The sequence below is a fragment of the Lentzea alba genome, assembly GCF_047445655.1.
Classification (GTDB): Bacteria; Actinomycetota; Actinomycetes; order Mycobacteriales; family Pseudonocardiaceae; genus Lentzea; species Lentzea alba_A.
This window is the reverse complement of the sequence record NZ_JAJAEG010000031.1, coordinates 1-57,671: the sequence shown is the minus strand read 5'-3', so window position 1 is coordinate 57,671 and position 57,671 is coordinate 1. Positions and strand designations below refer to the sequence as shown.

Sequence of the window (57,671 nt, the reverse complement as noted above, 5' to 3'; positions counted from 1 at the left end):
TCATGAGCCGGAGGCTGGGATACGACCTCTCGCGCCATCATCTCGCTCTGCTGGTGTGGAGCGACGAGCTGACCGAGTACACCGCGCGGGACCTTGAACGCGCGGCCCTGCGGGTGTTGGCGGGGTGCACCGCGCAGCTCCTGGTGGTGGCGGGGCCGACGAAGTTGTGGGCCTGGGGATCGCGGGCAGGGAGCGGGCCGCGGGCGGAAGTGCCGGACGATCTCGACGTGCACGTCGCCGCCGGGTTGCCCGAGGCGGGCACAGTCGGGTTTCGCGCGAGTCACGAGCAGGCCGTGGCGGTGGAGCGGTTGACCCGGCTCGCGGGTCGCAAGCCGGGTCTGTCCACCTACGAGGAACTGGGTTTGGTGGCGCTGGCCGCCGAGAACATCAACACTGCCAAGGATTTCGTACGGCGGGAGTTGGGGCCGCTCAGCGCTGACGACGCGGCGAGCGCCGAGTTGCGGTTGACGCTCAAGGCTTATCTGGACCACGACAAGGGCGTCGCGGCTGCGGCCGGCGAGTTGCACGTCGCCAAGAACACCGTGCCGTACCGGGTTCGCAAGGCGGAGCGGTTGCTCGACCGGTCGGTGCGGGACGACCGGTTGCGGCTGCAGGTCGCCCTGCACCTGGCCGACGCTCGGAACCTCAGTGCTGGGTTGAGGTCAGCCTCGCGTCGTGGTGTGCCGCCATCCGCACCGGCGCGTTGACCACGCCGAACCCGCGGTAGTCCCCGATGCGCTGCACCACCTCGAAGAACACCCGTGCGCCCGCCAGCTCGGTGTAGAAGTGCAGGAACTCGCCGCGCGCATCGCGGTCGTAGAGCACGGAGCACTCCTGCAACGCACCGATCGTTTCTGCGGCAAGACCAGTCCGCGCTGCGAGGTCGTCGTAGTAGTTGGCGGGGATCTCCAGCACCCGTGCGCCCAGCGTTCGCAACGCCCGAGCGCTGGCCAACGCGTCGTCGCACGAGAACGCGATGTGCTGCGGTTCCCGGACGGCAGGCGCCCAGTCGCCGCGCCGGACCAGTGCGGCGTCCAGCGACAGCCGGATGCCCGAGCCGCTGACCCCGCGGCCGCGCACGAGTCCGTAGGGCGCGGCGAACTCCGTGACGGGGCCGGGTTCGAGGCCGAGCACCGAGCGGTAGAACAGCGTGGCCTCGTCGAAGTGGTCGAACGGCTGGGTCAGCGAGACGTGGTCGATGCCCGTGATGCCGGCCGCCGGCGCTGACTCGCCGGTCGGGACGAAGTCCTCGATCCAGTCGTCAGAGGAGCAGAAGAAGATCTGCGTGCCGTCGGGTGCGGCGATCGCGGTCAGCGCCGCTTCACCGGGACCGGCCGTGCGGGACAAGGCAGGAGCGAGCATTCCCTCAGAGCGCTGGCCTGCCGCAGTGGGGTCGGGCACCGTGATGCCCAGAGCGGCGATCGTGCCGGGTTCGCCCGACGCGTTGACGAGTACCCGTGCCTCGCCCTGGGTCCACAGCTCCACCGGCTTCGTGCGGTGCACGCCCGCCCTGGTGAAGCCCAGCGCGGCCAGGCCGGAGTCGCCGACGATCTCGGCGAACGCGTAGCCCTGCGAGGCGGGCGCGGAAGGAATGTCCAGCAGCCCCAAGGAGTCCTTCAACGCCAGCAACGAGCGCATCGCGTCGACAGAAGCGCGGTACGGGTCGGCCTGGCGGAAGACGTCGTTGAAGACTTCGAGCGACAGCGGGCCGGTGTAGCCGGTGGCGAGGACGTGACCGGTGAACGTGGTCAGGTCGAAGTCGCCCTGGCCGGGGAAGAGCCGGTGGTGGCGGCTCCACTGCAGGACGTCCATCGGCAACGTTGGCGCGTCGGCCAGCTGCAGGAAGAAGATCTTCTCGCCGGGGATCGCGCGGATCACCCGTGGATCGTCCCCTTTGGACAGGATGTGGAAGCTGTCCAGGCACACGCCGAGTGCCGGGTGCGCGGCGCGGCGGACGATTCGCCACGCGTGTTCGTAGCCGTTGACGTACCTGCCCCACGCGAGCGCTTCGTAGGCGATGCGCAGGCCGCGTTCACTCGCGCGCGAAGCGAGAAGGTGGAGTTGCTCGGCCGCGAGATCGTCGTCGTCGATGGCGTCCGGCGACACCGAGGAGCAGACGAGCACCGTGTCGACGCCCAGCTCCGCCATGACGTCGAACTTGTGCTCGGCGCGGCGCAGGTTGGCGGCGAGGACGTCCGGCGGCACGGCCTCGAAGTCGCGGAAGGGTTGGTAGAGGTCGATGCTCAGCCCGAGGTCGGCGCAGCGCTTGCGGATCTCGGCGGGTCCGGGACGCGCGGCGAGCAGGTCGTTCTCGAACAGTTCGATGCCGTCGAAACCCGCCTTCGCCGCAGCGGCGAGCTTGTCCTCCAGCGTGCCGGACAGGCAGACGGTGGCGATGCCGGTGCGCGGGTCAGGCCGCATGAGCGGGTTCCCCTTCCATCTCCTCGAAGTGGGCCAGCATCCGCGCCGCGTCCGGCTCGATGCCGGTGAACAGCCGCATGGACTCTGCGGCCTGCAGGACGACCATGCCGCCGCCGTGCAACACACGGCAGCCCCGTGCGCGTGCCGCCGCGAGCAGAGCCGTCTCCAGGGGCCGGTAAACGATGTCGGCGACCCAGAGTTCGTCGTGCAGCAACGACTCGTCGATCGGCAGCCCCGGATGCGCGGCCATGCCCGTGGGTGTCGCGTGGACCAGCCCGTCGGCGGTCTGGACGGCGTTCGGGGTGCACATGACGGCGCGCTCAGCTCCGAACCTGCGCTGCAACGCGTCCACGAGCTCCGCGCTGCGAGTCAGGTCGACGTCGTGGACGCCGAGCCGCGCGGTGCCGAGCGACAGCAACGCGTGCCCCACGGCCGCGCCCGCGCCGCCCGCGCCCAGCAGCACGACCTTGTCCATCGCGACGTCGGGCAGGCCGCGACTCAGGCTGTGGGCGAACCCCGCCGCATCGGTGTTGTGGCCGATCGTCTTGCCGTCCTCGAAGAGCACGGTGTTGACGGCACCCAGCGCGGCCGCCTCGGGCTCCAGCTCGTCCAGGTACGGGATGATCGCCTGCTTGGCGGGATGGGTGATGTTGAGGCCGTCGAACCCCGCGATCCTGGCCGCCGCCAGCACCTCGCCCAGCGGAAGGCGGAGAACGTCCAGGTCGAGCAGGCGGTAGACGTAACGCAGCCCGAGCCGGTCGGCCTCGCGTTCGTGCAGCGCCGGGCTCAGGGACGGACCGATACCGGAGCCGATGAGGCCGATCAGGAAGCTGGACACCCGTCCTCCGTAATGTACGAACTAGTGAGTTCACGTTAGCGCAGGTCTCGGCGTGCCGGAAGTACTCCACTAGAGTTGCCTGGTCATCCGTTGATCGAAGGGGTACCCGGTGGCCGCACCGTCGTCGTCCGAGGCCGAGCGCCAGCGCGACAAGGAGCGCACCCGCGCCGACATCCTCGACGTGGCCACACACGAGTTCGCGGACAAGGGCTACACCGGCGCGCGGGTCGACGAGATCGCCGAGCGCACCAGCACCACGAAGCGGATGATCTACTACTACTTCGGCGGCAAGGAGCAGCTCTACATCGCCGTCCTGGAACGGGCCTACTCGGCCATTCGCGCACTTGAGGCCGGTGTCGACGTCGAGCACCTCGACCCGGAGATCGCGATCCGCCGGCTCGCCGAGCTCACGTTCGACCACCACGAGGCGAACCCGGACTTCATCCGCCTCGTCAGCATCGAGAACATCCACCACGCCAAGCACATCGCGCGCTCGGAGATCCTGGCGAACCTCGCGAACCCGGCGCTCGACGGCCTCGCCCGAGCCCTCGAACGCGGCCGCGAGTCAGGCCGGTTCCGCGGCGACGTCGACGCGCTCGACATCCACCAGGTCATCAGCTCGTTCTGCGTGTTCAGGCTCGCGAATCGGCACACGTTCGCCGCGATCTTCGGGCGGGACATGCTCGACCCGGCACGGCGCGAGCACCACCGGCGCATGCTCAGCGACCTGGTGATCGACTACCTGACCAGCTGAAAACCAGCTCTTGACACCTGGGGGTCACGTGTTCGACCTTTAATTAACTAACTAGAACGTACATCGGAGTACGCCGTGACCACATCGATGGCCCGCAAGACCGCGCTGGCGGCCTGGATCGGCAGCGCGCTGGAGTACTACGACTTCTTCATCTACGGCACGGCCGCGGCACTGGTGTTCAACAAGGTCTTCTTCCCCGCGACCTCGCCCGCGACCGGCACCCTGCTCGCGCTCGCCACGTTCGGCGTCGGCTACCTCGCCCGTCCGGTGGGCGCCTTCGTGCTCGGGCACGTCGGCGACCGCTTCGGGCGCAAGAAGGTCCTGGTGTTCACACTGCTGTTGATGGGCGTGGCGACGTTCGCCGTCGGCTGTCTGCCGACCTACGCCTCGGTCGGTGTCCTCGCACCGGTGCTCCTGGTCGTTCTCCGCCTGCTGCAAGGACTTTCGGCGTCGGGCGAACAGGCGGGCGCCAACTCGATGTCACTGGAACACGCGCCAGAACACCGGCGCGGCTTCTTCACCAGCTTCACCCTGAGCGGCACCCAGGCCGGGCAGATCCTGGCCACCGCGATCTTCCTGCCCGTCGCCGCACTCCCCCAGGACGACCTGCTGTCGTGGGGCTGGAGGGTTCCGTTCTGGTGCAGCGCCCTGGTCGTGGTCGTCGGGCTCGTCATCCGGCGCAAGATCGACGAGACATCCGCCTTCAAGAAGGCCGAGGTGGCCAAGCTGCCGGTCGCCGTGCTGTTCCGCTCCCACTGGGCTGCCGTGCTGCGGGTCGTCATCGCGGCCACCATCGCGTCGGTCAGCACGATCTTCACCGTCTACGCCTTGAGCTACGCGGTGAACACGGTCGGCTTGGCCCGCACGCCGATGTTGTGGGTCGGCGTGCTCGCGAACGTCGTCGCGCTCGCCGCCATCCCTTTGCTGGCCGGGCTTTCCGACCGGATCGGCCGCAAGCCCGTGTTCATCGCGGGCTGTCTCGGGTGCGCGATCCTGATCTTCCCGTACCTGTGGTCGATCTCGATCGGCTCGTACGCGCTGGTGTTCACCTTCGGCATCCTGATGTTCGGCGTCGTCTACTCCGGCATCAACGGGATCTGGCCGTCGCTGTACGGCGAGATGTTCAGCACCCAGGTCAGGCTGTCCGGCATGGCGATCGGCACCCAGTTCGGTTTCGCGATCGCCGGCCTCGCTCCCAGTGTGGTGTCCGCGATCGGTTCCGGCCGCGACGGCTGGGTGGGCGTCGCGATCTTCACCGCCGGGGTGTGCGTGCTGAGCGCGGCGGCGATCGCGACCGGGCGTGAGACCTTCCGGCTTCCGACCGCGGAACTCGGGCGCTCACCGAAACAATCGCGGGTTCCTGCCGCTGCTCAGGTCTGACGCGGCTGGATCACCAGGATCACCGACAGCACCACGAGCAGGCCCAGCAGCACCGCGTTGAGCCACTGGTCGCGCGGCTCGTACATGTGCAGCATCGTCAGGTGGTAGACGAAGTGCAGGGTGTTGAACACCAGGAGCGCGGCGCCTGTCATCTGGACGATCACCGGCTTCCTGGCGTTCGCGAACGCCAGGAAGCTCAGCACGGTGAGCGCCAGGTACATGGCGCCGACGTCCTTGATGAGATGTTCGTTGTACGGGCCCAGTTGCGGCAGCCAGCGCAGGCCGAAGCCGGGGAAGTTCGCGTACCAGGACGCCGCAGCGAAGTAGGCGTAGATGCCGACGTAGGCCGACGTGACGCCGATGAAGGCCAGGCTGATCCGGTCGAGTAGCAGTTTCATGTCATGTGGACGAGACGGCGCGTCGATGTGTGACAGAGCGGGCCGGCGTCACGGCGAGCAGCAACGCACCGCCCACTTGCGTGCCGGGCCCGAGATGAGCCAGACGAACAACGCGATCTCCGCGGCGGTCGCACCGACGGCGGCGAGTGGTACCAGCCACTCCGGCGCCCACGGCATGGGCTGTCCGGTGTAGACGGTGAACGAGCGCCAGTCGCCCCAGGCGACTCCCTCGGAGCCGGGTGCGCCCAGCAGGCCGAACCGGTCGGCCACCGCACCACCGAACGCGAGCCCGAGCAGGACGGCGCAGACCCAGCCGGTGATCACTCCCACGACGACAAGCCCTGCAGTTCGCACAAGACGAAGTCAATCGGCTTCCGATGGTTCGCCGCTTGCGCTGCGAGCACAAAATCCGCGGCACGAATAGTCACCACGCCGCCCCTGCTGATCGACATCAGGCGCCCTGCCTGCAAGGGTGGCGGGGTGGCGCCTTTGGAGATGAAGTCCGAACAGCGGCAGAACGCGGTGGTCCTGGAGGTCGCCGGAGAGGTCGACGCCTACACGGCGCCGCTCCTGCAGGAGCGGCTGACGGAGGTGTTCGCCGAGGCGGCGAAGGGCCGGCTCGCGGTCGTGCTGGACATGACGGGCGTCTCGTTCCTCGCGTCGACGGGCCTTTCCGTGCTGGTCGAGTTCCACCTGCGCGGGGTCGAGGAGGGCACGACGCTGCGGGTGGTGGCGCCGGCGGGCAGCGTGCTGCGGGCGCTGCGGGCGACGACGTTGAACGAGATGATCGAGCTGCACGCGACCGTGGACGAGGCCCTGGCGGCTGGCTGAGTCACGCCGAGTCGAGGCGGACCGACTGCGCCCTCGGGTACTTGCGGCCCGCCGTGGGCACTGGCGAGCCGGTGAACGACACCGGTGTGCCCGCCAGCAGCAGCGTGAGGCCTTCCGGCAGTTCGTCGCGGGACACGAACCACGAACCGCCGCGGGTGTCGGTGATGAAGCCGTGCGCCTGCCCGGACTTCCACTCCGTCACGGTGCCACGCCTGCGGCCTCGTGGCGTGCCCACCGGCGAGGCCACGGCCTGGCTGGAGCGCACGAAGGCCGGCCGCAGCGGGGTGCCGGGCTGGTCGGCGGGGGCGAACAGGTCGTCGAAACCAGGTGTGAACGGGGTCGCGGCGCGCAGCGGGGCCGCGGTGCGCGGGGTCCAGGCGGGGGCGGTCGAGCGGATGTCCACCACCGGCACGATCACGTGCACGCCGCGGGCGGTCAGCCTGGTCACGAGCGGGGCGAAGTCGGCGTCGCCGGTGAGCAGGACGACCCATTCGAGTGGCACGGTGGTCGCCTGGTCCCAGGCCTCCAGTGCGAGCTGGACGTCCACGCCCTTCTCCTTGCCGCCGTGCAGCGGCAGGTCGTGGCGGGTGATGCCGGCGGCGCTCAGGACGGCGTCGAACGACGTGGCGGGAGTCTCGATGCGACCGCGGACGTAGTGGGCTTCGGCGACCACGCAGTCGTCCAGCGGGCGGCCCGTTTCGGTGTGGACGTACCAGCGCAGGGCGTCGTGCAGGCCGTCGAGCGCGATCCTGGCCGCGCGCTGGTGCGCGGTGGCGTAGAAGTCGCTGAGGTACGCGAACCACGTGCCGTCGTAGAACACTCCGATGCGGACGGTCTCCCCCATCCGGAGAACATTACCCGGCCAGTGCCAGGCGGTCCGTACGCAGGCGGCGGCCTGAGAGGTAGCGGCGGCGGTCGGTGACCAGGACGGTGGCCAGGCCGCCGACCAGCAGCCACGTGCAGAGTTCGGCCACGCCGGTGGCCAGGCCGGGCCCGCCGGTCACCGCGGCTCGTAGCGCCTCCACGGCTCCGTGGGTGGGCAGGTAACCGGACAGGGTGAGCAGCGGGCCGGGCAACGTCGAGACGATGCCGGTGGCGGCGGCGACGCGCAAGCCGTCGTAGGGATGACAGGTAGCGAGCGGTGGCGGCCGCCGGCGATGATGCTTCGTAGCTGTTCGATCAGGTGACACGAGACCAGGTGGAACGCGAACGAGCCGGCGGCGTCGACGTCAGTTCAGCCTCGGGCCTCGGCGATGCGGCGCACGGTGTCCGCGACCCGTTCCGACCCCAGCCGGTAACCGGACCGCGCGTGCAACGTCCCGGCCTCGTCCGCCAGGCGCTGCGCATCGTCGAACCGGCGCTCGGCCAGGTCCACCTCCGCGAGCATCCGCAGCGCTTCCCCTTCCGGCAACCGATGACCGGTGCCGCGGCTGACCGTCAGCGCCTCCGACGCCAGCGCGCGTGCGGCGGAGTGCTCGCAGTGCCGCAAGTGCAGTGCTGCCAACGAGATCAGGGCGTCACATCGGCCGCGCTGGTGTGACACGGCGACGGCGAGGTCCAGGGCGGTTCGGAGCTCGGTGCGGGCGGCGTCGTCGTAGCCGAGCAGCAGGTGGGTGCTGCCGAGGACGTGCCACGCGCTGATCTGCGTGCGTCGCATGCCCAGCCGGGTCGCGATGTCGAGCGCCTCGCGGGCCGTGTCCAGGGCGAGGTCGTACTTCTCCAGGTCGCGGTAGGCGCCGGAGAGGTTCGCGAGGTTGCCGGCTTCCTCGGCGGGTTCGGCGAACTCACGGCACAGCGCCAGGCCCGCGGTGTAGTGCTCGATCGCGCGTTCCAGCCGGCCGAGTGCCTGGCTGGTGCGGCCCGCGTGCGTTTCGCCGAGCAGGACGCCGTAGCGGACGCCGTCGCGGCGTGCGGCTTCGATGGATTCGGTGTGCAACGCATAAGCGCGCTCCAGGTCGCCCAGCTCCCAGTAGGCGTCGCCGAGGACCAGGGAGCCGTCGGTCGGGCGGCCGTCCTGCCGCCACAGTTCGCGTGCCCGTTCGTAGTAGGAGGCGCAGTCGCGGGGGCGGCCCATCGAGATCGACGTCCTGCCGAGCGCGCACAGCACCACGCGGTAGAACTCGGTGTGGCCGAGCCGGTCGGCGACATCGAGTGCCTTTCCCAGGAACGTCAGGGACTTCTCGTAGTCGCAGCCGCACCAGTGGGCGTCGCCGATGATCCGCAGCGCGTGTGCCTCGGCGAGCAGGTCACCGCTGCGCACCGCCGCCTCCAGCACAACGGTCCCGGTCTCGAGCCACACCGCCTCCATGCGGTGACGTTCGAACTGCGGGTGCAGCGCGATCAACAGCTGGACAGCCAGCCGGGTGTGCCCAACGGCGGCAGCGGCGTGCGTGGTGGCGACCAGGTTCTCGGTCTCGACGTCGATCCACGTGTTCGCGATCGTGTCGTCGATGAACGTCGTGTGGCGGTAGTCCTCGGCCAGCACGTGCCGGTACGTGCGGGGGTCGACCCGCTCACCGGCGTTGAGCAGCGTCAGCGCGAAGTGGCCCCACAGCCGTTCGGTCGCGGCCGCGGACTCGTCGTCGGTGGCCAGTTGCGCGGCGTGGAGCCTGAGCAGGTCGTGGAACGTGTACCGGCCAGGTTGGTGTTCATCGACGAGATGGGCCGCCGTGAGCGCGTGCAGGCAGCGCTCGGTCTCAAAAGCGTCGAGCTCGGTCAGCGCGGCGACGGCGTCCGCGGTCAGGTCTCGGCCCGGCATGAGCCCCATCAGCCGGAACACCCGTTGCGGCAGCGGGTCCAGCGCCGCGTAGGACAGGTCGAACGCCGCGCCCACCGCGGTGTCGGGGTCGCCGGGCGCCGCGAGTGAACCCAGCCGGTCGCCGGACCGCAGCGCGGCCACGTAGCTCTTGATCGACCGGCCGCCCAGCAGGTGGGCGGCGGCGATGCGCAACGCCAGCGGCAACCCCGCGCACAGCTCGATGAGGTCGTCGACCGGTTCGCCTTCGAGTCGTTCCTCCCCCAGCACGTGGACGAGCAACGCCCGTGCCTGCGCCGCGTCGAGCAGGTCGACCTGGATCCGCGTGGCACCGTCCCGCGCGACCAGCCCGTCGAGCCGATACCTGCTGGTCACGAGCACGAGACAGCCCGGCGAACCCGGCAGCAGCGGCCGCACCTGCCGCGCGTCGACGGCGTCGTCGAGCACCACCAGCACGCGCCGGTCGGCGAGCAACGTCCGATAGGTCGCCGCGGCGGCGTCGACGTCGGTGGGCACGTTGCCGCGCTCCAGGCCGAGGCCGGTCAGCAGGTGAGTCAGTGCCTCGAGCGGCGTGACCGGTGCGCCGCCGCCGTGACCACGCAGGTTGAGGAAGAGCTGCCCGTCGGGGAACCGCGACCGGGCGCGATGAGCCCAGTGGACGGCCAACGTCGTCTTGCCGATCCCCGCCATGCCGGCGAGCGTGGACACCACGACCGCGTGCGACGGCTCATTGGCGAGCAACGAGTCCATGGCGCGCAGGACGTCCTCACGGCCGGTGAACCCCTGCACGCCCGCAGGAAGCTGAGCGGCGACGGTCCGGTCGGGAGGCGGCAAAGGCTCGGCGCGAGGCACCGACGGCCTGGCCGCGGCCGTGACCAGCTCGGCGTGTTCGTCCTGGCCGAGCCGTAAGGCCCTGGCCAGCCGCAACACGGTCTCGCGGTGGGGGTACCGGCGGGTGCCGCGTTCGAGCGCGCCGATCGCCTGAGCACTGATCCCGGCCTGCTCCGCGAGCGCTTCCTGCGTCAACGCCGAGGTCAGGCGGTGGTGGCGCAGCAATGCGCCGAATGACCCGTCCACACACACCCCTCCACTACTCCGAATGTATCGGTGAGGTGTGTGGGTTGTCGCTGTTGGTCCCCTGCGTGGCGCCCCAGAATTGCGGGCAGTTCAGTGGTCGGATCGGCTNGCGCCGAATGACCCGTCCACACACACCCCTCCACTACTCCGAATGTATCGGTGAGGTGTGTGGGTTGTCGCTGTTGGTCCCCTGCGTGGCGCCCCAGAATTGCGGGCAGTTCAGTGGTCGGATCGGCTCCACGGGGAGAGGGGGACCCGGCCACTTCCCGGAGGCCGGTTGCCGCGACGGGGGCGGCAACCGGCCTTCACGCCCCCAGAGCCTCACTAACGACGTCGTCCGCGGGGGCCGATGCGCCGCCCGTTCTCCAGGTCGAAGAAGTGCAGCTCCTCCAGGCACAACCGCACGCCGACGTACTCACCGTGCGCGGGCCGGACATCAGGCCGTACCCGCAGCACGAGCTCGCCGGTCCGCAGTTCGTGCAGGCCACACGGCTCCACACCCCACGCACCGACGTCGACCGACACCAGCGTCTCGTGCCCGTGGTGCTCCAGGTGCCGCACCTGCCCGGTCAGGACCGGGCCGGACGAGCCGGCGGGTGCGGGGCGCAGCGCCTCGGTCCGGGCGCCCACCGCGATGTCCTCTCCGTCGTAGTGCGCCACGGCACGAGCTCGCATGTCGGGCCACGGCAGCTCAACGGTCTGACCACCGATGTGCAGCGCGACGTGGCTGTCGACGACGACCTGCACGTACGCCTTGAACAGGCTCATGCGCGGACTGCCGACGAACGCCGCCACGTGCATCGTCGCGGGGTTGCGGTAGACCTCGTCCGGCCGGCCCTCGTCCTCCAGGACGCCGTTGCGCAGCACCGCGATCCGGTCGGCCATCGTCTGCGCCTCGATCTGGTCGTGCGTCACGTACAGCACGGTCAAACCGAGTGAACGCGCCAGGCCCGCGATCTCGCCGCGCAGACCGGACCGCAGCACCGCGTCCAAATTGGACAGAGGCTCGTCCATCAGCAGCACACGGGGTTCCCGCACGATCGCCCGCGCCATCGCCGCCCGTTGCCGCTGCCCGCCGGACAACTCGGCCGGACGACGCCCGAGCAGGTCGTCGATGCCGAACGCCTTGGCCACCTCCGTGATCCGCTCGGTGCGTTCGGCACTGAGACAACCGCCGACGTCCAACGGAAAACCGATGTTGTCGCCCACCGTCAGATGCGGGTAGAGCGCGAAGTCCTGGAACACCATCGAAACGCCGCGGGAGCGCGCCGGCACGTCGTCCGCGGGAGCACCGCCGAGCACGACCTGGCCGCGGGTAGGGCGTTGCAGTCCCGCGACCATGCGCAGAATGCTCGACTTGCCGCAGCCGGACGGGCCCAGCAGCACCATGAACTCGCCGTCGGCCACGGAGAGGTTGACGTCCTGAACCGCGACCGTGCCGCCGGGGTAGATCAGGCTCACGTCCCGCAGCGCGACGGTGGTCATTTCGTCGACCCTGCCAGCACGCCCTGCACGAAGTACTTCTGGAACACCAGGAACACCGCCAGCGGCACGATCATCGACAGGAACGCGCCGGTCGCCAGCAGGTCGATGTTGGTGCCGAACTGGCGCAGCTGGGCCCGCAGCGCCACCGTGATCGGGGCCGAGTCCTGGTCCGCGAACACCAGCGCCACCAGCATGTCGTTCCACACCCAGAGGAACTGGAAGATCGTCAGCGACGCGATGGCCGGCTTGGCGACCGGCAGCACGACCCGTTTGAAGATCACCCACTCCGTCGCACCGTCCATCCGCGCGGCCTCGATCAGGTCGCGCGGGATGCCGGTGAAGAAGTTGCGCAGCAGGAAGATGGCGAACGGCAGGCCGAACGCGACGTGGAACAGCACGACGCCGGTGATCGTGCCGAAGAGCCCGAACGTGCCGAACAGCTTGGCCACCGGGATCAACGCCACCTGGATCGGCATCACCAGCAGTCCGACCACGACCACGGTCAGCGTCTCCCGGCCCGGGAACTCGATCCACGACAACGCGTACGACGCCAGCGACGCCATCACGACGACCAGAACCGTTGCGGGGACCGCGATGTAGAAGGTGTTGAGGAACGACTGCCACACCGCCTGGTTCGCGACGAGCGCGGCGTAGTTGTCCAGCGTCAGCTCGGCGGGTTTGGTGAAGATCGTCCACCAGCCGCTCGAGGTGTTGGCCGACTCGTCGCGCAACGACGCGATCAGCAGGCCGAACACCGGAACCAGCCAGAACACCGCCACCAGGGCCAGCAGCACCTGCACGAAACCGTTGCCCAGCCGCGCGCCGATGCGGGACAGCACACCCCGGCGAGGAGAGCCGGAGACGGGTACCTCGATGCGGACCTCTTCTGCTAGCAGCGTCACGACCGCTCCCGTCGGAATCTGCGGATGTTGAACAACATCGCCGGGGCCACCAGCAGGAACAGGATCACCGCGAGCGCACTGCCGGCGCCCTGGTCACCACCGGAGCCGAACGACACCTGCCACATCTGCAGGGCCAGCACGTTGGCCTCCTCCTGCACCGAGCCGGGGGCGATGACGAAGACCAGCTCGAAGATCTTCAGCACGTTGATCACCAGCGTCACGAAGACGACCAGCAGCACCGGTGAGAGCAACGGAATCGTGACCCGCTTGAAGACCTGCCACTCCGTCGCGCCGTCGACCCGCGCGGCCTCCAGCGCGTCCCGGGGAATCGCGGAGAGGCCGGCGGCGATGAACGTGATCGCGAACCCGGTCATGATCCAGATCCAGGACGAGATGATCACCGGCGTGATCAGCGACGGCCCGAGCCACGTGAGCCCGCGGAACGGCAGCGCGAAGTTCGACTCGGGCAGGCGGATCGTCGCCTCGCCGCTGAGGTCCGGGAACGTGAACCTGCCGTCGTCGCCGGTGGTCGTGCGGGCCACGACCTGCCCGTCCCGCACGGCTTCCACCGCGACGCCCGGCATGCCGCGCTCGATCGGGTCGACCTGCCCGGCCTTGCCGCCGACCGACACGTCCAGCCACACCACACCGCGCAGCTCCGAGACGCCGGCCTGCGGTGCGGACGCCGGAAGTGCCTGCGCGGGCATCTCCTGCGGGTTGAACCCGATGAGCGGCAACATGACCGTGTCACCGGGCCGGGCCTGAGCGTTGGCGGTGAAGCCCGCATCCGTTGGGGTGAAACCGTCACGCGGCCGCGCGCCGGCGTACTGCGAGGACGGGCTGAAGATGTCGTGCACGCCCACGATGGCCGCGTTGACCACGCCCTGCTCCGGTTCTTCCGCGTACACGAGCCGGAAGATGATGCCCGAGGCGAAGAGCGAGATCGCCATCGGCATGAACAGCACCAGCCGGAACGCGGTGGCCCACCGGATGCGTTCGGTGAGCACCGCGAAGATCAGGCCGAGGCCGGTGACGGCCGCCGGAGCGACCACCACCCAGATCACGTTGTTGCGGAACGCGATCAGCGTCCGCGGGTCCGTGAACGTGTCGACGTAGTTGCGCAGGCCGACGAACTCGTCACCGCCTGCGTCGAAGAAGCTGCGGATCAGCGAGAACACCAACGGGTACAGCACCAGCGCCGAGAGCACGACCAGTGCGGGGAGCAGGAACGGGATCGCCTGCCGGGGCGAGCGCCCCGGCGCGACGTCCACGTTCGCGCTGTGCCCGAATGTTCTGGGCCTCATTTGCCGTAGGCCTTCGCGGCATTGGCTTCCAGGCGCTGCATGATCCCGTCGACGTTCTTCGGGTCGGCCAGGAAGTCCTGCAGGTCCTTCCACTCCCCCGCGCCCTTCGTGCCACCGAACGCGGCCGGCGCCAGGTCGGACATGTCGAACCGCACGTTGTCGCCCGCGTCGACGATCCGCTTGGCGAGGTCCTGGGTCACGTCGTCGGGGTAGGCAGAGGACGCGATGTCCTTGTTGGGCGAGAGGAACCCGCCCAGGCCGGCCCAGATCTCCCCGGACTCCGGCGAGGCGAGGAACTTCATCAGCTCGGTGGTCGCCTTGTCGTCCTTGAACTGCACGGCCATGTCACCACCGGCGACGACGGCGTCCTTGCTGCCCGCGACCGACGGGAACGGGAAGAACTTCGCGTCCTCGCCGACCTTCGCCTTCGTGTTGGTCGTGATGATGCTCGCCACGAAGTCGCCCTCGAACACCATCGCGGCGCCGGCGGGCTCACCGAACACGGAGATCACGGACTTCGGGAACTCGGTCTGCAGCGCGCCGCCCGCGACCAGCGTCGGGTCGCCCCACAGCTTCGCCAGCTCCTCCAACGCCTTGCGGACCGTCGGGTCGGTCCACGGGATCTCGTGCTTCGCGAGCTTGTCGTAGTTCTCCGGGCCCGCGGTGCGCAGGTAGACGTTCTCGAACCAGTCGGTGAGCGTCCAGCCGTCCGCGCCGCCGACCGCCACGGCCGCCATGCCCGTCTCCGCGATCGCCTTGCTGGTCTTGATCAGGTCGTCCCACGTCGCCGGCGGGGTCGCGCCGACCTGGCCGAACGCCTTCTCGCTGTACCAGATCGCGGACTTGTTGGCGGCCTTGAAGGTGAAGCCGTAGAGCTTGCCGTCGACGCTGCCGAGCTGCTTCCACACCGCCGCGTTGTGCTGCGTGACGGCCTGCTCGACTTCGCTGTTGACCGGCTTCAGGGCGTTGTCCTCGGCGAACTGCGCGACCAGGCCGGGCTGGGCGATGAGGGCGACGTTCGGCGGTGTGCCGCCCGAGATTCTTGTTTGCAGCACGGTGGGCAGCTCGTCACCGGCGGGCGTGTACTTCACCTCGGCGCCGGTCTTGGTGGTGAACGCGGCCAGCACCTTCTCGAAGCTCTTCTGCTCGTCACCGGTCCAGGGGCCGACGATCTCGACGGTCTGACCCTTGAGGTCGTCCCCGGCGCCGGCGGCACCTCCCGAGCACGCACCTGCCCCCGCGACTGCGGCGAGCGCGAGCAGTGCGATCAACTGCTTCTTCATTGAAGCTCCCTTTATTTCCAAATGGAGGACCCGGTGACCGGGTCGAAGAAGTGCAGCCGGGACGTGTCCACCCAGGCGGCGACGGGTTGTCCTTCGTAGATGCGGGTGCGCGGGCTGAACCGTCCAACCAGGACGGTTCCCTTGCCGCCGGCCTTCGGCAGGTCGTCGGTGCCGGCGTCCTGCGCCAGTTCACGGGTGTCGTCGGTGACGACGGGCGGGACGTCGACCGGGAAGTGCACGAGCACGTCCGAGCCCATGGCCTCGACCAGGTCCGCGACGGAGTGCAGGATCTGGCCCTCGCGCGCATCGGCGAGAGCGGTGTCCTCCATGTCCTCCGGCCGGATGCCGACCACGACGTCGCGGCCGACGTACTGCTGCAGCGCCGGGCGTTGGCGGAGCACGGATTCCGGCAACAGCAGGGCGTCGGAGTTGAGCGACACCCAGTACCGGCCGTCGTGCTGGTCGAGGCGCGCGGACACGAGGTTCATGCCCGGCGAGCCGATGAACCCGGCGACGAACAGGTTGACCGGCCGGTCGTAGAGCTCCTGCGGTGGCCCGACCTGTTGCAACACGCCCCGCCGCATCACCGCGACGCGATCGCCCAGGGTCATGGCCTCGGTCTGGTCGTGCGTCACGTACACGGTCGTCACGCCGATCTCGCGCTGGATGCGGGCGATCTGCGCCCGCATCTGCACGCGCAGCTTGGCGTCCAGATTGGACAGCGGCTCGTCCATCAGGAACGCCTGGGGCGCCCGCACGATCGCCCTGCCCATCGCGACGCGCTGCCGTTGACCGCCGGAGAGGTTGCGGGGCTTGCGGTCGAGGTGCTCGGTCAGCTCCAGCACCTCGGCCACCTCGCGCACCCGGTGGTCGATCTCCTTCTTGTTCAGCTTGCGCAACGTGAGGCCGAACGCGATGTTGTCGTACACGTTCAGGTGCGGGTAGAGCGCGTACGACTGGAACACCATGGCCACATCGCGGTCACGCGACGGCACGTCGTTGACGACCTGCTCACCGATGCGGATGGTGCCCTCGGTGATCTGCTCCAGTCCGGCGATCATCCGCAGCGCCGTCGTCTTGCCACACCCCGACGGGCCGACGAGCACCAGGAACTCACCGTCGCGGATCTCGAGGTTCAGGTCGGTGACGGCGCGGGTGCCGTCGCCGTACGCCTTGCCCAGACCCGTCAGAACGACTTCTGCCACGCCAACTCCCTGGTTCGGTGTGACTGCAGACCGTAGGCCCGCGCTCCCTAAGGAAGATTTAAGGACGAAACACGATCTCGATAAGCTCGAAACACCTCTCCCAATCGGCGGGTTCGCTGCTTACGCTGCGTGTATGTCAAAGGTGCTGGTGGTCGAGGACGACCCGGTGGTCCAGGCGGCGCTGGTGCACGCGCTGACCGACCTCGGGCACGTCGTGCAGGCCGTCGGCACCGCCGTCGCGGCGTTGCGGGAAGCGGGAACATCCGAGCTGGACCTGGTGATACTCGACCTCGGGCTGCCTGATCTGGACGGGGTCGCGGCCCTGCGGATGCTGCGCGGCGTGAGCAACGTGCCGGTCATCGTGGCGACCGCGCGCGGGGCCGAGAACTCGGTCGTGAGCACGTTGAACGCGGGTGCGGACGACTACATCGTGAAACCGTTCTCGGCCGAACACCTGGCCGCGCGGATCAACGCGCTGCTGCGGCGAACGGGTGGTTCTTCGGCTGCGGTGGCGGAGGTCGTGGAGCTCGGGGACCTGTCCGTCGACCTCGCGCAGAGGGTGGCCACGCTGGGTGATGCCGTGCTCGCGTTGAGCAGGCGGGAGTTCGACCTGCTGGCGTATCTGGCGCAACGGCAGGGGCGGGTGATCTCGCGGCGGGAGCTGATCCAGGCGGTGTGGGGGCATCCGTACGTCGGGGACGACAAGACGATCGACGTGCACGCGTCGTGGTTGCGGCGCAAGCTGGGTGAGACCGCGGCGCATCCTCGTTATCTGCACACCGTGCGGGGTGTCGGGTTCAAGCTGGCGGCGCCGGAATGAGATCGGTCATCACCCGTTCGCTGCTCGTCGCGGCAGGGTTGGTGACGGTGGTTTTCCTGGCCACCGCTGGGTTTCTGGTCTTCTCCCGGGCTGCCGCCGAGGCTGCGGCGGCTGATCAGCGCGATGCGGCCGTTGTCGCCGCGGTGCTCGCGGTTTCCGCCGATGCCGACGCTGTTCGCGGAACGATCGCGCGCACGGTCGCCGGTGCCGAGGGGCGGCTTTCCGTGGTGCTCGCGGACGGCACACGGCTTGGCGCCGGTGGTGGTTCGGCGGTCGCTTCCGTTGGCGGGGCTGTGGTTTCGGTCGTGCCTGCTGCTGTGCCGTTCCCCTTTGGGGCTGTGGCAACGGTTTTGGGCGTTGCGCTGGTCGCGTTGACCGTTGCGGTGTGGCTGGGGCATCGGCCGTTCACGCCGGTGCTCGTCGCGTTGCGGGTGCTCGCCTCTTCGGCGGGGCGGCGGGTGAGGCTGACCGGGCCGCGGGAGCTGGAGGCGCTGGCCGCGTCGATCAACTCGGCGTCTGAGCGGACTTCGCAGCTGGTCGCGAAGGAACGGGAGATGATCGCGGACGTGTCGCACCGGTTGCGCACTCCGTTGGCCGCCTTGCGCTTGGACGCCGATGCTCTGGGATCCGGGCCGGTCGCCGATCGGATCCGGAGCGCGGTCATCGCACTGGGGCACGACGTCGATCGGATCATCCAATCCCTGCAACCGGTCGAGATCGCGGGGCCGAGCACGTGCGACGTGGCATCGGTCGTCGAGGCGCGGATGAAGTTCTGGTCGGCGCACGCGGACGACCAGGGCCGGATGTGCGAGATCGACCTCGGTGAACCCGCGTGGGTGCCGTTGTCCCCCGACGCACTGGCCGCCGTGGTGGACGCGTTGCTGGAGAACGTCTTCCGGCACACCCCTGCTGCCGCTCCGGTCGGCGTGTCAGTCGTGCGGCACGCCGGGTGGGTCACGCTCGTGGTCGAGGACGGCGGCACCGGAGTCGCGGATCCGTCGTCGGCGCTGCATCGAGGAAGCAGTGGGGGCGGATCCACCGGGCTCGGGCTCGACATCGCCCGTGCCGCGGCGGAGGCGACCGGCGGCACGATCCACCTGGAACGCGGGCGTCTCGGCGGCGCACGGGTGCGGCTGCGGTTCGGCGAGGCGAACAGCCATCACGAGCCGGCCAGCCCGCGGGCGTGGAGGTTGTGGCGCGGACATCCGTGAGGTCTGTCGAGAAGGCCTCGGTGGCTTCGACACACCAGTGACCGAGACCTTGTGGAGGACACCATGACCCCGCCCGTTGTCGACCTGGCCACCTGGCAGGCCGCCCGCGCCGAACTGCTGATCCGCGAGAAGGCCCACACCCGCGAAGGCGACGCCATCGCGGCGGCCCGGCGCCGGCTGCCGATGGTCGAGTTCGACGGCAAGACCTCCGTCGTCGGCCCGGACGGCGCCGTACCGTTCCTCGACCTGTTCCAGGGCCGCGACGAGCTCGTCGTCTACAAGCACATGTGGTACGACGGCGCGCCGCCGCAGGGCCAGTGCGAGGGCTGCACCACCACCGCCTGGCACCTCAAGGACGCCGTCTACCTCAACGCCCGCGGTGTCTCGTTCGCCGTGGTCACCACCGGCCCGTGGGAGGAGGTGGCCGGCTTTGTCGAGTTCATGGGCTACACCCAGCCGTGGTACTCGGTGCGCGACGCCGAGGAGCCGGTCGGCGGGGCGATGGGGTATCTGACCTCGTACCTGCGCGACGGCGACCGCGTGTTCCTCACGTACTCCACGACCGGCCGCGGCACCGAGCTGGCCAACGGGTCCATGGCACTGCTCGACATCACGCCCTACGGCCGGGGTGAGGCGTGGGAGGACAAGCCTGTCGGCTGGCCCGAGGGCAACGCACCGTGCTGGTACTGGCGCACGGATGTGGACGGGAAGTCCACCTGGGGCGAGACGAGCCGTCCGACGGCGCAGTGGACCCGGCCGGGTGTGACCGCCGCGGACACGCTCGGCCGGACCAGCGAGTGCCACTGAATCGATACGGCCCAAGGAGAACGGTGTCCCTGGCGAACCGCTTGCAAGGCTGAAGCGCGCGGAGCGAGCCGGCGCACCCTCAGGTCGGTGCGCCGGTACGCCGCGACCAGCAACGGCGATCCTCGGTTCAGAAGAACTCGCCGGGTTCCATCGGTCCAGCGCCCTTCACGTGGCACTGCGCGACCCGGCCCGCGTCCTCCGGGCGGTCGAGGCCGAGCGAAGCGGTCTCACGGAAAGCTTTTAGCCTCCCCCTGGGGGACGTAAGGCGTCGCCTCCATCGTCTCAGGCAGGTCTGACAACAACCGGGCGCACCGGATCAGGCCCAGGTGGGAGTACGCCTGCGGGTGGTTGCCCAACGACCGCTCGGCAACGGGGTCGTACTCCTCCGGCAGCAACCCGGTCGGCCCCGCCAGCCGCACGAAGCTCTCGAACAGCTCCTCGGCATCGGCCCGCCGTCCAACCCGCAGGTAGGCCTCGATGAGCCAAGTAGTGCACAGGTGGAAACCGCCTTCATCACCGGGCAGCCCGTCGTTGCGCAGGTACCGGTAGACGGTGGGCCCGCTGCGCAGGACCTCCTCGACCGCGACGACCGTGGACCGAAAGCGGTCGTCGGACGGGTCGAGGAGACCCGACAGCCCCACGTGCAGCGAGGCCGCGTCGAGGTCGGTGCCGTCGTAGGCGGTGGTGAAGGCACCCACGTCGGGGTTCCAGCCGCGAGAGAGCACGTCGGCGGCGATGGCGGAACGCAGCGCCACCCAGGAGGGGTCGACACAGCGGCCGAAGCGGTGCGCCAGCGCGATGGCCCGGTCCACGGTCTGCCAGCACATCACCCGTGAGTAGACGCGGTGGCGTGGCACGTGGCGTTCTTCCCAGATGCCGTGGTCGGCCTCGTCCCAGCGGCGCGTCACGGCCTGGACCATCGCGGTGACGACCTGCCAGTCGCGGTCGGCGAGCGTGCCGCGGGCCAGGGCAAGGGAGTGGACGAGGTCGGCGATCGGGCCGAACACGTCGAGCTGCACCTGCTGGTCGGCGAGGTTGCCGACGCGGACCGGACCCGAACCCGCGTAACCGGGAAGGCTGTCGATCACCACCTCCGGACCCAAAGTCGTGCCGTGGATCGTGTACAGCGGATCCAGCTGTTCCGGCCCGGGAACGGTGGCGAGCACGCCGTGGAACCAGCCCAGGAACCCCTCGGCCTCGGCCAGAGATCCCAGTGACACCAGGGCTTGCACGGTCAGAGCGGCGTCGCGCAGCCAGCAGTAGCGGTAGTCCCAGTTGCGGACGCCACCGATCTGCTCGGGCAGTGACGTGGTGGCCGCGGCGAGCACGGCACCGGTGTCGCGGTGGCACAGGGCGCGCAACGTCAAAGCGGATCTTCGGACCAGATCGCGTTGCACAGCCGGAAGCCGGAGCCCCGACGACCATTCGGCCCAGTCATCGTCCACAGAGGACGGCACGTCGAGCTGGAGTTCGAGGACGAAAGGTGGGGTGATCACAGCAGTGGCCGTGCCGTCACAAACCTCCCAGTCCACACCAGGAGAGCGCAGCACGATCAGCGTGCCCGCGACGCGCAGCCCGTCCACGACACGCTCCAGCCGCACAGGAGCGCGACCGAAGTCGGGACGCGGCGCGAATTCCACGACCGCGGGCACACGGCCCTCGACCGTCCGCACGAGACCGCCGGCCAACTCGTCGCTGACCTGCAGGCCCGTCCAGCGCGTCTGCACCGTCATCGTGCCCGGTGCGTACCGTTGGCCCAGCGGCAACTGGTCCTTCTGGGGCCGGATAGAGAAATGACCGGAACCGCCGAGAAGCCGCGCGAACAACGCCGGCGAGTCCGGCGCGGGAGAACAAAGCCAGGTCACGTCGGCGTCCGGCGTCACCAGGGCCAGGGCGCGGCGGTCGGAGAGCAGGCTGTGCCGTTCGATCGGCACCACGCGGGTGGCCTGCCGCACCTCGGTCAGAAGTTCCGTCACGGACCGAAAAGTACGAAAGCGCCAGGGCCATCCGGCCCACGTTGGCCAAGACTTAGGTCCGGCCTAAGGATCTCTTATTACATCAGGTTCGTATGCGTGGATTGTTCGTGTTGCGCGATCTCGATAGGGTCCGCGTATCAGTGGTGCGCGTGACGAAGGCGGCGAAGTTTGATCGGGCAGCGTGGACGACCGCCGTCGGACGCCGACCTGATCGATGCCGTCCGTGACGGCAAGATCGAGGCTTACGGCAAGCTCTACGAACGTCACGTGCGGTCGGCCAACATCCTCGCGATGCAACTGTCCACATCTTCCGCGGACGCCGACGATCTGGTGTCGGACGCGTTCGCCAAGGTGCTCGCGGCGATGCGCAGCGGTGGCGGGCCCGGAGCGGCGTTCCGGCCGTACCTGCTCACGGCGGTGCGGCACGCGGCGTACGACCGGACGCGCAAGGAAAAGCGGCTCGAACTGGCCGGTGACATCGAGGAAGTACCCGGTGCCACGCGGGCGACGAGCGTGCCGTTCCGCGACAAGGCGGTGGAGGACCTCGACCAGGCGCTGGCGGCCTCGGCGTTCGCGTCGCTGCCCGAACGCTGGCAGACCGTGTTGTGGCACACCGCGATCGAGGGTCAGTCCCCCGGCGAGATCGCGCCGCTGCTCGGCCTGACCGCGAACGGCGTCTCCGCCATGGCGTTCCGGGCCCGCGAAGGCCTGCGCAAGGCGTTCCTGCAGGCGCACGTCGCCCAGGAGCCCAAGGAGCGGTGCCGCGCGACGGTCACCAAGCTCGGTGCGTGGACCCGCGGCGGGCTCAAGGGACGTGAGGCCGTCCAGCTCGACTCGCACATGGACGACTGCGCCGAATGCCGCAAGCTCGCAAGCGAACTGGCCGACGTCAACGGCGCGCTGCGCGGTCTCGTCGCACCCATCGTGCTCGGCACGGGCGCGGCCGGTTACCTCGCCGCGGCCGCCACCAAGGGCGCGGCCATCTCCCTCACGGCGTCGTCCTGGCTCGGCGTGGCGGCCTCGGCGGCAGCGGTCGTGGTCGTCGCCGCCTCGGGTGTCGTCACCTCGGACAACCCGTCCACCAACCAGGGCGCCGCCCCGGTGATCACGTCGAGCACCACGGCCGGAGCCGCGCCGACCAGTTCGTCCGGCGGTTCCCCGACCTCCGTGACCGGTGCGCCGGGCAGCACGGCCGGTGCCGCGACCCCGGCCCAGTCCAACGACCCGAACGACCCGGCGACCACCTCCACCGGTGCCGCCGCGGAACCGGAGCTGAGCGCCGAAGCGCCCGGCAGCATCGCGATGACCACCGAGGGCCCGCCCGACGAGATGAACATCGCGATCACGAACACCGGTTCCGAGCCCGCCACGGTGCCAACGTTGACGCTGAGCCTGCCCGACAAGATCAAGACGGTCGGACCGGGCAAGGTGCCGGCCGGATCGGTCGGGTGCCCGGCGGGCAAGGGCACCATCACGTGCGCCGGCGGCCAGACGCTCGCGCCGGGCGAGACGATCACGTTCAAGGCTCGGCTGCAGGCAGGGCCCAAGGCGGGCGACGGCACCATCACGGGCAGCGCCGGTTCGCTGCAGGTGAGCATCCCGGTCACCATCACGTCGGCGAAGTAGTGGCGTGACTGGCGACGTTGCCGTGCGAATTCGCGGTCAGACGGACGCATCGTGGTGCCGCCCGGCGTCCTGCTGAGCGTGAACTCACCGCCAACGTCGCCAGTCGCGCCACTAACCCGGTCCGGTGGACCTATTCCACGCCGGACAGCGAAACCGGGCCGATCGACGCACCATGAGCGGGTGGAGGAGCTCACAGCGGCTCTCACCAGGCTCGAAGCCCCGTTCCGCACGCTCGTGGACGACTCGGAGTGGGCGCACGCGAGCATGGAGGGCCTGGTGCTCGACGTCGGCCGGTGGTGGACCGCCGACGCCGAGACCCGCCTGTCGCCACAGGTCACCTTCAGCGACGCGTTCAGCGAGGCGCCCCGGCACAAGGGCGGCGTGTACGTGGAGGGCTACCTCTGGGTCGACGGTCACCCCGTCGCCGGCGCGTGGTGCGGGGTCGAGGACAGGATCGTCTACGGGCCGCGCGCCGACGCGTACCTCGGCGTGCCGCTGTCGCCGCACTTCTGCCGCCGGGTCCAGCAGCGCAACGGCACCGCCGCGGTGCTGATGAGCAAGCACCCCAAGCTGTTGCCGTTGCTGCGGGACGGACTGCCGCGCGGCGCGGTGCTGCCGGGCGGGCGGCCGGGACCGCGGTCAGTCCCGGCCTAGCGCGGCGAACCGCTCTTCCGACTCCTTCCGGTGCCGTGCCGCCTCTTCCGGATCCGCCACCGCACGCGCGAGGTGCTTGTGCGCGTTGGCCGCCTCACGCCGGTCGTCGATCCGTTCCGCCAGCTCCAACGCCTCCCGCAGCGGCACCAACGCCTCCCCAGGCCGCCCGGCCGCGGTCAGCACCTCACCGAGGTAGTTCAGCACCACGGTTTCCGTTGTGACGTCACCGATCGCGCGCACCGCCGAGAGCGCCGACCGCAACGCTTCCAGCGCCTCTTCGTGGCGGCCCATCGCGAACAGGATCATGCCCAGCGCGCTCTGCGTGTCCGCCTCGTCGCGCCGGCTGCCCAGCTCCCGCATCAGGGCCAGCGCCCCGTTGCAGGCGTTCAGCGCCTCGTCGTACCGGCCGAGAGCGCTGTAGCTGTTGCTGACGTTGCTCATCGCCTGCGACTCCAGGTGGCGGTCACCGAGCTGGCGCGCGACCTTGATCGCCTGCTCCAGGAGGTCGGCGGCCTCGCCGTGACGTTGCAACGTCCGGTACACCAGCGAGAGGTTGTTCAACGCGCCCGCTTCGCCCTGCAGGTCACCCAGCTCGTGCAGCAGGTCGATCGCGCGCTCGTTGTGGTCGATCGCCTCCTGGTACCGCCCGACCTGCCAGAAGAACATCGCGTAGTTCTTCACCGTGATCGCGAGCGCCGGCTTGTTGTCGGTCACGGCCTGCAGCGCGTACTCGTGGACCGTGGACCAGTCGAGAGTGTGACCGCGCACCATGAGGAAGAACGTCATCGCGCGCGTCAGCTGCCAGCACTGCGTGTGCCAGCCACCGTTGAGCGCCAACGCCACCGTGGCGATCAGCGTCTGGCGTTCGGTCTCCATCCACTCCACGGCGTGGTCGTAGTCGCGCAGCACGAGCCGCCACTGCGGCCGGTAGGTGATGTCGACCTCGTACTTGCGCGACGCCGGCGACATCAGCTGGGTCGCCTGGTTCGCGGTGTCCAGGAAGTGGTCGATCAGCCGGGTCAGCGGCTCCCGCGACGCGTCCACTTTGGACTGCGCGTACTGCCGCAGCAGGTCGTGCAGCCGGTAGCGGCCGAGCGTCGTGGGCTCCAGGAGGTGCACGTCGACGAGATCCTCGAGCATCCCGTCGCACTCCAACGGTTCCAGCTCCCCCAGCGCGGCGGCCTGGTCGACGTCGAAGTCGGTGCCGTGGTGCAGGCCCAGCAGTGCGAACAACCGCTGGTGCGGCGCGGGCAGCTGGCCGAACGACAACGCGAAGACCGCGTCCAGTTCGGATAATCGCCCCTCGCGCAACCGGGTCGCGAGATGCGCGGTGGTCCAGGTCGGCCGCGAACGCAACCGACCGGCCGCCAGCCGCACGGCCAACGGCAACCGGCCGCACAGCTCGACGACCTCACGGGCCGCCGGGTCCGTGCCGCGCTCGTCGCCGACGATCGTGGCGAACAGCTCCAGCGCTTCCGCCTCCGACAGCACGTCCAGCGTCAGCGTCGACGTGCCCTCCAGCTCGACCAGCCGTGCCCGCGACGTGACCAGCACCAGCGACCCCGGCACGCCCGGCAGCAGCGGCCGCACCTGGTCGGCGCTCACCGCGTTGTCCAGCACCACCAGCAACCGCCGCCGCGACAGCTCGGCCCGCCACAACGAGGCCCGCTCGTCGGGATCCGTCGGGATCTCCTCCAAGCCGAGCGCGCGCAGCAGCATGTCGAGCGCATCCGTCGGTTCAACGGGCGCACGGCCCGCCGTGTGCGCGTGCAGGTCGATGAACAGCTGACCGTCCGGATACTCCAGCCGGTGTGCCAAGTGGACGGCCAAAGTCGTCTTGCCCACGCCAGGCATGCCGTCGATCGCGGAGATCACCACAGCCGACTTGCCGGTCACCGCACGCGTCAGCCGTTCGATCTCGGCGGTGCGGCCGGTGAAGTCCGCGACGTCGCGAGGCAACGTGTTCAGCGCCGGTCGCGGTTCGTCGCCGCGCAACAGCCGGGCGTGCAGTTCCCGCAGGTCGGAGCCGGGATCGGTGCCCAGCTCGTCGGCCAGCAGCCGCCGCACGTCCTCGAACGCCCGCAGCGCCTCGGCAGGCCTGCCCGCACGCTGCAGCGCGTGCATGAGCTGCAGCCACAGCTGTTCCCGCAACGGGAACTGCTTGGTCAGCCGCCGCAGCTCGCCGATCAGCCGCTCGCCCTGGCCGAGCTCGATGGCCAGCCGGGCGTGCTGCTCGGCGACCGTCAGCCGCCGTTCCTGCAGCCGCGTCAGCTCCGCGACCAGCACGGGACCGATCGTGAGCCCCTCCAGTGCGGGCCCGCGCCACAACGCCAGCGCCTCTTCGTACCTCGTCACCGCCGTTCGGTGGTCGCCCTGCCGCAGCGCCTCGTCGCCGGCCGCGCACAGCTGCTCGAAGACGAGGACGTCGACGTCCTCGACCGGCGTGTTCAGCCGGTACCCGCCGGGGACCGTCACCAGGTCGTCGAGCACCAGCTTGCGCAACGCCGCGACATAGGTGCGAATGTTCGATTCAGGGGCAGCGGGTGGAGATTCCCACACCGCTTCACTCAAGTGTTCAAAACTGACCGTTTCGTTGGCACGCATGGCCAACGCCGCCAGCAGCGCCCGTTGCCGGGGTCCGCCCAGGCGCACTTCCACGCCTGCACGCCAGATCTGCAGCGGCCCAAGAAGCCGATACCGCACTGACCCTCCCTCGCTCCGGCATGGTGCCAGAACGAGGGAGCGCTGTGCGCGATTTGTGCGGACGATCTTCGAAACTTCTCCTATGCCGCCGTCAGCTCCGAGATCCGCAGGAAGCCACCCGCTGTCCCTGGTGTCGCGCTGGAAAGGAGAAGCCGCACGCTGTTCGTCGTGACCGGGTCGAACGTGATGGTGCTGGGCGCGCCTGACCCTCCCGCCCAGACCACTCGCAAGCCCGTGACCGGCACATATCGGCTGCCGTCCCAGTACCGGACGTCGACGGCCGACGGCAACGCGTAGGCGCCGCCCGTGGTGAACGTGGCGGTCATGCTCCTGACCGTGCGCATGGCCGAGTTCAGCGCGACCCAGTCCGAGGCGTGCGACAGGCTCGTCGCCGTCAGCTGCGGCGTCTGGCCCTTCGTGTAGAAGTTCGACCACGCCGTCTCCGGCTTGCCGTCGACCAGGTGCTCCGGCAGCGTGCCCGCCGCTCCGGAGTAGGACGCGTCGGCGGGTGGCCGCGGCGACGGTGCACCGAGCCGCGCGGTCACCCGTGCGCCGGCGGTGACGATGGCAAGCGCTTTCCCGTGGTAGGCACGCCTGGTGGACGCGGTGAAGTTCTCCCGGTCCTCCTGACGCCCGTTGTCGGTGCCGACGACCCTTCCGCCGGCGACCTCGAAGGTGATCCGGTGGTCCGCGGACGGCACGACCACCCCGTTGGCGTCGACGACGGTCGCGCTCACGTAGTCGAGTTCCTTGCCGCGCACGGTGTTCAGCGTGACCTTCGCCGGCGTGCCCGCGGTGCGCAGCGTGTCGGTCGCGATCGGCGTGCCGTTCTTGCGCGCCACGGCCGTGAGAGTGCCGGGTTCGAACGGCACGGTCCACGCCAGCCGGAGGTGCCCGGCGCCTCCGTTCGGGCTCGTGTAGCTGCCTCCGGGATAGGTCCTGTCGTCCCCGGTCGGTTCGCTGGTCTCCAGGTACGACTTGCCGTACGTGGTCTTCTTGGCCTGGAACGACTTCGTGCCGAGCGAGCGGCCGTTGAGGAAGAGCTCGACGTCGGGGGCGTTGCTGTAGGCCCACACGTGCACCGGCGCGCCCGGTTCGTGGTCGGTCCAGTTCATCGGCAGCAGATGCACCATCGGCGCCGTCGTCCACTGTGACTGGTACAGGTAGAACTGGTCCTTCTCGAAGCCCGCCGTGTCCACCGCGCCGAACAGCGACGACCGCACCGGGAAGACTCCGTGGTACGGCGTGGGTTCGCCGATGTAGTCCTGGCCCGCCCACACGAACTGCCCGGCGAGGAACTTGCGGTCGCGGTCCTTCTTCAACGCGTGCTCGCCGCTGGAGGCCCAGCCGACGATGTTGTTGTCGTAGGACGAGCTGCCGCGTTGGCCCGGCGTGTAGTCCTGGCCGGTGTTCTTCTGCTGGGGGTCGAGGTAGACACCTCGGGCAGAGGTGCTCGACGACGACTCGGACTCGATGAAGAACGTGTTGGGGTACTTGGCGTGCAACGCGTCGATGGATTTGGCGGTGTTGTAGTTCAGGCCGACGCCGTCGAGCATGCGCAGGATCTGGTCCTGCGCCGAGCCGTCCTTCGGCACGCTGGTGTAGCTGTGCGAGCCGATCACGACCGGGCGGGTGCGGTCGACCGACTTGACGTCGTCGATCAGCCTGCGGGCGATCGGCACCCCGATCTCGACCGAGGTGCCGTCCGGGATCTCGTTGCCGATCGACCACATGATCACCGACGGCGAGTTCTTGGCCGCGTGCACCATTTCCTTGATGTCGGCGGAGCTGTGCCGGTCGAAGAACCTGCCGTAGTCGAACTGCCGCTTGGGCGTGCGCCAGGTGTCGAACGCCTCGATCATCAGCAGCAGGCCCAGTTCGTCGCAGAGCCGCACGAACTCGGGCGCGGGCGGGTTGTGCGACGTGCGGACCGCGTTGACGCCCATCCGCTTCATGGTGAGCAGCTGCTGCCGGATGCCGTCCTCGTGCACGGCGGCACCGAGCGCGCCGAGCGAGTGGTGCAGGTTGACGCCCTCCAGCTTCATGTCCTTGCCGTTCAACGAGAAGCCGTCGGCGGGGTCGAACTCGAACCACCGGATCCCGAACGGCGTGCGGACGGTGTCACCGGAGCTGGCCCTGGTGACGAGCGTGTAGAGGTACGGCTTGGCGGTGTTCCACAGCGTCGGTTTCTGGACGCGGAGGGTGCGTCCTGAAGCGACCACCTTGCCGTCGGCGTCGAGCACCTGGTGGGTCACGGTGCCCTTGCCGACGAGCTCGGTCTTCACCTCGACGTCGGCGTACCCCTTGGGGTAGGTGGCCGCGAGGTTCGGCGTGGTCACGAAGACGCCGTGCCGGGCGACGTGCACCGGTTCGGTGACGACGAGGTGGACGTTGCGGTAGATGCCGCTGCCCGCGTACCAGCGGCTGCTGGGCGCCTGGTGCACGACCTTCACCGCGACGACGTTCGGCTCGCCGTCGGTGTGCGCGAGGCCGGTCATGTCGACGTTGAAGCCTGTGTAGCCGTACGGGTGGCTGCGCGCGAGCTTGCCGTTCACGTACACGTGGGAGTCCATGTAGACGCCGTCGAACTCCAGCGAGATCCGCTTGCCCTTCGCGTTCGCCGGCAGCGTGAACGTCTTGCGGTACCAGGCGGTCCCCGCCTCGTAGTAGCCCTCACCGGGGGCAGCCGCGGGGTTGGGGTCGCGCTCGATGCTCCAGTCGTGTGGCAGGTCGAGGCGGCGCCAGGACGAGTCGTCGTGATCGGGTTGCTGCGCGTTCGCCGGGTCGGCGAGCACGAAGCGCCAGTCGTTCGTGAACGAGGTGCTGCGCAGTGCCGCCACCGCGGCGGTGACCGGAGCAGTCAGACCGAGCAGAAGGAGCAAGACGAAGACAGGGTGTCGCCAAGACATCGGATCTCACCTCTACCTCGAAGTGGGCGTCCCGCGTTCCTAACAGCTCACCCGTAGATGGTGTAGACCAAAAAGTTACATTCACCCGATGTCTGTCCGGTCCTAGGATGATTGTCATGACTGAGACGGCCAAACGGCGCCCTGGGCCGCGCATCGAAGAGGTAGCGCGGGTCGCGGGGGTGTCGAAGTCGACCGTCTCGCGCGTGATCAACGACGAGCAGTACGTCAGCGCGAAGTCGCGTGAGGCCGTGCACGCCGCGATCGCCGAGCTGGGGTACTCCCCCAACCAGGCCGCGCGGGCGCTCGCCGGCCAGCGCGCGAACGCGATCGCGCTCGTCGTGTCCGAACCGACCGGCCGGGTGCTCTCCGACCCGTTCTTCGCCGGGGTGCTGCGCGGGGTGCACGCCGAGCTCGCCGGCCGGCACCTGCAGCTGTTGCTGATGATGAGCCAGCCGTCGGACACCGACGACCTGGTCGCATACCTGAGCAGCGGGCACGTCGACGGCGCGTTGCTGGTCAGCCTGCACGGCGAGGACCCGCTGGTGCCGATGCTGCAGGAGATCGGACTGCCGGTCGTGGTCGGCGGGCGGCCGCTCGGGACCACCGGCGTGCCGTTCGTGGACTCGGACAACTTCACCGGCGGGCTAGAGGCCGCGCGGCACCTGGCGTCGCTCGGCCGCAAGCGGATCGCCACCGTCGCGGGGCCGAAGGACATGGCCGTGGGCGCGGACCGGCTCAGCGGGTTCAAACGCGGGCTGAGCGAGGCGAAGATCGCCACGGACCTGGTGGCGCACGGCGACTTCACCCCGGAGAGCGGAGTTCAGGCGATGGAGCGCCTGCTGCGCAAGGCTCCCGGCCTCGACGCGGTGTTCATCGCCGCGGACATCATGGCGCTCGGCGCGTTGCAGGTGCTGCACGCCCATGGCAAGCGCATCCCGGACGACGTCGCGGTGATCGGGTTCGACGACTCGGTGTTCGCCTCGACCACGACACCGCCGCTCACCACCATCCGGCAGGACGTCGAGGAGCTCGGCCGCACCATGACGTGGCGCCTGCTGGCCGAGCTGGCCGGCGAGGACGGCCTGCCCCCGTCGCTGCTGCTGCCCACCTCTCTCGTGAAGCGAGCCAGCGCGTAACAAACTGGGAGCGTTCCCAGAAACAACCCCTGTAATGCCTTGACACCCTCGTAGCGCGCGGTTAACACTCCCTGAAACTTCTGGGAGCGCTCCCAGAAACCGCCGTCGAGACCGAGGGAGTTCTCCCGTGCGCCACCGCAGTTGGGTCAGCGTTCTCCTGCTCTTAACCGCCACCGCGTGCTCGTCGGGCGGTGCAGCCCAGGACGGCAAGACCGAGCTGACCATCGCCACGTTCAACGAGTTCGGGTACGAGGAGCTGCTCAAGGAGTACGAGGCAGCGCACTCGGACGTCAAGATCACGCAGCGCAAGACCGGCCAGGGCGAGCCGCACCACAAGAACCTGTTCACCAAGCTGGGTGCGGGCTCGGGGCTGGCCGACATCGAGGCGGTCGAGGAGGGCTTCCTCAGCCAGGTCCTCTCCAAGGCGGGTCAGTTCAACGACCTCAAGGAGATCGGGCCGCAGGTCGAGGAAGGCCGTTGGCTGAAGTGGAAGTACGACTCGGCCACCAAGGACGGCAAGCTCATCGGCTACGGCACCGACATCGGGCCGCTCGCCATGTGCTACCGCAAGGACCTGCTCGAGAAGGCCGGTCTGCCGTCCTCTCCGGACGCCGTGAAGTCGTTGTTCGCCACCTGGGACAGCTACTTCGCCGCCGGTGACCAGTTCATCGCGAAGTCCGGCGGGGTGGCGTGGTTCGACAGCGCCGCCCAGGTCTTCAACGCCATGCACAACCAGCACGAGGTCGGCTACTTCGACAAGTCCGACAAGCTCGTCGTCGAGACCAACCCCGCGATCAAGGCCGACTGGACGGCCGTCACGGGCGCGGTCGCGAAGGGCCAGTCGGCGAAGCTCGCGGCGTGGAGCAACGAGTGGAACACCGGCTTCAAGAACGGCGCGTTCGCCACGAAGACGTGCCCGTCGTGGATGCTCGGCGTGATCGAGAAGCAGGCCGGTCCCGAGAACGCCGGCAAGTGGGCTGTCACCGAGGCGTTCCCGAACGGCGGCGGCAACTGGGGCGGGTCGTTCCTGACCGTGCCGAAGCAGAGCAAGAACGCCAAGAAGGCCGCCGAGCTCGCGGCCTGGCTGACCGCGCCGGAGCAGCAGATCAAGGCGTTCAAGTCCAAGGGCACGTTCCCGAGCCAGGTCAAGGCTTTGACCGATCCCGCGTTGCTGGACTCGTCGAACGCGTACTTCGGTGACATCAAGGCGGGCGCGCTGTTCGCCGCGCAGGCCCAGAAGGTGACCGCGGCGCAGTACAAGGGCCCGACCGACGGTCAGCTGCAGGACACCGTGTTCAGCGCGGCGCTGCTGTCCGTCGAGCAGGGCAAGGGCGCCGACGACGCCTGGAAGACCGCGCTCTCGGAGGCACAGAAGGTCGCTAAGTGACCGCCATGCTCACCAGGCCGGACCGCGAGCGGGTGATCCCTGCCCGCTCGCGGACCCACCGGCTGTCCTCTTTGGACACCAAGGTGTCGCCGTACCTGTTCGTGGCGCCGTTCTTCGTGTTGTTCGGCGCCGTCGGTCTCTTCCCGTTGCTGTACACGGCCTACGTGTCGCTGTTCGACTGGGAGCTCGGCGCCGACGAGACACCGTTCGTCGGTCTCCAGAACTACGCGACACTGTTCACCGACAGCCAGTTCTGGAACGCGCTGTTCAACACCTTCAGCATCTTCCTGCTGTCCAGCGTCCCGCAGGTGATCGTCGCGGTCGTGCTCGCCGCTTTGCTCGCCGCGAACCTGCGGGCGCGCACGGCGTGGCGGATGGGCGTGCTGCTCCCCTACGTCGCCTCGCTGGTCGCGTTGACGATCATCTTCGGCAACCTGTTCGGGCCGCAGTACGGTCTGGTCAACGACGTGCTTGCGTTCGTCGGTCTGCCGCGGATCGACTGGCAGGCCAGCACGTTCGGCAGTCACGTCGCCATCGCCTCGATGGTCAACTGGCGGTGGACCGGCTACAACGCGCTGATCGTGCTCGCCGCGATGCTGGCGATCCCGCGCGAGGTGACTGAGGCCGCCGTGGTCGACGGGGCCGGGCCGGTGCGCCGGTTCTTCAGCATCACGCTGCCGATGCTGAAGCCGACGATCGTGTTCGTCGTGGTCACGTCGACGATCGGCGGGTTGCAGATCTTCACCGAGGCCAAGCTGTACGAACCGGCCGGCGGTAGCGGTGGCGGTGCGGAGCACCAGTACCAGACCGTCGTGCTCTACCTGTACCAGTCGGCCTTCCAGCACTTCGACCTCGGCTACGCGTCGGCGATCGCGTGGGTGCTGTTCATGATCATCATCCTGATCGCCGGACTGAACTTCTGGCTCACGAGGAGGGCGGTGAAGTGAGGCGTCCGTCCTTCGTGGTCTACGGGGTGCTGGCCGCGTTCATCCTCGGCTCGGCGTTCCCGTTCTACTGGTCGTACCTGGTGGCGAGCCGCGACAACTCGGTGCTGACCGGTGACTTCACGCTGATCCCCGGCGGGAACTTCTTCGCCAACGCGGCGCGGGTGTTCGACTCGATCCCGTTCTGGAAGGCGCTGGGCAACAGCTTCATCGTGTCCGGCACGGTGACGTTGTCCGTCGTGCTGCTGTCCACGCTGGCCGGTTTCGCGTTCGCCAAGCTGCGGTTCCGGGGTCGTGGCGTGCTGTTCCTGTTCGTGGTGGCGACGCTCGCGGTACCCACGCAGCTCGGCATCATCCCGCTGTACATGGCGATGGCGGAGTTCGGCTGGGCCGGCGAGCTGGAGGCCGTGATCGTGCCGAACCTCGTCACCGCGTTCGGTGTGTTCTGGATGCGGCAGTACCTGGTCGACGCCATCCCCGACGAGCTCGTCGAGGCCGCGCGGATGGACGGCTGCAGCCTGTGGCGGACCTTCTGGCACGTCGCGCTGCCCGCGGCCCGCCCGGCCGCCGCGATGCTGGGCGTGTTCACGTTCATGCAGTCGTGGAACGACTTCCTGTGGCCGTTGGTCGTGTTGAACGCCGACAACCCGACGCTCCAGGTGGCGCTGGAGAAGCTGCAGAGCGGCTACTACGTCGACTACTCGCTCGTGCTCGCCGGAACGACTCTGGCGACCGTTCCGGTCTTGATCGTGTTCTTGGTGCTCGGGCGGCAGATCGTCGCGGGCGTGATGCAGGGCGCTGTGAAGGGGTGAAGGTGGAGAAAATCGCTTTCCCGAACGGGTTTCTTTGGGGAGCCGCGACGGCTGCGTTCCAAGTGGAGGGTGCGACCGACGTGGACGGTCGCACCGACTCCATCTGGGACGCGTTCTGCCGCGTGCCGGGCAAGGTCGTGGGAGGGCACACCGGTGAGCCTGGTGCCGACCACTACCGGCGGTTCGAGCAGGACGTGAAGATGATGGCCGAGCTGGGCCTGCAGGCCTACCGGTTCTCGATCGCGTGGCCGCGGGTGCGGCCGGACGGCGGGGCGGTCAACCAGGCCGGGCTCGACTTCTACCGGCGGCTGATCGACACGTTGCTGGAGCACGACATCCGCCCGTGGCCGACGCTCTACCACTGGGACCTCCCGCAGAAGCTGGAAGACCTCGGCGGGTGGGCTTCCCGGGACACCGCGTTCCGGTTCGCCGAGTACGCCACCACGGTGATCGAGTCGCTGGGCGACCGGGTCAACGGCTGGACCACCATGAACGAGCCGTGGTGCTCGGCGTTCCTCGGTTACGCGGCGGGAGTCCACGCGCCCGGCCGCACCGAACCGGCTGCCGCGGCCGCCGCGGTGCACCACCTGTTGCTCGGCCACGGGCTGGCGGCCGGGGTGATCCGCGAACGTGGTGCGGAAGCCGGGATCACGCTCAACATGTACCCGATCATCCCGGCCGACCCGGACTCCGAGGCGGACCTGGACGTGGCGCGGCGGCTGGACGGCCTGCAGCAGCGGATCTTCCTGGACCCGTTGTTCCACGGCCGGTATCCGCAGGACGTCGTGGAGGACCTGGCACCGTTCGGGTTCTCCGAGATGGTCAAGGACGGCGACCTCGCGGTGATCTCCACGCCGCTCGACATGCTCGGCGTCAACTACTACACCGAGCACTACGTGAGTGCCGCGCCGGGCGAGACCGCGCCCTCGCCGTGGATCGGGGTCGGCGACCACTCGTTCCCGCGCCGGGACGCGCCGATCACGGACATGGGCTGGGAGGTGCGGCCGGACGGGCTCACCTCGGTGCTGCTGCGGGTGCACCAGGACTACCCGTCGATCCCCTTGTACATCACCGAGAACGGCGCCGCGTACCCCGACCAGCCGGGAGTCGACGACGCCGAACGCACCGCATACCTGGCCTCGCACCTGCGGGCCGCGCACACCGCCATCGCGGCCGGTGTGGACCTGCGGGGCTACTTCTGCTGGTCGCTGATGGACAACTTCGAGTGGGCCGAGGGCTACGCGAAGAGGTTCGGCATCGTGCACGTCGACTACGACACGCAGGTGCGCACACCGAAGATGAGTGCTCGCTGGTTCTCCGCCGTGGCACGCAGCAACGCCATCGCGTCATGACCCGGCGCCCCGGCATAGACGAGGTCGCCCGGCTGGCCGGGGTGTCGAAGTCCACCGTCTCCCGCGTCCTCAACGGCGCGCCGCACGTGAGCACACGGGCGCGGGAGGCGGTGCGGCGAGCCGTGATCCAGCTCGACTACACGCCGAACCAGGCCGCTCGGTCATTGGCCGGCCATCGGGCCAACGCGATCGCGTTGGTGGTCTCCGAACCGAGCGGCCGGGTGCTGGCCGACCCGTTCTTCGCCGGGGTGATGCGCGGGGTGCACGCCGAACTGGCCGGGCACCGCACGCAGCTGGTGCTGATGATGAGCCAGCCCGGCGACGTGGGCTCGTACCTGACCGGCGGGCACGTCGACGGCGCGTTGGTGATCAGTTCGCACGGCCACGACCCGCTGCTGTCGTTGTTGCACGACAACGGCTTGCCGGTCGTGGCAGGCGGACGGCCGCTGGCGGGCGGGCCGGTGCCGTACGTCGACTCGGACAACTTCACCGGCGCGGTGGAGGCGACCCAGCACCTGATCTCGTCGGGGCGCAAGCGGATCGCGACGATCGCCGGGCCGGTGGACATGGCGGTCGGGCTGGACCGGCTGTCCGGGTGGCGCCGCGCGATGTCCGGGCAGCGCACGGACCTGGTGGCGTACGGCGACTTCACGCCCGAAGGTGGTGCTTCGGCGATGACGTCGTTGCTGACTCGGGAACCTTCGTTGGACGGGGTGTTCGTGGCCGCGGACATCATGGCGCTCGGGGCGTTGCAGGTGCTGCACGCTGCTGGTCGCCGGGTGCCGGATGACGTTGCTGTGGTCGGGTTCGACGATTCGGTGCCCGCAGTGCCGCCGTTGACGACGGTGAAGCAGGACGTGGAGCGGTTCGGGCGAATGCTGACGTGGCGCCTTCTCGCCGAGATCGAGGGCGAGGAGGGGCTGCCGCCGTCGGTGCTGCTGCCTACCTCGCTGGTGGTGCGGACAAGCGCCTGATCAGCTCGATCACCTCGTCGACGTGCTCGCGGTGGGTGCGATGGCTGAGCACGCAGATCCTCAGGGTGAACCTCCCGCCGAGCCTGGTGCTGGACAGGAAGAACTTGCCGGAGTTGTTGATGTCCTTCAGGAGCTGCTCGCTGTCGGCGCTCCGGAACACCACGACGGTCAGGTCGGACGGGAGCACCTCGATGTGCTCCATCTTGGTGAGCTCGGCCCGCAGGTGGTCGGCCAGGTCGTGCTTCTCGTCGATCGCTTGCCGGAACGCCTTGACGCCGTGCAGGTGCAGCGGCAGCCAGATGCGCAGGCCGCGGAACTCCCGGGTGAGCTCCGGTCCCAGGTCCGAGTAGTCGGGGACGCCGGTGCCGTGGTCGAGGTCCTGCAGGTAGTCACCGTCTGCCACGTGGGCCGCGCGCAGCTTCGCCTCGTCGCGGACCAGCAGGACGCCGGTGCCGTACGGGAGGAAGAGGCTCTTGTGCGGGTCCCAGGCGATGGAATCGGCACGGTTGATGCCCTGGAGGATCGCGCGGCCTCGTTCGGTCAGCTGGAACGCGCCGCCGTACGCGCCGTCGACGTGGAACCACAGGTCTTCGCTGGACGCGAGGGTGGCGATGGCGTCCAGCGGGTCGACGATGCCGGTGCTGGTCGCGCCTGCCGTACCGATGACGAGGAACGGCTTCAGGCCGTTGGCGCGGTCTTCGGCGATCATGGCTTGGGCTTGGACGACGTCCATGCGCAGGTGTTCGTCGGTGGGGACGACGCGGATGCGCTCGGGTGGGAAGCCCGTGATGTGGGCGGCCTTCGAGACGCAGTGGTGGGTGTGCGGGGATACGTAGATGGTTCCGTTGGGGTCGTGGGTCTTCAGTCGATCTTGGCGGGCCGTGTGGACCGCCGAGAGAGTCGCGAGTGAGGCGCCGGTCGTGAAGATGCCGCCTGCGCCGCGGGGAAGGCCGAACTCGGTGCACAGCCAGCGGATGACGCTGTGCTCCATGGCGACGAGTGCTGGTGCGGTGGAGGCGACGCCGGTGTAGCGGTTGGTGGCCTGGGCGGCGAACTCGGCGAGCACCGAGCTGTAGAGGCCGCCTGCCGGGAAGTAGGCGAGGTAACGCGGGCCGGCGGTTTCCACGGCCTGTGCGGCGGCGTCGGCGAACTGGGCCAGCAGGTCGGCGAGTTCGCCGGGTGTTTCGGCCGGGGGTGGTGGCAGGAGGGCGGTACCCGGTGACGACGCGGGCGCGGTTTCCAGCCCGTCGATGAAGTTCTCGACGAAGGCGGTCACCGTCTTCGTCCACTCGGCCCTGGTTTCGCGGTCCGGCTGCAACATGAGCACACGGTACGCAGATCGCTGTACATCGGTGATCGTCGACGGTGCGTGACACTGCCGGCCTGATTTCACTCGAACGGCATACGCTCGGTAACACTTGGCGTAGTCGCTCGATGGTCCTGCCGTACGTGCCCCGGTTTGAGGGAGAGCGACAGTGATCGAGAACTCGGCCGCCGGTCTGGTGATGGTGCCCGGTGAGGTGACGGTGACCGTCACCGGCGAGGAGCACCACCAGGACGTGCTGGCCCGGTACGCCGTTCCGGCCGGTGTGACGCGGCAGGTCGCCGTGCACCTGACGTGGTGCATGATCGCGGCCGGGAAGCACCGCGGTCAGCGCGGCATCGAGGTGCGGCTCGACGGGTACCGGGTCGGTGAGCTGACTTTCCTGATGTCGCAACGGTATGCGCCGGTGCTGATGCACGTGGAGTCCGGCGGTGGTGCCACCGGGTGCCAGGCGTTGGTGCAGCGCGGCAACAACGGGTTGCTGCAGATCGTGTTGCGGATGCCGCGTGAGGTGCCCCGAGGTGCGGTGGTGCCGGTCGCGAGCTCTCGGTCGTGGATCGCGCCGGTGGCGATCGGGGCGGGCAGCCTGTTCGCGTTCTTCATCGCGATTGTTGTTGTCGGGGCGGTGGTGAGCGGGCCGACCAACGTGAACAAGGCCGCCGGGCTCACGTCCACGACCGCACCTGCCACTACGACCACGACCACGGCGCCGACCAGCACCACGACGACCACAACTACCACCACGACAACGACTACTACGACGACCACCACTCCCCCGGCGGTCGCGCAGCCGAAGCCGCAACCCCAGCCGCAGCCCAATCCGCAGCCCCAGCCAGCGCCGGCACCTCAGCCGAGCTGCCACGCGAGCTACAGCCCATGCGTCCCGATCGCGTCTGATGTCGACTGCGCCGGCGGCACCGGGAACGGGCCCGCGTACGTCACGGGCCCGATCCGCGTGATCGGTCCGGACGTTTACGACTTGGACAGGGACGGCAACGGAACCGGCTGCGAGTGACGTGGCATCAGCATGGGCTTGAACGACTCGCGGTAGGCCCACGCCAGGTAGAGCTCGGCGACCGCGAGCACCACGGCCACCGCGGCACCACTGGGCGCCAGCAGCACGTGGAAGCCGAAGATCCCGACCACGAGCGGTGCCAGCAGTGCCAGTGCGAGCGGCGCGAACCTGTTGACCAGCAACATGACTCCGGCCACGAGTTCAACGACCGCGGTGATGGGCATGATGAATCCGCTCTCGCCGAGCGCGGTGGCGAACGCCACCGCCTCGGCGGGCATGCCGTCCATCGACTGCGACCCCAGACCGAAGAGCTTGGTGAAGCCGGAGAACGCGAACAGCGCGCCGAAGAGGATGCGAACGGCAACGGTGAGGTACTTGATCGTCATGTGAACAGCATCAAATCTCCTGTTAAGTAGAGGTCAATGCCGTTCGCTCATCGCAGAATGGTTTGATTCCGGGGTGAAGATCCCTGGGGAAGTGCTACAGGCGGTCGGTCCCGACGCCGTCTGGTCGAGCGATCACGAAGGTCTGTCGAACTCGGCGTGGCGCGTCGGATCCTGTTACGTGAAGCGGGACGCGGCGGACGAGCACGAGCGTTTGCGCTGGCTGGGCACGCACTTCGAGGTGCCGGAGATCACGGCGTTCACGGACGGCTGGCTGGTGCTGGCCGATGTCGGCGCACCCTCACTGGCCGCGGTCGACCTGGTGCTCGCGGGCACGGTGATGGGCACCGTGCTGCGATCACTGCACGCGTTGCCGGTCGCCGAATGCCCGTTCGACGCGCGGATTCCCGTGGTGCTGGAGAAGGCGCGGCGCAACGTCGAGGCCGGCCTGGTCGACCCCGCAGACTTCGACGACGACCATCGCGACGCGACGCCGTCGGAACTGCTGGAGCACCTGGTCGCCACGGCACCTTCGGACGAGGATCTCGTGGTGGCGCACGGGGATTTCTGCCCGCCGAACGTGCTGCTGCGGCCGGACGGCTCGACGGTGCTGCTCGACGCCGGACGCCTCGGCGTGGCTGATCGGCATCACGACATCGCGTTGGCGCACCGGGAACTGGACGACGACGAGGAGGCCGTAGCCGCGTTCGACCGTGCCTACGGCCTCGTCCCCCGCCCGGAAAAGCTCTACTGGTACCGCTTGCTCGACGAGTTCTTCTGAGAACTCCTCACAGAATGATCTTGGAACAAGGTTGATCATCGCGGTGTTGATCACGGTGTGCGGAAGGGCCAGCAGCTTCCCTGGTGGTCCCGCGTCGTGCCGACCATCCGGGACGCAAGCGGCTGAACGACCGCACGCTGGTTCGCGACAAGGGCATCACACCGGCGATCGCTCGTCGCGGCGGTGAACACGGCTCCGGGCTGGGCGTGTACGGCTGGGTGGTCGAGCAGACCTTCGCGCTGCTGCACTGGTTTCACCGCCTGCGGATCCGCTGGGAGATCCGCGACGACATCCACGGATGTGCGTTGACAGCCCGGTGGTGGACCTCAGACTGGCTTGCGCCACACGGAGATGTGTTTCGCGGAGTCCTGGGTGAACGGAGCCTCGTCCCAGTCCGCGACGCGACGTTCCAGCTCAAGCCCAGCGAGCCGGGCCATCAGGTCGAGCTCTGCCGGCCAGGCGTACCGGTGCCGGGAGTTGTTGCGGCGGTAGCGACCGTCGTCGCCGTCGCGGGTGAAGTGGTGCGAAACGAGAATCTGCTCGACCAGGTCGAAGGTGTCGAAGCCGAGATGCTGCTCGGAGACGTCGAACGGCACCGCGACCTGGCCGGGCGGCAGGAACCGCAGCGGCGGCACACCCAGCTCGATGACGAATCGGCCGCCGGGCTCCAGATGCCGCGCGGCGTTGCGGAAGCACTCGACCTGCTCGTCCTGGGTGAGCAGGTTCGTGATGGTGTTGTAGACGAGATAGACCAGGGTGAACTCACCGGGAACGACGGTGGTGGCCATGTCCCCGATGACCACCGGGAGCGTGTCCTCGTCGATCTTGCGCCGCAGCACCGCGGCCATGTGCTCGGACAGTTCGACGCCCACCACCGGCACGCCGCGTTCCCGGAGCGGGACTCCCACTCGTCCGGTTCCGATGGCGAACTCCAGTGCCCGGCCGTCTCCGGCGAGCTCGGCGAGGAAGGCGAGAGTCGGTCCGAGAACGGCAGCCGAGAACAATTCGCTCTCCTGCGCGTCGTAGCGGTCGGCTGTCGCACGGGTCCACAGTGCACTACTCGTCACGGACAACCACTTTGCCGAGTGTCGAGGGCGCTGTCGACGCATTTACGCCGCGGCGCAGCGTGCACCGCCCACAACTCGTCGTCGCCTTCCACGGCTTCGGCCGAACCACCCTGGACCATCAGTCCCGGGGTGGTCCAACCTCCTTGGAGATCATTTCGTCAGGAGTTCCAAGCCCGCTCGTACGGCGTCTTCTCCCCCGCCTCGACCTCGAACGGCAGGTGGTTGCCTGCGGGAGGCAACGGGCAGGTGGCGAAGTCGGTGAACGCGCACGGCAGGTTCGTCGCTCGGTTGAAGTCGAGGACGATCTTGCCGTCGACCGGGGTCGCCGCGAGCGATCGGTTCGCCGCGTACGTGGTGACCCCGCTGGTCGCGTCGGTGAAGAGGATGCTCAACCCGCCGTTGCGGCCGTTGAACGCCGTCAGTGTGTGCTCGGCGCCGTTGTACGTGAACCGCACATGGCCCGGCGCCTCGTAGACGTGGCTAAGACCCTCCACGACCGCACCGACGGTCGTGGGAATCGGCGCGTCGAACGGCTCGTACACGCCGTCGAGCACCCACTTCTCATGCGGCCCATAGGAAGGCACGCCTCGGAAGTCCCGCAGCACCTCCGCCTTCGGGTCGTGCACGCGGATCAGGTAACCGCCGCGCCGGGCCACCTCTACCTCCACGTCGCCGACCGTGACACGCGCGCCGGCGCCGCTCTGGACGAGTTCGAACCGCGTCGGTTCCCCGTCGTTCTCCCAGTACGCCGCGTCGTCGTCCTGCCACCACACGCCCGGTAGGCCGTCATAGGCACGTGGGGTGGTCTCCAGCCAGTCGAGTGAGACGAGCGCAAGCCACCCGTACGGGTCGGCCAGCCCCTTCTCCCGCTCCGTCTTCCAGGTCTGCCAGTCCTCCGCGAAGCCGCTCATGTCCGTGCCAACGACCGTCCCCGTCGAGGGCTTCCCCGTTCCAAGGGGTGAGACGACCTACCATCCGCCCATGAAGCTGATCCTGGGGGCGCTGGTCATCGCTGTAGCGGTGACCGCGTGCAGCGCCACACCCGCTCCGGAAGCACCCCGAAGAACCGAGACCTCCACGACCGTCCCCGAGCCGGACTACGACTCGGACGAGTGGTGGGTGTGGTCGGACTACAGGTCGTTCGCCAAAGAACTCAGCAGCAAGCACGAGGACGCGGCGCTCAAGTGCACGCCTGACTCCTACACCTTCGCGGCGTCGTTGTTGCAGCACGCGGTGAACAGCACCGAAGCCCAACTCGCGCAGCTGCCCGTGGTGCACCGTCTGCAGGTGTACGAGATGAGGACCACGAACTCGGCGTTGGGCGTGTTCGACGAGGCCGGCGCGTTGAGGCTGCTGCTGGCGTCGTCCCGTGAGCTCGTGCCGCCGACCGACGTCAAGGAAATCAAGATCTCCGGGGAGCAGGCCACCGCGACGGCTGAGGTGCCTGGTCATGCCCCGGTCCAGGTCTCGTTCGCCCACGTCCCCAACGCGTGGCTCATCGACGTGAAGGCACTGTTCGACGCACTCAGTGCCACGGTGGAGCTGAACGGGCTGACCGCAGACCAGTACGTCGAGAAGAAGCTCGCGGAACGGCACGGAGGCCGTGCCGCTGAACTGCGCAAACCGATGAAGGCGTAGTCGCGCGTCCTGGTGTCGAACCAGGCACCCCAGGCTCATGAGGCCTCGGTGATCGCCGGATCCCGCGCGTTGGAGTGACCGACCGGACTCGCACCGGCTTCGACCAGGACCACAACCTGGCGCCTCGACTGCTTCGGCTTCGGTCACGGCTGCCCGTCGAGGACTCGAACCTCGATCTCCGCGTCCAGAGCGCGGCGTCCGTGCCAATTGGACCAACGGGCATCAAAAAAGCCGCCTCGTCGCGACGGCGACGGGACGGCTCCCCGGAACGTGTCCTCAGATCACGTCGGGGAGCACCAGTCGTGCTGATGTTGCATGTGCTGGATCACGGCTGGCTCCCTTCTCCGGTTCGTTGCGATCACTCTGACGGATCGTGTGGCGGTGCGGCAACGCATTATTCGAGCGTTGCAAAAGTTTGCAAGATTGAGGCGAGTTCTCAAGTAATCCTCATGTCGACTTGCGGAAAACTTTTGCAACGTCTTTCCTGGACCGCTGACACACCCCATCGGAAGGCAAGGACATGTCCCAGGACTGGTGGCGACACGCCGTCATCTACCAGGTCTACGTGCGCAGCTTCGCCGACTCGGACGGCGACGGCATCGGTGACCTGCCCGGCATCCGCTCACGCCTGCCCCACCTGAGGGACCTGGGCGTGGACGCGGTGTGGATCACGCCCTTCTACGCCTCGCCGATGGCCGACGGCGGGTACGACGTGGCGGACTACCGCGCGGTCGACCCGTTGTTCGGCGGGCTCGACGACGTGCGGTCGCTCGTCGACGACGCGCACGCGCTGGGCATCCGGGTGATCGTCGACATCGTGCCGAACCACAGCTCCGACCAGCACGCGTGGTTCCAGGAGGCGCTGGCCGGGCGTGGTCGTGAGCGCTACATCTTCCGCGAGGGCGTCGGGGACCAGCCGCCCAACGACTGGGAGTCGGTGTTCGGCGGGCCGGCGTGGACGCGGGTCGAGGACGGCTCCTGGTACCTGCACCTGTTCGCGCCGGAGCAGCCGGACCTGAACTGGGAGCTGCCAGAGGTGCGGGCGGAGTTCCGCGACGTGCTGCGGTTCTGGCTGGACCTCGGGGTCGACGGGTTCCGGGTGGACGTGGCGCACGGGATGATCAAGGCTCCCGGGCTGCCGGACATCGGTCACGCGGACCAGCTGAAGCTGCTGGGCACCGAGCCGTTGCCGTTCTTCGACCAGGACGGTGTGCACGAGATCCACCGCGAGTGGCGTGCCGTGGTGGACTCCTACGACGGTGAGCGCGTGCTGGTGGCCGAGGCGTGGACGCCTTCCGCTGAGCGCACCGCGATGTACCTGCGTGCCGATGAGATGCATCAGGCGTTCAACTTCCACTACCTGACCGCCGAGTGGGACTTCGAAGCGCTGCGTTCGGTCATCGACTCGTCGCTGGCCGCGGTGGCTCCCGTTGGGGCGCCTACTACGTGGGTGTTGTCCAACCACGACGTTCAACGGCACGTAACGCGGTACGGCGGCGGCGAGATCGGTGTGCGGCGGGCGCGCGCTGCTCTGGCGTTGATGCTGGCATTGCCGGGTTCGGTGTACCTGTACCAGGGCGAGGAGCTCGGCCTGCCGGAGGTGCTGGACCTGCCGGACGAGGTGCTGCAGGACCCGATGTGGGAGCGGTCCGGGCACACCGAACGCGGTCGTGACGGGTGTCGCGTGCCGTTGCCGTGGACGTCCACCGGTCCTTCGTTCGGGTTCGGCACGGGTGGGTCGTGGCTGCCGCAGCCGGCGGACTGGGCGAAGCTCAGCGTCGAGGCGCAGTCGGATGACCAGGACTCGATGTTGTCCTTCTACCGCAACGCTCTGCGCGCCCGCCGGGAGCACCCGGCGCTGGGTGCGGGCGATGGCGTGACGTGGGTGGACGGGCCTGCCGACGTGCTGTGGTTCGAGCGGCGTGCGGACGGACGGGGGATCGCCTGCGCGGTGAACCTGTCCGGTGAGGTCGTGCCGTTGCCCGATCCCGGCGCGGTGCTGCTCGCCTCGTCGTACTACGGGGTGCGCGACGGCCAGCTGCTGCTGCCGCCCGACACCGCGATCTGGTGGGAGATCTAACGGTTTGACCTGCAGTTTCGGGTGATCATCCGAAACTGTCAGACCCCCTGAGTACGGTCCGTGGACATCGACTTCGGACTCGGGTTCAGGGGGTTTGCCAGTGCGCAGGTGGGAGCTCGTCGCGAGTGGTTCGGCGAAGTTCTGGGAGATCGGGCGGGACGGTGCCGAGGTCACCGTCCGGTTCGGACGGCTGGGCACGACCGGCCAGACCCAGACCAAGGAGCTCCCCTCTGCGGAGGCGGCCGCGGCGCACGTCGCGAAGCTGGTGGCGGAGAAGGAGAAGAAGGGCTACAAGGCCGTCGCACCGGCTTCCGCAGCCGCTCCGGCCGCCCCCGCAGCCTCCGCCGTCCCCGCAGCCGCCGTCCCCGCAGCCTCCGCTCCCGCAGCCTCCGCCGCCCCCGCAGCCTCCGCCGTCCCCGCAGCCGCCGCCCCCGCAGCCTCCGCCGCCCCCGCCGCCCTCGCAGCCGCCGCTCCCGCAGCCTCCTCCGCCAACGCTGCCACCTCCGCCGCGACAGCGTCTCCCGCCGCTTCTGATCCCCCTGCCCCCGCTGCTCCCGCAGCCGCAGCCGCAGCCGCAGCGGCAGCGGCAGCGGCAGCGGCCACCGTCACCTCCCCCACCGAGCAGCCCGCCGCCACCTCCCCCACCAAGCCCACCGTCGTCGACGAGGACACGTGGGTGATGCCCGCGGCGTGGCTGGCGCAGGCGATGCCCCGCCACGACGTCCGGCCGGCGCCCGAGTTCGTGGTGGATTCCGCGCTGGCGCAGGAGTTCCGCGACCTCGTGGCGTCCACCGGCGAGAAGATCGCCGAGGTGCTGGCGCATCCGGAGTCCGATCCGGAGCTTGCTCGGGCATTACGCGACCAGCTCGACGGCCGGCCCGATCCACTCGGCGCCGCGGCGCTCGCGGCGGTGATCGGCGCGAACAAACTGCCGGTGCACTGGTGGATCGAGGAGTTCGGCCTCCCGTTCGCCGCAGCCGCCGCCGCGCACCACGGCACGATCCTCGTCGCGAACTGGAAGGACTGGCAGACCAAGGACTGGTACGGCTGGCACATCAAGCCGCACCAGCCGTACCACCTCGGCGACGGCACGTTCGAGGGCCAGGCCCTGGTGCTGGTCCGGACGGCGCTGGCCGCCGCGGACGCCGCCACGTACGAGGCGGCGGTCGTGGCGCTGGAGAAGGTCGGCACGACACCGTTCGGCTGGTCGGCGCGGGCCTTCCTCGCTCCGACGCGCCACGACTGGTTCGACGAGGCGAACGCCAGCGGTGTCGCGCCGTTCTGGATGTTGGTGACGGCGGCGAGCACGGCCGAGCAGCTCGGCCGGCTCGAGAACTGCCACCTGCTGTGGTCGCCGACGGGCGTGCACACCGCGCTGCTCTTGCTGGGTACCGAGATCGCGCCGGTGCTCGACCGGGAGCTCCGCGCGAAGGCCGAGTGGGTCGCGGACGGCCGCAAGCTGGCGCTCGACGTGCTGGCGGCGCTGCCGACCGACGAGGCGTTCCTGATGCTGCTGAGCCGCGTCCGGGAGCGGTACGTGCGCCCAGCGCTGTTCTCGGCGATGGACAGGTTCCCATCACGCGCCGCTCGGCTGCTGGCTCCGCGCGCGTCCGCCGACGCCGATGTCCGGCACCTGCTGCGCGTGCACCTGCTGACGCACCCGGATCTCGAAGTGCCGCCGGGGATCGCCGCGCTGGCCACGGTCACGGTGCCGGACGCGCCGGTCTCCGCACTTCCGCCCGTGCTGGCCGAGCCGCCGTGGACGAACCGCCGACCGCAGCCGAAACCGTTGGTGCTGAAGGACCTCCCGGCGCCCGCCGCGCAGATGGCGTGGCCGGAGGGCGAACGCGACGAGTGGCTCACCTACACCGGCTACTGGGCCAACCGGGAGTACAACTGGCCCGCGCTGGCCGCCGAGGTCCGCAGCGGCAACTCCCGTTATCACGACCACCAGCTGTTCACGATCGGTCCCGAGGAGCTCGCGCTGCCGCTGCTGACCGACTGGGTGCCGGACAACACGTGGGGCAGCGACAGCTGGGGCAAACGCATCGTCGCCCGCTTCGAGATGGCCGCGCTGCCCGCGATGTTCCGGCTGGCCGTGCGCGACCCGCAGGTGTCCGGCGTCATCCTGCTGCCCTACGCCACCGTCGAGGTCGCGGACCTGATGGCGGACTGGCTCGTCCGCCTCAAGAAGGCCCGCGTCTTCGCCAGCCGGTGGCTGGCCGCGCACGGCACGCTGGCCGCCCGCCTCCTGCTGCCGTCCGCGCTGGGGGTCGCCGGCGCACGCCGCCGCAACGCCGAGATCGCCCTGCGCCACCTGCACCTCGACCTGGGTGTCGACGTGGTGGAGGTCGCCGCCGAGCACGGCCCGAAGGCGTCCGCCGCCCTGCGCACGCTCATCGACGTCGACCCGGTCGACGTCCTGCCCGCCAAGCTGCCTTCGATCGGCGCCTGGGCCGACACCCGTCTCCTGCCACAGGTCCTGTTGGCCGACCGCAGCTCCGCCCTGCCGGCCGAAGCGGTCAGGAGCCTGATGATGACCGCCGCACTGTCCAAACCGGACGCCGTGTACGCCGGCCTGCCGCTCGCCCGCGAAGCCCTCGACCGCGAGTCGCTGGCGGAGTTCGCCTGGTCGCTCTTCGGCCGCTGGCAGGACGTCGACTCGCCGTCGAAGGACAGCTGGGTCCTCAGCGCGCTGGGTTGGTTCGGCGACGACGAGACAGTGCGCCGCCTCTCGCCCCTGATCCGCGCCTGGCCGGGCGAGAGCCAGCACGCCAGGGCCGTGGCCGGTCTCGACGTCCTGGCCCAGATCGGCACCGAGGTGGCGCTGACCCACCTCAACGGCATCGCCGAGAAGGCGAAGTTCAAGGCCCTCAAGGCCCGCGCCCAGGAAAAGGTCGCCCAGATCGCCGCCGAGCTGGGTCTGTCCCGCGACCAGCTGGCAGACCGCCTGGTGCCACGTCTGGGCCTCGACGAGGCCGCCACGCTGGTGATCGACTACGGCGAGCGCCAGTTCCGCGTCGGCTTCGACGAGCACCTCAAGCCGTACGTCCTGGACCCCGACGGCAAGCGCCGCAAGGACCTCCCGAAGCCAGGCACCCGCGACGACCAGGAACTGGCCCCCGCGGAGCACAAGCGCTACACGGCGTTGAAGAAGGACGTCCGCACCATCGCCGCCGACCAGATCCACCGCCTGGAACGCGCCATGGTCGACCAGCGCACGTGGACCGCCGAGGAGTTCCACGCGGTCCTGGCCGCCCACCCCCTGCTCTGGCACCTGGTCCGCCGCCTGGTCTGGATCACCGACGAGGGCCTTTCCTTCCGCCTGGCCGAAGACCGCACCCTCGCGAACGCCGAGGACGACGAGTTCACCCTCACCGACACCGCCACCGTCCGCGTGGCCCACCCGGTCGACCTGGCCGACACCCTCACCACCTGGGGCGAGGTCTTCGCCGACTACGAGATCCTGCAACCGTTCCCGCAGCTGGGCCGCCCCACCCACGCCTTCACCCCGGGCGAGGACCAGATCCCGCAACTCGCCAGGTACCTGGACCACGACCTGCCCGTTGGCAAGATCCTGAGCCTCACCAAACGAGGCTGGGTCCGCGGCGAACCGCAGGACGGCGGCGTCGAGTGCTGGATCACCCGCCCGCTCCCCGACGGAGGCGCCCTGGTGGCCGGCCTGGAACCGGGCATCGCGGTGGGCGCCGTGGACATCTTCCCCGAGGTCAAGCTGACCGACGTGTGGTTCTCCCCCACCGGTGAGGGCGACTACTGCGCCCCGAAGAACGGCGGCCCGACCGGTCTCGACGTGGACCCGATCACCGCCTCCGAACTCCTCTCCGAGCTGGAGTCCCTCCGCTCGTAACCGTTGCACGACCCTGAAATCCGAGATCTGTCCCAGGAGGTACGGCAGTGCGCAGGTGGGAGCTCGTCGCCGAGCTGGAGTCGTTACTCGGGTGATCACTCAAGGCGTCTGAGCAGTTCTTTAAGCTGACCATAAAGAATTGTCAGACCTCCTGAGTACTGTCCGCGGAAACCAACTCCGGTAGCTACCCAGGGAGAAGACAGTGCGCAGGTGGGAACTCGTCGCGAACGGCTCGGCGAAGTTCTGGGAGGTCGAGCAGGACGGCACCGCCGTGACCGTCCGCTTCGGACGGCTGGGCACCTCCGGCCAGACCCAGACCAAGGAGCTCGCGTCCCAGGAAGCCGCCGAGGCGCACCTCGCGAAACTGGTGGCGGACAAGGAGAAGAAGGGCTACCGCGAGACCGGGACGAAGACTCCCTCGCCCGTCGCCAGCAAGCCCGCTGCCGTCGACGAGGACACCTGGGTGGTGCCCAGACCGTGGTTACGCGACGTCGTGCGGCAACGCGGATGCGACCCGGCACCGGAGTTCACCGTCGACGCCGAGCTGGCGGCCCAGGCGCGGCAGAAGGTCGCAGACCAGGCTGAGGCGATCGAACGAGCGTTGGCCACGAAGGGCTCGAAGGCAGAGCTGGTGGACGCGGCGCGTGAACATCTCGCCGGACGGCCCAATCCCGTTGGGGCGGCCGCGATCGCGGCCATCACGCAGTACGACCCGTCCACGCTCCACGCCTGGATCGCCGACCACGGACTCGTCTTCGCGGTCACCGCGACCGTCGAGCTGATGGGGGTGGCCTACTCCGAGCAGTGGGACGACCGACGCGGCAAGTGGACGAGCATCGCTCTGCAGCACCGGCGCGACCGCTACGACTCGGAGCCCAACCATCCCGACGGCCGGATCCTCACCGCTGCCCGGTACGCCCTCGCGGTGGCGGACGACGCCACACGCGAGGCCACCGAGGCCGCACTCGACGAGCTGCACCCGACGGACATGGTGAGGGAGGCGCGGGCGTACCTGGTGCCATCGCGGGCGGACTGGTTCGCCCAGGCCTGCAAGCAGCGGTGGACGCAGAGCCGCTCGTGGACGCTGCCGTGCAGTGCAGGCGACATCAAGGCCTACGCGCAGCAGGACCAGCAGCTGACCGGCTCGGCTTCCGTGCTGTACACGGCGGCGTACGTGCTGGGCCCGGCCATCGCGCCGATGCTCGCGGAGGAGCTCGACGAAGGCTACGGCACCTCGGACCGCCGCAAGCAGGCGTTCAAGGTTCTGGCGGCGTTGCCCACCGACGAGGCGTTCACGATCCTGCTCGACCGCCTGGACGCGCGCCACGTGCGTCCGGCGCTGCAGGCCGCGATGGCCGCGTTCCCGGCGCGGGCCGTGCGGCTGATGGCGGAACGCGTGTCGGACAACGAAGAGGTCAAGCAGCTGCTGACCGCGCATCTGCTGTCGAACCCGCACCTCACCGCACCCGCCGAGGTGGCCGCGACACTGGCCGAGTCCGAAGCCAACACCCTGCCGGAAGCCCCGGCGGACCAGGTGCCGCCGCTGCTGGCCTCGCCGCCGTGGCTCAACCGCAGGCCGGCGACGAAACCTGTCGTGCTGAACGACCTTCCGGTGCCGGCCGGCTCGGTGCGGTGGCTGCCGGGCGAGGAAGAGGAGTGGCTGAAGGAGTACAGCCAGGGCTGGTACGCGAACAGCCACAACTGGCGGAAGCTGCTCAAGGAGTACGAAGCCGGCACCATCGGCTACCACGACAACGACCTGTTCCTCACCGCCCCGGCGGACGAGGTGCGGCACCTGCTGGCGGAGTGGCGGCCGAACTGGACCACCGGCGCCGACGACTGGGGCAGGAAGATCGCCGCCAAGTTCGGTCTCGACGCCGTGCCCGCACTCGTGCGGCTCGCCCAGGCCGCCCCGGCGACGAACGGGCTGGTGCTGATGCCGTTCGCCACCGTCGAGGTCGCCGCCGTGATGGCCGCCTGGTTCACCAAGACCAAGCAGCCGAAGCGGTGGGCCGTCGAGTGGCTGGCCCGCCACCGCGACCTGGCCGCCCGTCTCCTCATCCCCGCGGCCGCGGGGAAGGCGGGAACCGCGCGCCGCAACGCCGAAATGACCCTGCGCCACCTGCACAGCACGGGTGTGGACGTCCAGGCCGTCGCCGCATCGTGCGGCGCGCAGGCCGCGATCGACGTCGTGCTGTCCGTGGATCCGCTCGACGTCCTGCCCGCCAAGCTGCCCGTGATCGGCGACTGGGCGGACACCCGGTTGCTGCCCCAGGTGCTGCTGCGCGACCGCAAGCACGCCCTGGCCGCGGAAGCCGCGCGCCACCTGCTGATGATGGCCGCACTGTCCAAGCCGGACGAGGTCTACGCCGGGCTGCCGGTGGTCCGGGAAGCGCTTGACCCGATTTCGCTGGCCGCGTTCGCCTGGGAGGTCTTCCAGGCCTGGGACAAGGCCGGCGCACCGTCCAAGGAAGGCTGGGCGCTGAGCGCGCTCGGCTGGTTCGGCGACGACTCCACGGTTCGCGCGCTGTCCCCGCTGATCCGCGACTGGCCGGGCGCGGGCCTGCACGCGAGGGCCGTCGCGGGCCTCGACGTCCTCGCCGAGATCGGCACCGAGATCGCACTGTCCCACCTGAACGGCATCGCCGAGAAGGTGTCGTTCAAGGGCCTCAAGACCAAAGCCCAGGAGAAGGTCACCCAGATCGCCACCGGACTGGGCCTCTCGCGCGACCAGCTGTCCGACCGTCTCGTGCCCCGCCTGGGCCTCGACGACGCCGCGACCCTCGTGATCGACTACGGGCCCCGCCAGTTCACCGTCGGGTTCGACGAGCAGCTCAAGCCCTTCGTTCTCGACCCGGACGGCAAGCGCCGCAAGGACCTCCCGAAGCCGGGCGCCAAGGACGACCAGGACCTCGCGCCACTCGAACACAAGCGGTACGCGACGCTGAAGAAGGACGTCCGCACCATCGCGTCCGACCAGATCAAGCGCCTCGAACGGGCCATGGCCGACCGGCGCACCTGGACCGTCGAGGAGTTCCAGACGGTGCTCGTGGCGCACCCGTTGCTCTGGCACCTGGTCCGCCGCCTGATCTGGATCACCGACGGGAACGTCTCCTTCCGCCTGGCGGAGGACAGGACCCTGGCAGGCGTCGAGGACGACCAGCTCACCCTCGCCGAGGGCACCGCGGTCCGCGTCGCGCACGCGGCAGAGCTCGGCGACGAGCTCGAAACCTGGAGCGAGCTGCTCGCCGACTACGAGATCCTCCAGCCCTTCCCGCAGCTGGGCCGCCCGGTGCACGTGCTGCCCTCCGGCGAGGATCTCCTGCTGAGGCTGAAGAAGTACTGCCACACCCCGTACCCGTTCGGCAAGATCCTCGGCCTCACCAAGAGGGGCTGGCTTCGCGGCCGGCCGCAGGACGCCGGCGTCGAGTGCTGGATGACCCGCCCGGTCGCGAGCGGCGGCGCGCTCGTCGTCAGGCTCGACCCCGGCATCGTGGTGGGCCTCGTCGACGAGTACCCGGAGATCTCGTTCACCGATGTGTGGTTCTCGCCCAGCGGCGAGGGCGAGTGGTCGGCCCCGAAGGACGCTCCCACCAGGATCGAGCTCGACCCGGTCACGATCTCAGAACTGCTTTCCGAACTGGAGTCCCTGCACTCATGACCAGCACCCAGACGACGCAGCGACCGCCGGCCGAGGTCCGGTACGCCGACGAGCTCGCCCGGCTCCGCGACGCCGACAGCGCGCCCAAGCCGCCGGGCTGGGCGTTGAGCCTGGACGCCGCGCGCCGGTTCGTGGTGGGCGACGAGAAACGTGGCATCACCAAGAAGTTCGTCGGCGATCCGTCCCTTGTGGACAGAGCGCTGGTCACGCTGGCGACCAGCCGCGGGCTGATGCTGGTGGGTGAACCGGGCACGGCCAAGTCGTTGCTGTCCGAGCTGATCGCGGCGGCGGTGTGCGGGGAGTCGACGCTCACCATCCAGGGCGGCGCGGCGACCACCGAGGACCAGATCAAGTACTCGTGGAACTACGCGCTCCTCGTCGCGGAGGGGCCGTCGCCGCGCTCGCTCGTGCCGGCGCCGATGTTGCGGGGCATGGCCGAGGGCAAGGTGGTGCGGTTCGAGGAGATCACGCGCTGCCCGTTGGAGGTCCAGGACTGCATGCTGTCGATGCTCTCGGACCGCGTCATGGCGATCGGTGAGCTGAACGGCCCGGACGGCATGGTGTTCGCGCAGGACGGGTTCAACGTGATCGCCACGGCGAACACCCGCGACCGCGGTGTGAACGAGATGAGCGCCGCGCTGAAGCGGCGGTTCAACTTCGAGACGGTGTTCCCGATCGCGGACTTCGACACCGAGCTCGCGCTGGTCGAGCAGGAGGCGGCGAAGCTGCTGGAACGATCGGGTGTCGAGCTCGCGCCGAAGCGGGACGTGCTCGAGGTGCTCGTCAGGACGTTCCGCGATCTGCGGGAGGGCAACGACCGGCTCACCACCGTGATGAGCACCGCGGAAGCCGTGTCCGTGGCGCACGCGGTGGGGCTGCGCGGGTGGTTCCTGCGCGGCGAGGCCGGGACAGCGGCGGACGTCGTGGAGTGCCTGGCCGGGACGGCGGCCAAGGACAACGCGGAGGACCTGGCCCGGCTCAGGAGGTACCTGGAGCAGCACGCGCCGAGGCGCAAGGGGCAGCAGTGGCAGGCGCTGCACCAGGCCCGGCACCTGCTGCCCGGCTGATGGGTGCCAAAGTGATGGATCCGGTGTTCGTCGGCGTCCGGCACCACAGTCCCGCCTGTGCCCGGCTGGTCGCCGCCACGATCGAGGAGCAGCGGCCCGCGTACGTGCTGATCGAGGGCCCGGCCGACTTCAACGAGCGCATCGACGAGTTGCTGCTGGGACACGAGCTTCCGGTGGCGTTGTTCAGCTACTCGGACCAGCACGCGTCGTGGTCGCCGTTCTGCGACTACTCGCCGGAGTGGGTGGCGATCACCGAGGGGCGCCGGCACCACGCCGAGGTGCGGTTCATCGACCTGCCCGCGTGGCACGAGGCGTTCCACGACGTCAGCAACAGGTACGCCGACGCCGAGCTGCGGTACGCCGAGGTCGTCGAGCGGCTGTGCGTCGAGTTCGCGGTCGACAACGTGGACGTGCTGTGGGACCACCTCTTCGAGTCCGACGAGGCACCCGAGGCGCTCGACCAGTACTTCGACCTTCTCCGGGGAACAGCCACCGCGGACGACGGTGACGCGGCGCGCGAGGAGTACATGGCGAGCTGGGTGCGGGCGGCGGTCGCGGACGCGGGCGACCGGCCGGTCGTGGTCGTCACCGGCGGCTTCCACACGCCGGCGCTCAAGGCCAAGCTCGACGGCGGCACGGAGTGGCCGGAGGTGCCCGAACGCGAGAGGGGCGCCAGCTACCTCGTGCCGTACTCGCACGCGCGGCTGGACGCGTTCACCGGCTACCAGTCCGGCATGCCGTCGCCCGGCTACTACCAGCAGGTCTGGGAGACCGGATCCGGGCGGGCGGCGGACTGGCTGGTCGAGTCGGTCGCGACGCGGCTGCGCAGGAGGCAGCAGCCGGTGTCGACGGCGGACCTGATCGCGGCGCGCACGCAGGCCGGCGCCCTGGCCCGGTTGCGCGGCCACGAGAACCTGACGCGCACCGACGTGCTCGACGGGCTGACCAGCGCGTTGATCTCCGAGGACCTGACGCAACCCCCGCCGTGGACGCGCCGCGGCACGCTGCAGCCGGGCGCGCACCCGGCGTTGATCGAGATGCTCGGGGCGCTGCGGGGCGACAAGGTCGGGCAGCTGCATCCGGACACGCCCGCGCCGCCGCTGGTCAACGGCGTGCAGGAGCTGCTCCGCACGCACGGCCTGGACGGGGAGGGCAAGGTCGCGCTCGACCTCACGAACGCGGAAGCGTTGGAGCGCAGCAGGATCCTGCACCGGCTGCGAGTGCTGCGGATTCCCGGTTTCGAACGCACGAGCGGGCCGTCGGAGAGCGCTGCGCCGCAGCTGGACGAGCAGTGGGTGCTCAGGCCGTGCGAGGAGCGGCTGGCGGCGTTGATCGAGGCCGCGGAAAACGGTGCCACGCTGGAGGAAGCGGCCGGGGTGGCGCTCGAACGCCGGTCCCGGCAGGCGCAGCTGGAGCAGCTGGCCGCAATCCTGTTCGACGCGGTGCTGTGCGGGATCACGGCGTTGTCCGGCCGGGTCAAGGAGTCGCTCAGCGAAGGCGTGCGGGTGACGGGTGATCTCGTGGCGCTGGGCCACGTCCTGGGCGGTGTGCTCGGGCTGTGGCGGCACGACAGGTTGTTCGGCACGGCGAAGGACTCGTTGCTGGGCGAGGTGATCGACGCGGGCACGGCCAGGGTGCTGTGGCTGATCGAGGGCCTGCACGGCGGCCCGGCCCCGGCGGACGCGGGCCGGCTGCGGACCATGGCGGCGACCAGGGACGCGGTGCTGCACGCGAAAGCGGCGCTGTCACTGGACACGGTGGACGTTGCGGGCGTGGCGACCCGCGTGAGCAACGACGCGGAGGCCCCGCCAGATCTGCGCGGCGCTGCCCTCGGACTCGCCTGGACGTTGGGCGCGCAGCCGGACGTGCGGAAGGTGCGCGGGATCGAGGCGCTCGGCGACTGGCTCGCCGGGTTGTTCGCCGTGGCACGCGAGGAGGTGCTCGCCAGCCCGGAGCTGGTCGGGGTGCTGGACGAGATCGTCAGCTCCATGACCGGCGAGGAGTTCCTCGTGGCGCTCCCGGCGTTGCGGCTCGCGTTCAGCTACTTCCCGCCCAGAGAACGGGAGACCATCGCGGCGACCGTCCTCGCGCACCGCGATCTCGACGGAGACGCGCGGAGCCTCACCCGCGTCAGCGTGGACCCGATGATCGTGGCGGAGGCGATGGCCGTGGAGGCTCGCGTCGACGCGTTGCTGGTGAAGGGCGGCCTGGCATGACGGACCTGGAACGCTGGCGGCTGATCCTCGGCGAACCCGCCACCGGCTGCACCGGCCGCCTGCAGGGCGACGCGGCCAGGCAGGACGCGGCGCTGGAGTGGCTCTACGGGCGAGATCCCGACCTGGCCGAGCGCGGCGTGCGCAAGGCCGGCAGCGGTGACTCGGTGCTGCAGACCGTCGACTGGCTCGACGAGGTGCACCACCTGTTCCCCCGCGAGACGATCGAACGCCTGGAGCGCGACGCGGTCGAACGCTACGAGATCACCGACGTCGTGACGGATCCCGATGTGCTGCAACGGATCGAGCCGAACCCGGCATTGCTGCGCGCGGTGCTGCGGACCAAGCACCTGATGAACCCGGCGGTGCTCGCGATGGCGCGCAAGATCGTCGAGGCCGTCGTCAGGCAGCTGATGGAGAAGCTCAAGACCGAGGTGCGCACAGCGTTCAACGGCACCAGGTCACGCCGGCCGAGCATCCACCGCAACTCCCGCAACTTCGACTTCCGCGCCACGATCCGGGCGAACCTCAAGCGCTACCAACCAGAAGAGCGCAAGCTGGCGATCGAGCACGCGAAGTTCTTCTCCCGCACGCGCAAGCACGTCGAGCAGTGGCAGATGATCCTGCTGGTCGACCAGTCCGGTTCGATGGTCAGCTCGGTGATCCACTCGGCCGTCACCGCCGCCTGCCTCTGGGGCCTGCCGGGGCTGCGCACGCACCTCATCGCCTTCGACACCAACGTCGTGGATCTGACGTCGGACGTGACCGACCCGGTCGAGTTGCTGATGAAGGTGCAGCTGGGCGGCGGCACGGACATCGCCAAGGCAACGGCGTACGGAGCCGGCCTGGTCGACAACCCGCGCCGCGCGATCGTGGCGATCATCAGCGACTTCTACGAGGGCGGCAGCGAAGAACGCCTGGTCCGCACGGTCAAAGGCCTGGCAGAGCAGGGCACGCACGTCCTGTGCCTGGCAGCGCTGGACGAGGAAGCGAACCCGGACTACGACCGCGCACTGGGCAAGCGCCTGGCGAACGCGGGCGCCCACGTCGGCGCGATGACCCCCGGCCAACTAGCGGAATTCGTTGCGGAGAGACTCGCGTGACCAGACCAGACCTGCTGGCCCTGACCCCGGACGCACTGGCCGCCCTGGCCAACCGCGGCCTGGTGAAACGCGCCGCCAAGGAACTGGACGCCGGCGCCGTCCCCGCACTCGACACCGACCCGACCGGCACCGTCCAGGGCAAGTTCCCCGACGGCACAACGACCACCCTGCCCCCGAACACCACCCTCGACGCCGCCGAGTGCAGCTGCGGCGCAACAGGCGTCTGCCGCCACCGCATCGCCGTGGTCCTCACCTACCAACGCGTCACCGAAACCTCCACCCCGGCCTCCCTGTGGTCACCGGCCACCGTGACCGACGAGGACCTGGCCGCCCTCATGGGCGAACGCACCCTGCGCCGTGCCCGCCGGGCGTTGCAGGCGGGCTACCGCGCCAAACTCCGCCACCCGACAACGGAAGACCAAACCGCCCAGGCCGAACTCCCCACCTGCACGGTGACGTTCCTGGTACCGGGCGACCTGTCCTACGTGCACACGGACGCCGTGAACCGCGACGAGGCGATGGCGCTGGCGGTGTGGGCCTTCCGCGAGGCGGACACAACCGGCACCGACACCGTGGACGTGGGCGGATCCCCCACCACCGCAACAGATCTGACCGCCGTAACCGACCTGCTCGACCAACTGCTGCTGGACGGCGCCACCAACGCCAGCGAGGTGCTGGACGCCGCCTGGCACCGCCTCCACCGCGACCTGACCGCCCAACGCCTGCACTGGCCGGCCGCGGTGATCACCGACCTGCTCGCCCAACTCACCGCCTACCGCACCAGAAGCGCGGACTACGCGGCCGAACAGTTCGCCGCTTTGTTGACCGAACTACACGCCCGCACCACAGCAACCGGGCCGCGCACTGAAATCCTGGGCCCTGACGAGCCCGCGGAAACACCGCTCAAACGCGTCCGCCTCACCGCTCTGGGCGCCCGCCTGCGCACCGCCACCACAGCCGACGTGTACTTCGCGTCCGGCGACGTGGTGCTGGTCCAGCGCGACACTCCCCTGCGCACCGGCAAGCGCCTGGCAGCCTCGAACGTCGTCTCCGAGTCGGCAACCCGCAGCGCAAGCCGAGCCGTGACGCTGAAAACCAGCCGCGTGGCCAAGACCTCGCTGACCCCCGTCGGCACCGCCTGGGACCACCTCCCGCAAGCGCTGGTGATCGACGACTACGCCGCAGCCGCCGCGCACCTGGCCGAGTTGCCGCCACGCCAGGTCCGCGCTCGGGTCGAGGCCGAACTGGTCCGCGCGGTCCGAGTCACCGAGGTGACCGACCTGGCCTACGACCCTGCGGCCCAACGGCTGACAGCCACCTTGCGCTGCTCCACGCCGCACCACAACCTTGGCGGCGCCGGCGCGACCGGACCAAGCACTCACGACGCCACCGCACCGCATGACCTTGCCGCCCCGCACGACCCCGCCGCGCCACACACGCCCACCGCACCACACGACCCCACCGCGTCGCACGACCCCACCGCGCCACACAGCCCCACCACGCCACATGACCCCACCACGCCACACA

Annotated in this window: 43 protein-coding genes, 1 tRNA gene and 2 pseudogenes (1 of these 46 running past the window's edge); 26 read left to right on the top strand and 20 right to left on the bottom strand. The window is 69.4% G+C overall.

Features of this window, described 5'->3' with window-relative positions; genetic code table 11:
* Nucleotides 1-707, top strand: the 3' portion of a protein-coding gene (locus LFM09_RS38810) for a PucR family transcriptional regulator (RefSeq protein WP_414101616.1). Its footprint begins 211 nt before the window's first position; the window shows 707 of its 918 coding nt (coding positions 212-918); its start codon lies beyond the left edge, outside the window; the stop codon is at nt 705-707.
* Here the strand turns inward: LFM09_RS38810 and LFM09_RS38805 are convergent.
* Nucleotides 646-2,421, bottom strand: coding sequence for a bifunctional sugar phosphate isomerase/epimerase/4-hydroxyphenylpyruvate dioxygenase family protein (locus LFM09_RS38805; protein WP_414101615.1), 1,776 nt, complete (start codon nt 2,419-2,421; stop codon nt 646-648). The two genes, LFM09_RS38810 and LFM09_RS38805, sit on opposite strands and share 62 nt — an antisense overlap.
* Nucleotides 2,411-3,259 (bottom strand): shikimate dehydrogenase, encoded by an 849-nt coding sequence (locus LFM09_RS38800; protein ID WP_414101614.1) that lies wholly within the window; start codon nt 3,257-3,259, stop codon nt 2,411-2,413. The genes LFM09_RS38805 and LFM09_RS38800 overlap by 11 nt, the downstream gene beginning before the upstream one ends.
* Before the next feature lie 109 nt (nt 3,260-3,368).
* Between LFM09_RS38800 and LFM09_RS38795 the strand changes: the two genes are divergently transcribed.
* Both LFM09_RS38795 and LFM09_RS38790 read left to right on the top strand, forming a co-directional pair.
* On the top strand, nt 3,369-4,013 hold the full coding sequence (locus tag LFM09_RS38795; RefSeq protein ID WP_414101613.1) for a TetR/AcrR family transcriptional regulator: 645 nt from the start codon (nt 3,369-3,371) through the stop codon (nt 4,011-4,013).
* 75 nt (nt 4,014-4,088) lie between these two features.
* Complete coding sequence (locus LFM09_RS38790; protein ID WP_414101612.1) at nt 4,089-5,393, top strand: MFS transporter; 1,305 nt, start codon at nt 4,089-4,091, stop codon at nt 5,391-5,393.
* Here the strand turns inward: LFM09_RS38790 and LFM09_RS38785 are convergent.
* Nucleotides 5,384-5,791, bottom strand: coding sequence for a hypothetical protein (locus LFM09_RS38785; protein ID WP_414101611.1), 408 nt, complete (start codon nt 5,789-5,791; stop codon nt 5,384-5,386). The genes LFM09_RS38790 and LFM09_RS38785 overlap by 10 nt on opposite strands.
* A gap of 48 nt (nt 5,792-5,839) precedes the next feature.
* On the bottom strand, nt 5,840-6,145 hold the full coding sequence (locus LFM09_RS38780; RefSeq protein ID WP_414101610.1) for a hypothetical protein: 306 nt from the start codon (nt 6,143-6,145) through the stop codon (nt 5,840-5,842).
* 126 nt (nt 6,146-6,271) lie between these two features.
* Between LFM09_RS38780 and LFM09_RS38775 the strand changes: the two genes are divergently transcribed.
* Nucleotides 6,272-6,622 carry an STAS domain-containing protein gene (locus LFM09_RS38775; protein ID WP_414101609.1) on the top strand — a complete coding sequence of 117 codons (351 nt, stop codon included), beginning with the start codon at nt 6,272-6,274 and terminating at the stop codon, nt 6,620-6,622.
* A 1-nt stretch (nt 6,623) separates the two neighbouring features.
* Here the strand turns inward: LFM09_RS38775 and LFM09_RS38770 are convergent, their stop codons facing one another.
* The 8 genes from LFM09_RS38770 to LFM09_RS38735 all read right to left on the bottom strand — a co-directional run bounded on the left by LFM09_RS38770 (nt 6,624) and on the right by LFM09_RS38735 (nt 16,633).
* The gene (locus LFM09_RS38770) at nt 6,624-7,466 is read right to left on the bottom strand and encodes an NYN domain-containing protein (protein WP_414101608.1); all 843 of its coding nucleotides are present in this window, start codon (nt 7,464-7,466) and stop codon (nt 6,624-6,626) included.
* 10 nt (nt 7,467-7,476) lie between these two features.
* Nucleotides 7,477-7,734, bottom strand: a complete 258-nt coding sequence (locus LFM09_RS38765; RefSeq protein ID WP_414101607.1) for a hypothetical protein — start codon at nt 7,732-7,734, stop codon at nt 7,477-7,479.
* A gap of 122 nt (nt 7,735-7,856) precedes the next feature.
* A complete protein-coding gene (locus LFM09_RS38760; RefSeq protein WP_414101606.1) occupies nt 7,857-10,454 on the bottom strand; it encodes an ATP-binding protein in 2,598 nt (865 codons plus the stop codon).
* A gap of 324 nt (nt 10,455-10,778) precedes the next feature.
* Nucleotides 10,779-11,939, bottom strand: coding sequence for an ABC transporter ATP-binding protein (locus tag LFM09_RS38755; RefSeq protein ID WP_414101605.1), 1,161 nt, complete (start codon nt 11,937-11,939; stop codon nt 10,779-10,781).
* Nucleotides 11,936-12,841, bottom strand: a complete 906-nt coding sequence (locus LFM09_RS38750; protein WP_414101604.1) for a carbohydrate ABC transporter permease — start codon at nt 12,839-12,841, stop codon at nt 11,936-11,938. The genes LFM09_RS38755 and LFM09_RS38750 overlap by 4 nt, the downstream gene beginning before the upstream one ends.
* The gene (locus LFM09_RS38745) at nt 12,838-14,145 is read right to left on the bottom strand and encodes an ABC transporter permease subunit (RefSeq protein ID WP_414101603.1); all 1,308 of its coding nucleotides are present in this window, start codon (nt 14,143-14,145) and stop codon (nt 12,838-12,840) included. Before LFM09_RS38745 ends, LFM09_RS38750 begins: the two co-directional genes overlap by 4 nt.
* The gene (locus LFM09_RS38740; protein ID WP_414101602.1) at nt 14,142-15,428 is read right to left on the bottom strand and encodes an ABC transporter substrate-binding protein; all 1,287 of its coding nucleotides are present in this window, start codon (nt 15,426-15,428) and stop codon (nt 14,142-14,144) included. The genes LFM09_RS38745 and LFM09_RS38740 overlap by 4 nt, the downstream gene beginning before the upstream one ends.
* An 11-nt stretch (nt 15,429-15,439) precedes the next feature.
* Nucleotides 15,440-16,633, bottom strand: a complete 1,194-nt coding sequence (locus LFM09_RS38735) for an ABC transporter ATP-binding protein (RefSeq protein WP_414101601.1) — start codon at nt 16,631-16,633, stop codon at nt 15,440-15,442.
* A gap of 133 nt (nt 16,634-16,766) precedes the next feature.
* Between LFM09_RS38735 and LFM09_RS38730 the strand changes: the two genes are divergently transcribed.
* The 3 genes from LFM09_RS38730 to LFM09_RS38720 all read left to right on the top strand — a co-directional run bounded on the left by LFM09_RS38730 (nt 16,767) and on the right by LFM09_RS38720 (nt 19,471).
* Nucleotides 16,767-17,453, top strand: a complete 687-nt coding sequence (locus LFM09_RS38730) for a response regulator transcription factor (protein ID WP_414101600.1) — start codon at nt 16,767-16,769, stop codon at nt 17,451-17,453.
* Nucleotides 17,450-18,664, top strand: a complete 1,215-nt coding sequence (locus tag LFM09_RS38725) for a sensor histidine kinase (RefSeq protein ID WP_414101599.1) — start codon at nt 17,450-17,452, stop codon at nt 18,662-18,664. Before LFM09_RS38730 ends, LFM09_RS38725 begins: the two co-directional genes overlap by 4 nt.
* A 63-nt stretch (nt 18,665-18,727) precedes the next feature.
* A complete protein-coding gene (locus LFM09_RS38720) occupies nt 18,728-19,471 on the top strand; it encodes a DUF899 family protein (RefSeq protein ID WP_414101598.1) in 744 nt (247 codons plus the stop codon).
* Between the two features lie 290 nt (nt 19,472-19,761).
* On the opposite strand, the pseudogene LFM09_RS38715 reads toward LFM09_RS38720, so the two are convergent.
* A pseudogene (locus tag LFM09_RS38715) lies at nt 19,762-21,402 on the bottom strand (glycoside hydrolase family 15 protein); the annotation flags it as partial.
* A 213-nt stretch (nt 21,403-21,615) separates the two neighbouring features.
* Between LFM09_RS38715 and LFM09_RS38710 the strand changes: the two are divergent.
* Nucleotides 21,616-23,073, top strand: coding sequence for a sigma-70 family RNA polymerase sigma factor (locus LFM09_RS38710; protein WP_414101597.1), 1,458 nt, complete (start codon nt 21,616-21,618; stop codon nt 23,071-23,073).
* A gap of 180 nt (nt 23,074-23,253) precedes the next feature.
* The gene (locus tag LFM09_RS38705; protein ID WP_414101596.1) at nt 23,254-23,727 is read left to right on the top strand and encodes a hypothetical protein; all 474 of its coding nucleotides are present in this window, start codon (nt 23,254-23,256) and stop codon (nt 23,725-23,727) included.
* Here the strand turns inward: LFM09_RS38705 and LFM09_RS38700 are convergent.
* Both LFM09_RS38700 and LFM09_RS38695 read right to left on the bottom strand, forming a co-directional pair.
* A complete protein-coding gene (locus LFM09_RS38700; RefSeq protein WP_414101674.1) occupies nt 23,713-26,379 on the bottom strand; it encodes a BTAD domain-containing putative transcriptional regulator in 2,667 nt (888 codons plus the stop codon). The genes LFM09_RS38705 and LFM09_RS38700 overlap by 15 nt on opposite strands.
* Nucleotides 26,380-26,510: 131 nt before the next feature.
* On the bottom strand, nt 26,511-29,312 hold the full coding sequence (locus tag LFM09_RS38695) for a glycoside hydrolase family 2 TIM barrel-domain containing protein (protein ID WP_414101595.1): 2,802 nt from the start codon (nt 29,310-29,312) through the stop codon (nt 26,511-26,513).
* 143 nt (nt 29,313-29,455) lie between these two features.
* On the opposite strand from LFM09_RS38695, the gene LFM09_RS38690 reads away from it, so the two are divergent.
* The 6 genes from LFM09_RS38690 to LFM09_RS38665 all read left to right on the top strand — a co-directional run bounded on the left by LFM09_RS38690 (nt 29,456) and on the right by LFM09_RS38665 (nt 35,944).
* Nucleotides 29,456-30,475, top strand: coding sequence for a LacI family DNA-binding transcriptional regulator (locus LFM09_RS38690; RefSeq protein WP_414101594.1), 1,020 nt, complete (start codon nt 29,456-29,458; stop codon nt 30,473-30,475).
* Nucleotides 30,476-30,602: 127 nt separating this feature from the next.
* On the top strand, nt 30,603-31,862 hold the full coding sequence (locus tag LFM09_RS38685) for an ABC transporter substrate-binding protein (RefSeq protein WP_414101593.1): 1,260 nt from the start codon (nt 30,603-30,605) through the stop codon (nt 31,860-31,862).
* 5 nt (nt 31,863-31,867) lie between these two features.
* On the top strand, nt 31,868-32,809 hold the full coding sequence (locus tag LFM09_RS38680) for a carbohydrate ABC transporter permease (protein WP_414101673.1): 942 nt from the start codon (nt 31,868-31,870) through the stop codon (nt 32,807-32,809).
* The gene (locus LFM09_RS38675) at nt 32,806-33,618 is read left to right on the top strand and encodes a carbohydrate ABC transporter permease (protein ID WP_414101592.1); all 813 of its coding nucleotides are present in this window, start codon (nt 32,806-32,808) and stop codon (nt 33,616-33,618) included. The genes LFM09_RS38680 and LFM09_RS38675 overlap by 4 nt, the downstream gene beginning before the upstream one ends.
* Before the next feature lie 2 nt (nt 33,619-33,620).
* Nucleotides 33,621-34,970, top strand: a complete 1,350-nt coding sequence (locus LFM09_RS38670) for a GH1 family beta-glucosidase (RefSeq protein ID WP_414101591.1) — start codon at nt 33,621-33,623, stop codon at nt 34,968-34,970.
* Nucleotides 34,967-35,944, top strand: a complete 978-nt coding sequence (locus LFM09_RS38665) for a LacI family DNA-binding transcriptional regulator (RefSeq protein ID WP_414101590.1) — start codon at nt 34,967-34,969, stop codon at nt 35,942-35,944. The genes LFM09_RS38670 and LFM09_RS38665 overlap by 4 nt, the downstream gene beginning before the upstream one ends.
* Here LFM09_RS38665 and LFM09_RS38660 read toward each other — a convergent pair.
* Nucleotides 35,913-37,265 (bottom strand): pyridoxal phosphate-dependent decarboxylase family protein, encoded by a 1,353-nt coding sequence (locus LFM09_RS38660; RefSeq protein ID WP_414101589.1) that lies wholly within the window; start codon nt 37,263-37,265, stop codon nt 35,913-35,915. The two genes, LFM09_RS38665 and LFM09_RS38660, sit on opposite strands and share 32 nt — an antisense overlap.
* Before the next feature lie 154 nt (nt 37,266-37,419).
* On the opposite strand from LFM09_RS38660, the gene LFM09_RS38655 reads away from it, so the two are divergent.
* A complete protein-coding gene (locus LFM09_RS38655; protein ID WP_414101588.1) occupies nt 37,420-38,283 on the top strand; it encodes a hypothetical protein in 864 nt (287 codons plus the stop codon).
* Here LFM09_RS38655 and LFM09_RS38650 read toward each other — a convergent pair.
* The gene (locus LFM09_RS38650) at nt 38,241-38,669 is read right to left on the bottom strand and encodes a DoxX family membrane protein (RefSeq protein ID WP_414101587.1); all 429 of its coding nucleotides are present in this window, start codon (nt 38,667-38,669) and stop codon (nt 38,241-38,243) included. The genes LFM09_RS38655 and LFM09_RS38650 overlap by 43 nt on opposite strands.
* 178 nt (nt 38,670-38,847) lie before the next feature.
* On the opposite strand from LFM09_RS38650, the gene LFM09_RS38645 reads away from it, so the two are divergent.
* Together LFM09_RS38645 and LFM09_RS38640 are read left to right on the top strand one after the other, a co-directional pair.
* Complete coding sequence (locus LFM09_RS38645) at nt 38,848-39,447, top strand: aminoglycoside 3'-phosphotransferase (RefSeq protein WP_414101586.1); 600 nt, start codon at nt 38,848-38,850, stop codon at nt 39,445-39,447.
* A gap of 131 nt (nt 39,448-39,578) precedes the next feature.
* A pseudogene (locus LFM09_RS38640) lies at nt 39,579-39,755 on the top strand (IS5/IS1182 family transposase); the annotation flags it as partial.
* Nucleotides 39,756-39,773: 18 nt separating this feature from the next.
* Here LFM09_RS38640 and LFM09_RS38635 read toward each other — a convergent pair.
* Both LFM09_RS38635 and LFM09_RS38630 read right to left on the bottom strand, forming a co-directional pair.
* Nucleotides 39,774-40,514 (bottom strand): class I SAM-dependent DNA methyltransferase, encoded by a 741-nt coding sequence (locus LFM09_RS38635; protein WP_414101585.1) that lies wholly within the window; start codon nt 40,512-40,514, stop codon nt 39,774-39,776.
* Nucleotides 40,515-40,672: 158 nt separating this feature from the next.
* Entirely contained in the window at nt 40,673-41,425 is a 753-nt protein-coding gene (locus tag LFM09_RS38630) for a DUF1684 domain-containing protein (protein WP_414101584.1), read from the bottom strand.
* 70 nt (nt 41,426-41,495) lie between these two features.
* Here LFM09_RS38630 and LFM09_RS38625 point away from each other — a divergent pair, with 70 nt between their 5' ends.
* Entirely contained in the window at nt 41,496-42,152 is a 657-nt protein-coding gene (locus LFM09_RS38625; protein WP_414101583.1) for a hypothetical protein, read from the top strand.
* Nucleotides 42,153-42,301: 149 nt separating this feature from the next.
* Here LFM09_RS38625 and LFM09_RS38620 read toward each other — a convergent pair.
* A tRNA-Gln gene (locus tag LFM09_RS38620) sits at nt 42,302-42,374 on the bottom strand.
* 298 nt (nt 42,375-42,672) lie between these two features.
* Here LFM09_RS38620 and LFM09_RS38615 point away from each other — a divergent pair.
* The 7 genes from LFM09_RS38615 to LFM09_RS38585 form a co-directional block, all read left to right on the top strand.
* Entirely contained in the window at nt 42,673-44,232 is a 1,560-nt protein-coding gene (locus tag LFM09_RS38615) for a glycoside hydrolase family 13 protein (RefSeq protein WP_414101582.1), read from the top strand.
* Between the two features lie 100 nt (nt 44,233-44,332).
* Complete coding sequence (locus LFM09_RS38610; protein ID WP_414101581.1) at nt 44,333-48,100, top strand: DUF4132 domain-containing protein; 3,768 nt, start codon at nt 44,333-44,335, stop codon at nt 48,098-48,100.
* Between the two features lie 202 nt (nt 48,101-48,302).
* A complete protein-coding gene (locus LFM09_RS38605; RefSeq protein WP_414101580.1) occupies nt 48,303-51,761 on the top strand; it encodes a WGR and DUF4132 domain-containing protein in 3,459 nt (1,152 codons plus the stop codon).
* Nucleotides 51,758-52,828: an ATP-binding protein gene (locus tag LFM09_RS38600; RefSeq protein WP_414101579.1), complete on the top strand. Its 1,071-nt coding sequence runs from the start codon at nt 51,758-51,760 to the stop codon at nt 52,826-52,828. Before LFM09_RS38605 ends, LFM09_RS38600 begins: the two co-directional genes overlap by 4 nt.
* The gene (locus LFM09_RS38595; protein WP_414101578.1) at nt 52,828-55,044 is read left to right on the top strand and encodes a DUF5682 family protein; all 2,217 of its coding nucleotides are present in this window, start codon (nt 52,828-52,830) and stop codon (nt 55,042-55,044) included. Before LFM09_RS38600 ends, LFM09_RS38595 begins: the two co-directional genes overlap by 1 nt.
* Nucleotides 55,041-56,144 carry a VWA domain-containing protein gene (locus tag LFM09_RS38590; protein WP_414101577.1) on the top strand — a complete coding sequence of 368 codons (1,104 nt, stop codon included), beginning with the start codon at nt 55,041-55,043 and terminating at the stop codon, nt 56,142-56,144. Before LFM09_RS38595 ends, LFM09_RS38590 begins: the two co-directional genes overlap by 4 nt.
* A partial coding sequence (locus tag LFM09_RS38585; RefSeq protein WP_414101576.1) for a hypothetical protein occupies nt 56,141-57,671 on the top strand: 1,531 nt, incomplete at its 3' end. The genes LFM09_RS38590 and LFM09_RS38585, both read left to right, overlap by 4 nt.

What these genes read in the sequence shown, in the direction of transcription:
- LFM09_RS38745 (WP_414101603.1), bottom strand. Translation starts at nt 14,145, where the DNA reads ATGAGGCCCAGAACATTCGGGCACAGCGCGAACGTGGACGTCGCGCCG.
- LFM09_RS38625 (WP_414101583.1), top strand. Translation starts at nt 41,496, where the DNA reads ATGAAGCTGATCCTGGGGGCGCTGGTCATCGCTGTAGCGGTGACCGCG.
- LFM09_RS38600 (WP_414101579.1), top strand. Translation starts at nt 51,758, where the DNA reads ATGACCAGCACCCAGACGACGCAGCGACCGCCGGCCGAGGTCCGGTAC.
- LFM09_RS38630 (WP_414101584.1), bottom strand. Translation starts at nt 41,425, where the DNA reads ATGAGCGGCTTCGCGGAGGACTGGCAGACCTGGAAGACGGAGCGGGAG.
- LFM09_RS38690 (WP_414101594.1), top strand. Translation starts at nt 29,456, where the DNA reads ATGACTGAGACGGCCAAACGGCGCCCTGGGCCGCGCATCGAAGAGGTA.
- LFM09_RS38785 (WP_414101611.1), bottom strand. Translation starts at nt 5,791, where the DNA reads ATGAAACTGCTACTCGACCGGATCAGCCTGGCCTTCATCGGCGTCACG.
- LFM09_RS38730 (WP_414101600.1), top strand. Translation starts at nt 16,767, where the DNA reads ATGTCAAAGGTGCTGGTGGTCGAGGACGACCCGGTGGTCCAGGCGGCG.
- LFM09_RS38720 (WP_414101598.1), top strand. Translation starts at nt 18,728, where the DNA reads ATGACCCCGCCCGTTGTCGACCTGGCCACCTGGCAGGCCGCCCGCGCC.
- LFM09_RS38650 (WP_414101587.1), bottom strand. Translation starts at nt 38,669, where the DNA reads ATGACGATCAAGTACCTCACCGTTGCCGTTCGCATCCTCTTCGGCGCG.
- LFM09_RS38805 (WP_414101615.1), bottom strand. Translation starts at nt 2,421, where the DNA reads ATGCGGCCTGACCCGCGCACCGGCATCGCCACCGTCTGCCTGTCCGGC.
- LFM09_RS38740 (WP_414101602.1), bottom strand. Translation starts at nt 15,428, where the DNA reads ATGAAGAAGCAGTTGATCGCACTGCTCGCGCTCGCCGCAGTCGCGGGG.
- LFM09_RS38665 (WP_414101590.1), top strand. Translation starts at nt 34,967, where the DNA reads ATGACCCGGCGCCCCGGCATAGACGAGGTCGCCCGGCTGGCCGGGGTG.
- LFM09_RS38725 (WP_414101599.1), top strand. Translation starts at nt 17,450, where the DNA reads ATGAGATCGGTCATCACCCGTTCGCTGCTCGTCGCGGCAGGGTTGGTG.
- LFM09_RS38595 (WP_414101578.1), top strand. Translation starts at nt 52,828, where the DNA reads ATGGGTGCCAAAGTGATGGATCCGGTGTTCGTCGGCGTCCGGCACCAC.
- LFM09_RS38660 (WP_414101589.1), bottom strand. Translation starts at nt 37,265, where the DNA reads ATGTTGCAGCCGGACCGCGAAACCAGGGCCGAGTGGACGAAGACGGTG.
- LFM09_RS38770 (WP_414101608.1), bottom strand. Translation starts at nt 7,466, where the DNA reads ATGGGGGAGACCGTCCGCATCGGAGTGTTCTACGACGGCACGTGGTTC.
- LFM09_RS38615 (WP_414101582.1), top strand. Translation starts at nt 42,673, where the DNA reads ATGTCCCAGGACTGGTGGCGACACGCCGTCATCTACCAGGTCTACGTG.
- LFM09_RS38755 (WP_414101605.1), bottom strand. Translation starts at nt 11,939, where the DNA reads ATGACCACCGTCGCGCTGCGGGACGTGAGCCTGATCTACCCCGGCGGC.
- LFM09_RS38590 (WP_414101577.1), top strand. Translation starts at nt 55,041, where the DNA reads ATGACGGACCTGGAACGCTGGCGGCTGATCCTCGGCGAACCCGCCACC.
- LFM09_RS38680 (WP_414101673.1), top strand. Translation starts at nt 31,868, where the DNA reads ATGCTCACCAGGCCGGACCGCGAGCGGGTGATCCCTGCCCGCTCGCGG.